The 57,671-nt window shown below is 36.9% G+C and carries 41 protein-coding genes, 3 tRNA genes and 1 pseudogene (1 of these 45 only partly in view); 10 read left to right on the forward strand and 35 right to left on the reverse strand.

Annotated features, from left to right (window positions below):
- Positions 1–2,800 (reverse strand): annotated as a pseudogene (locus M4Z11_RS05135) (hypothetical protein); the annotation flags it as partial.
- Positions 2,801–3,591: 791 nt separating this feature from the next.
- A complete protein-coding gene (locus M4Z11_RS05140) occupies positions 3,592–3,774 on the reverse strand; it encodes a hypothetical protein (protein ID WP_249677196.1) in 183 nt (60 codons plus the stop codon).
- Positions 3,775–4,040: 266 nt separating this feature from the next.
- Between M4Z11_RS05140 and M4Z11_RS05145 the strand changes: the two genes are divergently transcribed.
- Together M4Z11_RS05145 and M4Z11_RS05150 are read left to right on the forward strand one after the other, a co-directional pair.
- The gene (locus M4Z11_RS05145) at positions 4,041–5,453 is read left to right on the forward strand and encodes a YopJ/AvrA family T3SS effector serine/threonine acetyltransferase (RefSeq protein WP_249677198.1); all 1,413 of its coding nucleotides are present in this window, start codon (positions 4,041–4,043) and stop codon (positions 5,451–5,453) included.
- 1,174 nt (positions 5,454–6,627) lie between these two features.
- The gene (locus M4Z11_RS05150; protein WP_249677201.1) at positions 6,628–7,494 is read left to right on the forward strand and encodes a YopJ/AvrA family T3SS effector serine/threonine acetyltransferase; all 867 of its coding nucleotides are present in this window, start codon (positions 6,628–6,630) and stop codon (positions 7,492–7,494) included.
- Between the two features lie 326 nt (positions 7,495–7,820).
- Here the strand turns inward: M4Z11_RS05150 and pgi are convergent, their stop codons facing one another.
- The 3 genes from pgi to M4Z11_RS05165 form a co-directional block, all read right to left on the reverse strand.
- Positions 7,821–9,485: a glucose-6-phosphate isomerase gene (gene pgi, locus M4Z11_RS05155; RefSeq protein ID WP_249677205.1), complete on the reverse strand. Its 1,665-nt coding sequence runs from the start codon at positions 9,483–9,485 to the stop codon at positions 7,821–7,823.
- Between the two features lie 198 nt (positions 9,486–9,683).
- Positions 9,684–12,818: an efflux RND transporter permease subunit gene (locus tag M4Z11_RS05160; protein ID WP_249677208.1), complete on the reverse strand. Its 3,135-nt coding sequence runs from the start codon at positions 12,816–12,818 to the stop codon at positions 9,684–9,686.
- 33 nt (positions 12,819–12,851) lie between these two features.
- Positions 12,852–13,964 (reverse strand): efflux RND transporter periplasmic adaptor subunit, encoded by a 1,113-nt coding sequence (locus tag M4Z11_RS05165; RefSeq protein ID WP_249677211.1) that lies wholly within the window; start codon positions 13,962–13,964, stop codon positions 12,852–12,854.
- Between the two features lie 374 nt (positions 13,965–14,338).
- On the opposite strand from M4Z11_RS05165, the gene M4Z11_RS05170 reads away from it, so the two are divergent.
- Positions 14,339–14,415 (forward strand) — tRNA-Arg (locus M4Z11_RS05170).
- A gap of 219 nt (positions 14,416–14,634) precedes the next feature.
- Here the strand turns inward: M4Z11_RS05170 and M4Z11_RS05175 are convergent.
- The 3 genes from M4Z11_RS05175 to M4Z11_RS05185 are packed head-to-tail and all read right to left on the reverse strand — an operon-like array spanning position 14,635 to position 16,490.
- Complete coding sequence (locus tag M4Z11_RS05175; protein WP_249677215.1) at positions 14,635–15,210, reverse strand: hypothetical protein; 576 nt, start codon at positions 15,208–15,210, stop codon at positions 14,635–14,637.
- A gap of 24 nt (positions 15,211–15,234) precedes the next feature.
- Positions 15,235–16,188: a Fic family protein gene (locus tag M4Z11_RS05180; RefSeq protein ID WP_249677217.1), complete on the reverse strand. Its 954-nt coding sequence runs from the start codon at positions 16,186–16,188 to the stop codon at positions 15,235–15,237.
- The gene (locus M4Z11_RS05185) at positions 16,176–16,490 is read right to left on the reverse strand and encodes a hypothetical protein (protein ID WP_249677220.1); all 315 of its coding nucleotides are present in this window, start codon (positions 16,488–16,490) and stop codon (positions 16,176–16,178) included. Before M4Z11_RS05185 ends, M4Z11_RS05180 begins: the two co-directional genes overlap by 13 nt.
- A 1,516-nt stretch (positions 16,491–18,006) precedes the next feature.
- Here M4Z11_RS05185 and rpsU point away from each other — a divergent pair.
- Positions 18,007–18,240 carry a 30S ribosomal protein S21 gene (rpsU, locus tag M4Z11_RS05190; protein ID WP_249677222.1) on the forward strand — a complete coding sequence of 78 codons (234 nt, stop codon included), beginning with the start codon at positions 18,007–18,009 and terminating at the stop codon, positions 18,238–18,240.
- Between the two features lie 328 nt (positions 18,241–18,568).
- Here the strand turns inward: rpsU and M4Z11_RS05195 are convergent, their stop codons facing one another.
- From M4Z11_RS05195 to M4Z11_RS05205, 3 genes are all read right to left on the reverse strand, one after another.
- On the reverse strand, positions 18,569–19,942 hold the full coding sequence (locus tag M4Z11_RS05195; protein WP_249677225.1) for a glutamate--cysteine ligase: 1,374 nt from the start codon (positions 19,940–19,942) through the stop codon (positions 18,569–18,571).
- A 67-nt stretch (positions 19,943–20,009) separates the two neighbouring features.
- The gene (locus tag M4Z11_RS05200; protein ID WP_249677228.1) at positions 20,010–20,753 is read right to left on the reverse strand and encodes a 16S rRNA (uracil(1498)-N(3))-methyltransferase; all 744 of its coding nucleotides are present in this window, start codon (positions 20,751–20,753) and stop codon (positions 20,010–20,012) included.
- Positions 20,754–21,227: 474 nt separating this feature from the next.
- Positions 21,228–23,108, reverse strand: coding sequence for an AsmA family protein (locus tag M4Z11_RS05205; protein ID WP_249677231.1), 1,881 nt, complete (start codon positions 23,106–23,108; stop codon positions 21,228–21,230).
- 321 nt (positions 23,109–23,429) lie between these two features.
- Here M4Z11_RS05205 and folD point away from each other — a divergent pair, with 321 nt between their 5' ends.
- Positions 23,430–24,329 (forward strand): bifunctional methylenetetrahydrofolate dehydrogenase/methenyltetrahydrofolate cyclohydrolase FolD, encoded by a 900-nt coding sequence (gene folD / locus M4Z11_RS05210; protein WP_249677234.1) that lies wholly within the window; start codon positions 23,430–23,432, stop codon positions 24,327–24,329.
- Between the two features lie 98 nt (positions 24,330–24,427).
- On the opposite strand, the gene pgl is transcribed toward folD, so the two are convergent.
- The 5 genes from pgl to M4Z11_RS05235 form a co-directional block, all read right to left on the reverse strand.
- Positions 24,428–25,165, reverse strand: a complete 738-nt coding sequence (gene pgl, locus M4Z11_RS05215; protein ID WP_249677235.1) for a 6-phosphogluconolactonase — start codon at positions 25,163–25,165, stop codon at positions 24,428–24,430.
- Positions 25,166–25,774: 609 nt separating this feature from the next.
- On the reverse strand, positions 25,775–27,058 hold the full coding sequence (locus M4Z11_RS05220) for an NAD(P)/FAD-dependent oxidoreductase (protein WP_249677237.1): 1,284 nt from the start codon (positions 27,056–27,058) through the stop codon (positions 25,775–25,777).
- A gap of 11 nt (positions 27,059–27,069) precedes the next feature.
- Positions 27,070–28,497, reverse strand: coding sequence for a glutamine synthetase family protein (locus M4Z11_RS05225; protein ID WP_249677239.1), 1,428 nt, complete (start codon positions 28,495–28,497; stop codon positions 27,070–27,072).
- A gap of 179 nt (positions 28,498–28,676) precedes the next feature.
- A tRNA-His gene (locus M4Z11_RS05230) sits at positions 28,677–28,753 on the reverse strand.
- A 101-nt stretch (positions 28,754–28,854) separates the two neighbouring features.
- Positions 28,855–29,943 carry a quinone-dependent dihydroorotate dehydrogenase gene (locus M4Z11_RS05235; protein ID WP_249677242.1) on the reverse strand — a complete coding sequence of 363 codons (1,089 nt, stop codon included), beginning with the start codon at positions 29,941–29,943 and terminating at the stop codon, positions 28,855–28,857.
- 440 nt (positions 29,944–30,383) lie between these two features.
- Between M4Z11_RS05235 and mscL the strand changes: the two genes are divergently transcribed.
- The gene (mscL, locus tag M4Z11_RS05240) at positions 30,384–30,797 is read left to right on the forward strand and encodes a large conductance mechanosensitive channel protein MscL (RefSeq protein WP_249677244.1); all 414 of its coding nucleotides are present in this window, start codon (positions 30,384–30,386) and stop codon (positions 30,795–30,797) included.
- Positions 30,798–31,251: 454 nt separating this feature from the next.
- On the opposite strand, the gene M4Z11_RS05245 is transcribed toward mscL, so the two are convergent.
- Complete coding sequence (locus M4Z11_RS05245) at positions 31,252–33,837, reverse strand: DNA translocase FtsK (protein WP_249677246.1); 2,586 nt, start codon at positions 33,835–33,837, stop codon at positions 31,252–31,254.
- A gap of 266 nt (positions 33,838–34,103) precedes the next feature.
- Here M4Z11_RS05245 and M4Z11_RS05250 point away from each other — a divergent pair, with 266 nt between their 5' ends.
- The 3 genes from M4Z11_RS05250 (at position 34,104) to rpoH (ending at position 37,647) form a co-directional block, all read left to right on the forward strand.
- Positions 34,104–35,534 (forward strand): aldehyde dehydrogenase family protein, encoded by a 1,431-nt coding sequence (locus M4Z11_RS05250; RefSeq protein ID WP_249677248.1) that lies wholly within the window; start codon positions 34,104–34,106, stop codon positions 35,532–35,534.
- Positions 35,535–35,571: 37 nt separating this feature from the next.
- Positions 35,572–36,573, forward strand: a complete 1,002-nt coding sequence (locus M4Z11_RS05255) for an RluA family pseudouridine synthase (RefSeq protein ID WP_249677252.1) — start codon at positions 35,572–35,574, stop codon at positions 36,571–36,573.
- A gap of 156 nt (positions 36,574–36,729) precedes the next feature.
- A complete protein-coding gene (rpoH, locus tag M4Z11_RS05260) occupies positions 36,730–37,647 on the forward strand; it encodes an RNA polymerase sigma factor RpoH (protein ID WP_249677254.1) in 918 nt (305 codons plus the stop codon).
- 100 nt (positions 37,648–37,747) lie between these two features.
- Here the strand turns inward: rpoH and M4Z11_RS05265 are convergent, their stop codons facing one another.
- Together M4Z11_RS05265 and M4Z11_RS05270 are read right to left on the reverse strand one after the other, a co-directional pair.
- Positions 37,748–39,094, reverse strand: a complete 1,347-nt coding sequence (locus M4Z11_RS05265) for a hypothetical protein (RefSeq protein ID WP_249677256.1) — start codon at positions 39,092–39,094, stop codon at positions 37,748–37,750.
- A 222-nt stretch (positions 39,095–39,316) separates the two neighbouring features.
- Positions 39,317–40,606 carry an adenylosuccinate synthase gene (locus M4Z11_RS05270; protein WP_249677258.1) on the reverse strand — a complete coding sequence of 430 codons (1,290 nt, stop codon included), beginning with the start codon at positions 40,604–40,606 and terminating at the stop codon, positions 39,317–39,319.
- 732 nt (positions 40,607–41,338) lie between these two features.
- Between M4Z11_RS05270 and M4Z11_RS05275 the strand changes: the two genes are divergently transcribed.
- Positions 41,339–41,414: transfer RNA gene (locus tag M4Z11_RS05275), tRNA-Phe, on the forward strand.
- A gap of 296 nt (positions 41,415–41,710) precedes the next feature.
- On the opposite strand, the gene M4Z11_RS05285 is transcribed toward M4Z11_RS05275, so the two are convergent.
- The 16 genes from M4Z11_RS05285 to bgtI form a co-directional block, all read right to left on the reverse strand.
- Positions 41,711–41,938, reverse strand: a complete 228-nt coding sequence (locus M4Z11_RS05285) for a hypothetical protein (protein WP_249677262.1) — start codon at positions 41,936–41,938, stop codon at positions 41,711–41,713.
- Entirely contained in the window at positions 41,935–42,600 is a 666-nt protein-coding gene (gene bgtA, locus M4Z11_RS05290; protein ID WP_249677264.1) for a gene transfer agent endolysin BgtA, read from the reverse strand. Before bgtA ends, M4Z11_RS05285 begins: the two co-directional genes overlap by 4 nt.
- Positions 42,601–42,614: 14 nt before the next feature.
- Positions 42,615–44,972 carry a hypothetical protein gene (locus M4Z11_RS05295; protein WP_249677266.1) on the reverse strand — a complete coding sequence of 786 codons (2,358 nt, stop codon included), beginning with the start codon at positions 44,970–44,972 and terminating at the stop codon, positions 42,615–42,617.
- A gap of 19 nt (positions 44,973–44,991) precedes the next feature.
- Complete coding sequence (locus M4Z11_RS05300) at positions 44,992–45,246, reverse strand: hypothetical protein (RefSeq protein WP_249677268.1); 255 nt, start codon at positions 45,244–45,246, stop codon at positions 44,992–44,994.
- Positions 45,247–45,255: 9 nt separating this feature from the next.
- Entirely contained in the window at positions 45,256–46,236 is a 981-nt protein-coding gene (gene bgtC, locus M4Z11_RS05305) for a gene transfer agent tail collar protein BgtC (protein WP_249677270.1), read from the reverse strand.
- A complete protein-coding gene (locus M4Z11_RS05310) occupies positions 46,229–47,053 on the reverse strand; it encodes a transglycosylase SLT domain-containing protein (protein WP_283772518.1) in 825 nt (274 codons plus the stop codon). Before M4Z11_RS05310 ends, bgtC begins: the two co-directional genes overlap by 8 nt.
- Positions 47,050–49,416, reverse strand: coding sequence for a hypothetical protein (locus tag M4Z11_RS05315; protein WP_249677272.1), 2,367 nt, complete (start codon positions 49,414–49,416; stop codon positions 47,050–47,052). The genes M4Z11_RS05310 and M4Z11_RS05315 overlap by 4 nt, the downstream gene beginning before the upstream one ends.
- On the reverse strand, positions 49,409–51,202 hold the full coding sequence (locus M4Z11_RS05320) for a hypothetical protein (RefSeq protein WP_249677274.1): 1,794 nt from the start codon (positions 51,200–51,202) through the stop codon (positions 49,409–49,411). Before M4Z11_RS05320 ends, M4Z11_RS05315 begins: the two co-directional genes overlap by 8 nt.
- Positions 51,202–52,233, reverse strand: a complete 1,032-nt coding sequence (gene bgtD, locus M4Z11_RS05325; RefSeq protein ID WP_249677275.1) for a BaGTA-type gene transfer agent maturation protease BgtD — start codon at positions 52,231–52,233, stop codon at positions 51,202–51,204. Before bgtD ends, M4Z11_RS05320 begins: the two co-directional genes overlap by 1 nt.
- A gap of 1 nt (position 52,234) precedes the next feature.
- Positions 52,235–52,618: a hypothetical protein gene (locus tag M4Z11_RS05330; RefSeq protein WP_249677276.1), complete on the reverse strand. Its 384-nt coding sequence runs from the start codon at positions 52,616–52,618 to the stop codon at positions 52,235–52,237.
- A gap of 41 nt (positions 52,619–52,659) precedes the next feature.
- Positions 52,660–54,117, reverse strand: coding sequence for a gene transfer agent protein BgtE (gene bgtE, locus M4Z11_RS05335; RefSeq protein WP_249677278.1), 1,458 nt, complete (start codon positions 54,115–54,117; stop codon positions 52,660–52,662).
- Positions 54,117–54,815, reverse strand: coding sequence for a phage adaptor protein (locus M4Z11_RS05340; protein WP_249677280.1), 699 nt, complete (start codon positions 54,813–54,815; stop codon positions 54,117–54,119). The genes bgtE and M4Z11_RS05340 overlap by 1 nt, the downstream gene beginning before the upstream one ends.
- 54 nt (positions 54,816–54,869) lie before the next feature.
- Positions 54,870–55,301 (reverse strand): hypothetical protein, encoded by a 432-nt coding sequence (locus tag M4Z11_RS05345; protein ID WP_249677281.1) that lies wholly within the window; start codon positions 55,299–55,301, stop codon positions 54,870–54,872.
- Between the two features lie 30 nt (positions 55,302–55,331).
- Entirely contained in the window at positions 55,332–56,447 is a 1,116-nt protein-coding gene (gene bgtG, locus M4Z11_RS05350) for a BaGTA-type gene transfer agent major capsid protein (RefSeq protein ID WP_249677283.1), read from the reverse strand.
- A 91-nt stretch (positions 56,448–56,538) separates the two neighbouring features.
- Positions 56,539–57,432 carry a hypothetical protein gene (locus tag M4Z11_RS05355; RefSeq protein WP_249677286.1) on the reverse strand — a complete coding sequence of 298 codons (894 nt, stop codon included), beginning with the start codon at positions 57,430–57,432 and terminating at the stop codon, positions 56,539–56,541.
- 11 nt (positions 57,433–57,443) lie between these two features.
- Positions 57,444–57,671, reverse strand: the 3' portion of a protein-coding gene (gene bgtI / locus M4Z11_RS05360) for a BaGTA-type gene transfer agent portal protein BgtI (protein ID WP_249677288.1). It continues 1,815 nt past the right edge of the window; 228 of the gene's 2,043 nt are visible here — the last part of the coding sequence; the start codon falls outside the window, past its right edge — the gene reads right to left on this strand; it ends in the stop codon at positions 57,444–57,446.

The following is a 57,671-nucleotide window of genomic DNA, read 5'->3' on the forward strand; positions in this document are numbered from 1 at the left end:
CTGTACCAGCCAAAACATCTGCACCACCACCTAAATACTTTGATGTATTATAACCCAACTCTTCAATAACTTGTTCAGTCTCCCAAAGCTGTCCACCATTCACTACCTCAGAGGATCCTTTGGTAATCGCTCCTCCCAAAACACCAACGATCCTCCGCCTTTTACCTTCATTGTTAAGAACATGTATTTCAATGCCACTTGTTTCTGCTCCAATAGTAATAATATTATCCTGAGCTGAATCTTGCTGAACAAGGCTATTTTCCGTTATATTGGAGATTTTATTATTAATTTCCGTAAAAGTCGTATCAACACCTTCAAATGCTGAGCCAACATCATTATACTGAGAGCCATTAATTGTATAAGTTGGTGCTTTACCACTCAAAACATCTGCACCACCTCCAAAATACTCTGATGTATTGCTTGCAACCTGCCAAAGCTGACTACCATTTATTGCATCCACTGATTGTTCTGAAACATCTCCATCCCTAACACTAGTAATTTTCCGATATTCACCTTCACTGTTCGTAATATCAATTACACTACCACCTGTTTTCGCTCCAATAGTAATAAGATCATCTTGAGTTGAATCTTGCTGAATAAGGCTATTTTCCGTTATGCCGCTTATTTCATTGCGAATCTCTGTAAAAACAACATCAATACCCTCAAACGCCGAGCCAACATCATTATAGGTAATACCATCAATTTCATAGTCTGGTCTTTTACCACCCAAAACATCCGCACCACCACCTAAATACTCTGATGTATTGCTTGCAACCTGCCAAAGCTGACTACCATTTATTGCATCCACTGATTGTTCTGAAACATCTCCATCCTTAACACCAGTAATTTTCCGATATTCACCTTCACTGTTCGTAATATCAATTAGAGTACCACCTGTTTCCGCTCCAATAGTAATAAGATCATCTTGAGCTGAATCTTGCTGAACAAGGCTATTTTCCGTTATATTAGAGATTGTATGATTAATTTCCGTAAAAGTCGTATCAACACCTTTAAATGCTGAACCAACATCATTATACTGAGAGCCATTAATTGTATAAGTTGGTGCTTTACCACCTAAAACATCTGCACCACCTCCAAAATACTCTGATACATTGCTTGCAATCCGCCAAAACTGACCACCATTTATTGCATCCGTTGATTGTTCAGAAATCTCTCCATCTTTAACACCAATAATCTTCCGTAAATCAGCTGTACTGTTTTTAATATCAATTACAGTACCACCTGTTTTCGCTCCAATAGTAATAAGATTATCCTGAGCTGCATCTTGTTGAACAAGGCTATTTTCTGTTATATTGGAGATTTTATTATTAATTTCCGTAAAAGTTGTATCAACACCTTCAAACGCTGAACCAACATCATTATACTGAGAGCCATTAATTGTGTAAGTTGGCGCTGTACCATCCAAAACATTCGCACCGCCTCCAAAATACTGTGATGTATTTGTGGCAACTTTTGTTACATCAGTCTGAATCTTAGTTATATTTGTCTCTATATTATCAATCTCAGTATCTAATTCTGAAATTTTTTCATTAGTCTCCCAAAGCTGACCTCCATTTATTGCCTCAGTCGAGTGTTCAGCAACCTCTCCACCCGAAACACCAGAAATCTTCCGAGATTGCTTTTCATTGTTTACAATATCGATTGTATCTCCATTAACACCAGAACCAATAGTAATAACACCTGTACTTCCATCTTGCTGAATAAGGTCATTACCTCCTGTAAGGATCATATCTCTTAATGCTTGTAACTGTGCAACATTCACTGCATCTGACAAAGCAGTACCAGCCGCTACTCCCACAATCTGTCTAGTTACTCCATGCTGAGAATTACCAACACTGACTGCACCTTTAGTACTTTTCCATACAAAATCATCTATTGTCGAGTTACCGTTAACTCTAGGATCATAACCAGCAGCACCATAAGGAGTAACTGCAACAGAATTTCCTCCTAATGCAACACCACTTTCAACAGTCACTTGTGCACCGCTACCAATAGCAACCGAAGACGTCGTCCCAGCTACAGAATCATGTCCTATAGCAACTGCCCCTTCAACATATGCATGTGCTTTGTTTCCTAAAGCAACACTGTTTAAACCTTCTGCATGTGCTCTTGTACCTAAAGCAACACTATTTAAACCTTCTGCCTTTGCAAGAGAACCAAATGCAGCTGCAGATTTACCTGTCGCTTCAGTTCCAACTCCCATGGCAACACTTGCTTCCCCAGTCGCAAGAGAAGAAACACCAAAAGCTTGTGCTCCACCAGCCTTCGCAGTCGCACCTGCACCAAATGCTGTAGAATAATTCCCCGATGCATAAGATCCACAACCGGTTGCAAAAGAATAAACACCAAAAGCTTCAGGCATAGCATTGGCAACACCACCTGTTGCTGTCCCCATATAACCAACATTACCTTCCGTTGTGCCTTCACCAGTCCAATTAACTTTTTTTGTTGAAGAGCCATAAGGATTCCGACCAGAAAATGTTTCGTTATTAATAAACCTCTCATATTGCTCTTCTGCAGTTATGGCCGTACCAGGTTTTTGAGCACCACCGCGACCAACAACATTATCAACACCACAAAAATCATCATCACCGCTAAAAACAATACTACCATGACTCCCCTTTGGATAAGCAGAAGCGGGGCCATTTGAACTTTGATTAGTCGCTCCTGTTATTGCAACATTAGCCGAAAAAACAGGAGAAGTACTAGACAAAAGAACAGATACCACTGCTCCTAACGAAACCGCTTTAATGATATTTGGTGTTGAATTTTTTTTCATAATAAACCCCTCAATAAAAAACACATTCAATGCTAAAAACAAAGCCCAGCCTCACAAAAAGAGCAAAATCAACCCCTCCGCAAAAGCACTTTTGCGTACTAAAAAACTTACAAAAATCTGGAAGCTACCCCGCCAATGCCGAAATCTATTGTGGTATCATTCTAAAACACTGGATTTCACAAAAGGTCTAAAACCTCTCCATTCCAAAATCTTAAAATAAATCAACAAAAAATTTGAAATCACTATGTCCTCTCTGTCAGAGAGTAATGCAATCCTTCCTTTGATAAAAATCATTTTCAATAAAGAACAATTTGTCCTTTAGATGGAGCACATACATAAAATGGCAAGTGTATAAATGAATAATTTTTTCTTGATTCTAAAAAATGCATCTTATATCAACAATCAAAGAATATTTAGGCAATGCATCACACTTGCAAATTCGCAGTGATAAGTTTTTGCACTCCAGCAAAGTCTTCCTTAACTGGAAACTACTACAAAGAGAGAGCACTCTACACTCATTCTAATTGAAAAAGACGATAGCCAAAAACAGGCTTATAATAATACTGCCTTTTCTTTTTGGCTATTTTGATCATTTGAATTTCTTTATCATTCAGACCAATCATAAAACTCATACGAGTTTTTTATTCTGTGAACAGGTCGCTAACGATATACGTGTATATCATTTTGATGTTTTTTCTTTTAAAAAAAATTCTGTAAAATCCACTCACAAAAACAGATTGCTTTCTGCAATTTATCAAAAAAACTGTAGCCTTAACTAAGACATAAAAAACTTAATTTTCTGAACCAATTCCTGAAAACAATATAATGCTTCTTCGTATTTTTTTGGCTTCCAGTATTTGACCGACTCTTCTCTTAAGTCCATGATATCGAGCAACAAGAATACGTATATCAACACTACAAGCTGTTATGATATTTTTGTCATGGTTCCACATAGGATACGTTAAAGCAGACAAGATATTGAAGTACAACCCAAAAACTTCGGTAAATTAGTTTCAGGATTTTAATATTCTATGCGTCTTAGAATAAACCAAAGAGCACAGGAAATATAAAGCCTTAATTTAAAATAAAATAAGCTTTGCAAAATCTATAGTAAAAGCGACTTAAACTTAACAACATGACTTTACTTATTTCGCTCTTCAGGGTGCAGAAGAAGTCAATATAAACATCTTTTAGCCCCAAAAAACTGTTATTTTATATTAATTATTAAAGGAGATTAATTATGCCTAAATCAAAAAATTTAACAGACCAAGCCAGCGGTCCAATTCAAGCCAGTAGTCCATTAAATAGTAGTACAACATTAGAAGAACTTCTAACGCAGTTAGAGATTTTGGAGGCTCAAGTCAGCGATCCAATTCAAGTCAGCGATCCAATTCAAGTCAGCGATCCAATTCAAGCCAGTGGTCCAAACCAAGCCAGTGGTCCAAACCAAGCCAGCGGTCCAAGCCAAGCCAGCGGTCCAAGCCAAGCCAGCGGTCCAAGCCAAGCCAGCGGTCCAAGCCAAGCCAGCGGTCCAATTCAAACTAGTAGTCCATTAAATAGTAGTACAACATTAGAAGAGCTTCTAACGCAGTTAGAGACTTTGGAGGCTCAAGTCAGCGATCCAATTCAAGCCAGCGGTCCAAACCAAGCCAGCGGTCCAAGCCAAGCCAGCGGTCCAAGCCAAGCCAGCGGTCCAAGCCAAGTCAGCGGTCCAAGCCAAGTCAGCGGTCCAAGCCAAGCCAGCGCTCCAATTCAAACTAGTAGTCCATTAAATAGTAGTACAACATTAGAAGAACTTCTAACGAATTTAGAGATTTTGGAGGCTAATAAAATAGCAGAAAAACCAAGCATCTTATTCAACAAGAAAGCATTAAAAAGCGTTATTTCAGATTTAGAAAATGACATTACTAATAGTAGTTTTGTCAACGCTAACTATGCACATCTAGACTTTACAATGATGCCCCGCTTAGTCGAGCAGGAAAATAATAAATGTCCAGAGATAAATCTTCAATTCATTACGGATCCTGAACAGCTTGTGAAATCAATACAAAAAGTAATCAATCAGGGAATTCCATCTTCTAGATTTCTAGTTAGCCTAGAAGGTAATGCCTCTCATTTTGCGATAATTGATCAGCAAACCATTGCTGATAAAACATCCTTAATATTGTTTGAAACTACAAAATTCACGTACATGAATGCAGAAATACTAGGAGTGACAATGAAATCAGCCATTGAAGCTGCACAACTACCTTATTGTTATTTTTCTATGGCGGAAATTAATCTTCAAGCAGACTCCTTTGAAAGCGGAATTATAAGTTTACTTCTTGCCAAAAAACTTCATCTCGAAGCTGATAAATTAAAAGTAATGCACCAAGATAATATTAGCGGTATTTTATGTAAGCGAGGAATTCCTTTACCTTATCATAAAGTGGATGAGTATCTTCCAGGCGTTTTTTATAAACATGCACAAACTGGAAAGCGTATCCGTGAATATGTAGACACAAATCGGAAGTATTTTACTAAAAGAATTAATAACAAAGATGAAACTCTGCATCATAGATTAGATAGACACTCAGTGTTATTAGAAGATAAAGTTGTATCTTGTTCATCACAGAAGAAAAGAATTGATAAATATAAAGCTCTGGTAAGATAAATATAAATCTCTGATTACAGTATCTGCTATGCTGTAAATATCACCTTGTGTGGCTATAACTATAGGATGTGTTGAGCTTCGTTAATCAGAGATTTTTGATGCTCAATAAATCGATGAATAACACTTAAGTATGATATCCTAACAGTTGTTAATAAACTAAGTACAGTGACAAAAATTTGTTGCTGCATGATTCTCTAGAAAAGTGAGAAAATTTTTTAACATTCTATTTGTAAAATGAATATACTTATTTTCATACTCATTCTGCTTTAAAATGGCAATACTCTCTTAGTTATAATCATATTGTCAAAAAAATCATTCAGCACAGAAAAATTTTCATGTGTAGCACGTGGTCACAGTAATCATAAAGCCGCTCGATTATAATTATTTAGAAATGAAAGGATCGAAGAATGCTAACGATATTTGAGTTCTTGTCTATAAGCTTTCCTAAGGCTACTACTATCTAGGCGGATATTTCATTTTGAATAAGATAAATTAATCTAACTAGAAAAAATCCTTTTAAATTTATTAAAGCTATCTATCCCAATCTAAATTCTGAACTTAAAAACGATCCAAGTATCAAGCTTCCTATAAAACCCAAACATATCAACTTAATAGATCCTAAGTTAACACCAGCAATAGAGAACACATTTGATCTGTTTAGTATAAAAAGTAAGGATTAAATTTACGCTTTTGTTAATTATTCAAGCTATGCAGTTAGAAATAGTAAATCCTATAAATACTATTTTAGAACATACTTTTTAACGATCCATATAAAATACTTAAAGCTTCTCATGACATTTGACATTGGCTTTTTCGTTTTTCAGAGTCGCAGAGATTGAATTTTAGGACTAAAATGATCCGCAGTAGAGCTTACTTTAAAAGAATTATATACTACAACCTAGCTGTAATAATCTGTCTTATTACATACTTACATAAGAAAAGGATTGCTGAATACAAAAATCTGATAAGATTATGATAATATTTTTTTAAAAGTTGTTGATCACTTTAGTTAATAATATGGAGAAATAAACTTCTTCAAAACTTATCATGAAAGCTTTTTAGATTTAAAATATTAATTTTACCTTTTTTCTTTTCAAAAGATATATAACATAATTTAACCATAATAATGTTGCTATTTAAATTTTTTGATAATTTTTATAAAGAAAGTGGTTTAATGCGGAAATTATTGAACGCAATGAAAAATGCTGTTGGTTTATCTAATACCGCAGATGACGTTGATTACAGTAGTGCATCGTTAGAAAATATTATTGCAGATTTAGAGAATGACATTGATAATAATTATTGGTCTAACACTAATTATACGAAAAGAGATTTTAAAATGATGCCTGCCTTGATAAAGCAGGCGAATAATAAATATCTAGAGATGAATCTTACATTGATTAAAGAACCTATAGATTTCGTCGCATTAATCAAAAAAACAATTAAAAATGGAATTAAGTCTTCTAGGTATATAGTTAACGTCGGAGGAAATGATGATGCAATTCATTTTGGAGTAGTTGATCACCAAACTATCGATAATAAAATATCTCTGATATTATTTGAACCCGCAAGATTCTCTTTTCCAAACGCAGCGATTCTAGGAGCAAAAATGCAAACGATCGCAGAAACTCGGTTATCTCACTGTTATTTTTCTATGGCGGAAATGGATATTCAGCGAAGTATATCTGAATGTGCAATTTTTAGTTTATCTCTCGCTAAAAAACTTTATCGTCAATCTGATAAATTAGAAAAATTACATAGAGATAACATTAAAGGTGATCGATGGGACAGAGAAATCCATTTATCTTGTGATTTGTTGGATACATATCTTCCAATCGACTTTTATAAACACGTGCAAGGTTTAAGACGTCTTGAGGAATATATGACAAAAAATCCAGAATCCAAAAACGAAATCATTAACAAAAAAAATGAAACCATTTTTGAGAGATTTGAAAGAAACTCAGTTGTATTAAGAGGTAGATGTATATCTGTTTCAGCACACAAAAAAAGGGTTGCTGAATATAAATCTTTGATGAGATAATAATATCATTTTTAATATTTGGTCACTATAAATGAAATAGAAAATAAATTATGAACATAAATTCATTGAGTTTATTAGCCTTTGGCTTCTTTTTAAGATTTATCATATGCGAACATCATAAATTAAAGAAAGTAAATATATTTTACTGACTGTTTTTTATGAATCAATTATATAACAACGAGTGCTAATTTTTATATATCTGAAAGTTTTAAATTAATATTATAAGTTTTACATCATAAGAATTGTCTAATATTCTGTAGTTTTAGGTGATACTTCCATACATTCGATAATTGACCTCTCAAAGACTTTTCTACTACATACGCATATTAATCAAGTGCAGACGTTCTTTTAATACGCCTGTCTTGAATATGCGCTAATAATCCTAATGTTGAACTATCATGATCGCTATTTTCGTCTTTTCCACAAATCATTGGCAATAATTCATTTGCTAACTCTTTGCCAAATTCAACACCCCATTGGTCAAATGAATTAATATTCATTAAAATGCCTTCAACAAAAATACGATGCTCATAAAGCGCAATTAAACGACCAAGGGTAAAAGGCGTCAATAAATCTTGAAGCAAGATAATACTAGGCCGATTTCCTTTACAACTTTTATGAAGAGCTAAATCATCCACATCAGTATTATCAACTCTACGAATAGTATATGATGCATATTCAATATTACGACCCTTCATCAAAGCTTCTGACTGTGCCAAACAATTAGCTACCAGCATATCATGCATATGATGTAAATTTGGCTCATGCCCTTTTACAAATAGAATAAATTCTACAGGAACAATATCTGTTCCTTGATGTAAGAACTGAAAAAAAGCATGCTGTCCATTTGTTCCTGAAGCACCCCAAACAATCGGCCCACTTGGAAAATTCATTGGTTTACCATCCCAAAAGACTTGCTTGCCATTTGATTCCATATCAAGTTGCTGTAAATAAGCCGGCAAACGCTCTAAACGCTGCGAATAAGGAACAACAACACGTGATGTATAACCACAAATGACACGATGCCAGAATCCTAAAAGAGCAAACCGAATAGGAATATTTTGATGTAAAGACGCGCTCTTAAAATGTTGATCCATCTGCTGAGCACCTTTGAGAAATTGACGAAAATTCTGACCACCTATTGCCAACATAATAACAAGACCAATTGCTGACCAAACTGAATAACGCCCCCCTATCCAATCCCAAAATCTAAAAATTTTTGATGGAGCTATTCCAAATTCTATTACTTTATCGACTGCACTTGACACAGCAACGAAATGTGTTTTTATTGCTTCCTTGCCTAAATGCGCGCTGATCCATTGACGTGCAACACGAGCATTAACCATTGTTTCAATTGTAGTAAAAGTTTTAGAGGCAATAACAAATAACGTTGTTTCTGGATTTAAATTAGCAAGAGTGTCAGAAATATGTGCACTATCAACGTTAGAAACAAAATGACAACGTGGGCCATCATGATATGGCTTCAAAGCACTAGTAACCATTGCAGGCCCAAGATCAGAGCCCCCAATACCGATATTCACAATATCAAGTATCTTCTCACCACTGCTGCCTTTATAGCTTCCATCGCGAACTATTTCAGAAAATGTTTCCATATGGGAAAAAACAGCTTGAATATCTTGAACAATATTGCATCCATCTAACATAAAAATTTCATCGACAGAAAAACGCAATGCAACATGAAGAGCTGAACGTTTTTCAGTTTTATTAATAATTTCACCAGAAAACATTGCTTTACACCAGCCTAATACATCTGTTGCAACAGCAAGATTATCCAAAAGTCGCAACGTATTAAATGTTACACCGCATTTCGAAAAATCAAAAAGAAGATCATCAAGTTTTAAGGAAAAATGAGTAAAACGTTGTGCATCTTCTGCAAAATGTTGACGGATATCACAAACTCCATCTTTTATAAAATGCCGTTTTAGTGCCTTCAAAGTCTGTTTAAAAGCTTTTTCATTACGAATTATCAATTATATCTCCCTAACCATTGATAATAGAGTTTTTAATATTAATGATAACAAGGTAGAGAACTATTCAATTTATTTTAAAATCATTTTCATTGCTCACTTACAAAATAAAGCTATGCAAAAATAAAAAAGATAAAGTATTAAAATGATACCTTTTAAATAAAAAAATTGAAAATCTATTAACCCTTTATTTTTAAAAAGTCATTCAATATGGTTAAGCTCCCTTTTTAAACGCAGAGCTTCCTCTGCTTTTGGTTGTACAAAACGTCCAAATAAGAGATAAACAACTGGCGTCACAAAAAGAGTAAAAATCGTCGCTAGGCCTAAACCGCCAACAATAACCCATCCTAAAGCTATACGTGCTTCTGCACCAGCACCTTTTGCTAAAACTAAAGGAATTCCTCCTAAGATAGCGCAAATCATTGTCATACACACTGGACGAAGACGAATATTTGCCGCATCCTCTACAGCTTCACGCACGTTCTTACCCTGATCACGTAACTGATCTGCAAATTCAACGATTAGAATACCATTTTTTGCCATAACTCCAACCAATAAAATCAAACCGATTTGACTATAAATATTCAGACTAACACCGCTAAAAAGCATAGCAATTACAGCACAACCAAGTCCTAATGGTACAGTCGCTATTATAATAAAGCCTGAAACAAAACTCTCAAACTGCGCGGCTAAAACCAATAGAATAATCACAAAGGCAATACCAAAAACAATCATAAAACCAGAAGATGTTTCACTAAGTGTCGCAGCTTCACCCAAAGGAACAATATAATTTCCTTCCACTAACAAAGGAGAAGCAATATTTTCTATAGTTTGATACGCATTTCCTAAAGAAAAACCTGGAGAAAGATTTGCACTCATAACAACCGCACTCATACGTTTTTCTCGTTTTAACTGCGGCGCAATAGCTTTTTCATGCAAATTTGCAATAACCGATAAAGGAACATATTTATCATCTGTAGTTTTAAAAAAAACATTTTCCAAATCAGATGGATTAGTAATGGGATTCTTACGCGATGTTAGTTTAACATCGTAGGAATGATCATCTACATAAATAGAACCAATTTTTCTTCCATCTAACATTGCTTGTAACGTATTACCTACGTTAGTGATATCAATACCTAAATCAGAAGCTTTTTCTCGATCAATTTCAATAAAAAATTGTGGTTGTGTTGCGTCTACCGTAAGCCGTGGACGAATAAAGCGCGTATCAGATTGCAAAAGCTTAATCAGCTCGCCAGCAATAGATTGTAATTTTGTATAATTATCTCCAAGAATTGCGAATTGTAATCCTTGGCCAGTTCCTCGAACTCCTAGTGAATTTCCTTGTGCTGCGAATACAAATACTGCTGGAAATTCTTTAACCCTCGCATTAATATCTTCCACAATTTCTTGCTGACTCCGAGAACGCTGATCCCAAGATGAAAGTAATAAAACAAGAAAAGCACTATTAGGTGAACCACCAATTCCAGCAACAGAGTAACTATTAATAATCTCACCAGAATCACGCAAAGGCTCTAAGCTCGCTTCAAGCTGCTTCACCTGCTCATTCAAATATTGCACTGAAATCCCTTGTGGCCCATTAATAACCAAAAAAACAACGGCTCTATCTTCTGTTGGTGTTAGCTCCTGTTGCAATTTCATGTAGGCTCCAAGACAAAAGCTTGCAAAAACAAATGAAACCAGTACAACAGTCCAAGGGCGTTCTAGGCATTTATGTAAACTATAAGCATAACTTCTGCTAAAAAAAGTACCTAATTTATCCAAAAGAGCAAAATAATGTGCTTTTTTTCCACTGTCTCCAACATATTGTTTAAGAAAGCGTGAAGCAAGCATAGGACAAAGTGTCAAAGCAACAACTGAAGAAAGCAAAATGGAAATAGCTAAAACAAAACCGAATTCTCTAAAAAGCCCCCCAACCTGTCCAGGAAGAAAAGAAATAGGCACAAAAACAGCAACTAAAGTTAATGTCGTTGCTAAAACAGCAAAAAACACTTCTTGTGTTCCTACTACTGCTGCTGATCGAGATCCTAATCCCGTATTGCGCCATCGAACAATGTTCTCAAGAACAACAATTGCATCATCCACAACAAGTCCCGTCGCCAAAACAAGCCCTAAAAGGGTCAGAATATTCAATGAAAATCCTACAAGATAAATCGCTGCAATTGTCCCTATAAGAGTAACTGGAATAGACAAAATAGGAATAAGTGTTGCAGGAATATCTCTAAGGAAAAGAAAAATAACCAAAATAACACTTAATACAGCAATGACTAATGCAGCCTCAACTTCATGAAGAGCACTGTTAATAAAAATAGCATCATCACTAAGAATACTCATATGCACAGAAGGAGGCAAAACAATTTTAAGTTGTTCAAGAGCCGCGCGAATACCTTTAGAAATATTAAGAGTATTAGATTGCGCCTTACGCACAATTCCTATCCCAACCCCTGTTTTCCCATTAACACGAAGAATAACTGTTTCTACATCGGGCGATAAAGTAACATGTGCAATATCTCCAAGTCGTACATGAGGCTTTAAGATGACCTGTTCAAAAGCTTCAGGTGTTGTCAAACGAGCAGTTGCACGTACAATTAAGGTTTGTATAGAATTGCGCAACGATCCTACAGGAGCATCAGTTGTCATATCAGCAAGAACACGAGAAATATCTCCCACGGTCAATCCATAGCTAGCAAGCTTCACTTGATCGACATCAATCTGAAAAATTTTCGTGCGAGCACTATCAACTTGCACATCACCAACACCATCAACAGCAGAAAGCTTATCAACAATTTGATCATTTACAATCGTTGTTAAATCATCAATATTCATCGTTGACGAAGTCACAACTAAATACATCATCGCAGCAGCATTTGAATCTGCTTTAATGATTAAAGGTGTGTCTGCATCTTTTGGTAAAGAATAAGTAACACGAGAAATGGCATCACGAATGTCAGATGCTGCAACATTTAAATCAACACCAACATTAAAACTAATTTCTACACGAGAACGACCAAAAGAAGAAGTTGAAGAAATTGTTTTAACCCCTGAAACACGAGCGACAGCATCTTCTATAACTTTTGTAATCTCACGATCAATTGTTTCTGCTGATGCACCAGAAAAGGTTGTCATAATCGTCGTTACTGGAGTGTCAACATCTGGCAACTCACGCACATCAACATTCATCCATGCAGAAAATCCTGCAATTATGATCATGGCATTCACAACAAAAGTGAAAACTGGCCTCCGAACAAACAATGCAATCATACCGCCTTGTCCTGGTTGCGTTATAAATTGTTTTGTTTTAAGTTCTTGACTCATTATACATCCCGCTTACTCATCACCGATAATTACTTAATTACTATTGGAACCTTTTGAGTCTTCAATAATGACACTTCTACCTGGATAAAGCGTTTGTACCCCTTGTATAACAACTTGAGCATCATTTTCTAAAAAAGCTTTCACAAATATTTGATCTGTTTTATGCTTAATAATCGATATTGGAATACGTTCTACCTTATCTTCTCTTACACGCCATACAAATGATCCTTTACTATCCCATTGAACAGCTAGAGGATTAACAACAGGAAATAAACCGCTATCGAATTGCAATGTAACAGAAAAAGACATACCAGACATAAGTGTATCTTTTTTATTTTCGATCTCAACTTGAACACGAAATGTGCGGCTTGCAACATCAACTATATTATCAATCGCATAAATATAACCAACGAAAGTCTCACTCGACTGTGTTGTTAAAGTTACAATTACTTCATCTCCTTTGTTAATACGTGATGCATATTGTTCAGGTACCCATATATCGATTAAAATACGCTCTCTATTTTCAATACGAGCTATTTCAGTATTAAGAGCAACAGCATTCCCTACATCAATAGGCAAAATACCAACAATTCCGCCAATTGGTGTACAAATCGTCCGTCGATCAAGTGCTAATTCAGCATCACGCAAAGCCAAATTTGCATTATCTAGCTCTAAGCGCGCTGTAAGTTCTTGAACTTCTGTTGCTGTATTAGTAGCACGTAACTTAAGAATACGCGAAAGCGTTAAAGCACTATTATCACGTTGTACCTTCGCTCTTGCAACCGCTATTTCTTCCTTTTTAGAATCAAGTTTTGCAATCAAATCACCAGCTTGCACTTTTTCTCCAGCTGATACAAAAAGTTTATCAACAACACCTGCTGACCAGGGAGTTAATCCTACTGTTGCAATAGCTCTTCCATTGCCAATTAAAGTAAGTTTTTCATTAAAATTTTCAATCTTAACAGAATCAACAATAACTTTCGCTGCCGACATATTTATTGGTGTTTTTAGTGTTTTATGCGGTACATTTTTTGTTTGATTCACTGCATAAGTAGAGCTCTCTAAACTATATTTAGACTTACAATAAGAAATAATCAAAACGAAAGCTAAAAGTACTAATGGAACCGTCTTTTTCCACAATCTCATACCTCTATCCTTGATTTATAATGAATATACACATCTGTATGAAATAATTTTATGCAATATTTAAGTTTTACCAAAAACCAAATTACAGATAGTATCTCTTAAACTCTCATCACAAAAACGTATCTCATTTACACTTGACTACCTTTCGTAGATCAGACCGTCAAGTTAACTATCGTTCATATTGAAACTCTACTATGACACAATGATATAAGTACTATGCAGATACTTTCTAACAATCGAGAAATTACAACAGTATTTCGACAACAATATATAATGGGCTAACAGATAAAAATCTTTATCCTTACCAAGTTTCACTTGTAATTCACTAACGAAACAATTAAGAATCCAATATTCTAACTAAAAGAACTGAGTGCGCACCCGTAGCTCAGCTGGATAGAGCACCAGACTACGAATCTGGGGGTCAGGAGTTCGAATCTCTTCGGGTGCGCCAATAGGTTTTGTGAATAATATGTTAATTTCGTTTATACTTTTTGAATAGTCAGGATAATATAATTAAAGGCAAAGAAATAGGGTTTTACATTTTCCTTTGATAACCACTATAAATCAAAGTTCCTTTAAAAAATTATTGCGCCTTAAATTATTATAATAGAGATAGGTGCGAATATTTTATAAAAATAACTCATCCATGAATATAAAAAAGTAAAAGCTTTTATATTTCTAACAGGTTAATATTCATTGTTTTCGACTCATGATCTCTGTTTCTGGTTAGCTGACATACTTTGTGAGCTTTCTTAATAATTGCTGTAACTTCCCGCGCTCTACTTACTGATATGCCTATACTGTCAGCAAGCTTAACATAATCTCCCTTCTCAAGTACTTGAAACTCCCATGATGTAAGGCGATCTTTGACATTATCGACAAGATCTTTAATCTCTTCGTGAAGGGAAGGATTGGCATTTAAGGCTTTGATCTGATCTTCTTCAGATAAAGAAAGAATATTTTGCACTGCTTGACTAGGCATTTTTACCATTCGCGAGCAACGTTCTTGTTGTTTTTGATGTCTTTGAAGAATTCTTTCTCTAATAAAAATTACAGTACTTATACAATCATCCACTGCTTGCCTGAGCTTAAAGTAATCTATCTTAGCTTGTTTGCGCGCTAGATTGTCAATCCCTAATATTACCGTACCTGCAAACTTATGTTCTAAAAGATTCACATGCTGCCTGATATGCTGTTCACTGAGACCTGAATCTACATGAATCAGATTTATCCCCTTATCCAACATTTCCGAGCTTCCATAGACAGATTTTTATAAACTTCTAATTTCTTGTACAGCCCTTTTGACGACGCCATGTTTTAGAATTTCTGAAACAATTTCTTTTTCCGTCAAAGAGGTTGCTCTTTCTTCTGGAATGAGAATATTTTCAACAATTTTTTTGGACGTTGGAACTGTAAAAGTAATCCTATCACCCAACCGCAATGTCCTTACTGCCCTTGGCTCAATATAATCTTTTTTGCATAAAACATACCAATCATCTAATATGAGCTCATCTAACATAAGCATAATAGAATCTCGGCTACAACCTTTATAGAGACCCGTATAAGTAAAACCTGGTTTTGCTGCTGCAATAAACTTATTTCTGATATCTGTGGTCATATTTTCATATTGTATGAATTCCTTTAAAATATCTACTTTTTCTGGATTAGAGATATCTTCAAAAAAATCGTGTATAATAGTTTCGTCATCTCTATTAAATGTTAATATAGCATAACGAACATATTTCCAACGTTGGTTTGTTATAACTGAAAAGTCAAGTCTATGCCCTGCAGCCTCTGCCATTTTTTCAAAAAATATACGTTGTACGATTCCATTTCCATTCCGGAAAGGATATATATTATAAAAGTGAGAAAATATTGTTGATGCTTCACGAATAAATTCTTCACGTGATAAATCTTTCAAACTATTTTTCTCGGCAAGTATTCGATCAATTTCTCCTAAACCGCTTTCAATTTTATCACTACTTACAGAGCAATTCAGGTCAGGTATTTTTAATGTTGAATTTATATCAACTGTACCATCTGAAAATGTAAATGGAAGCTCTCGGGTACAACCAGCCCATTCAAATGTATTTTCAAATAAGCGCTTATGAAGATATTTTAGATAAGAGGAATCAAATTTTTCTGGCAGTGGCTCTTCTTTCAGATTAACACTCGCTTGTATTATATCATGCGCACATCTTTTCTGAAAATCTATGCCCTGCAAATCATATTTATTTTTTGTCGTGACAATATAGGAATGGGTATAGGAATGGTTATAATCCTCTCTCTTTTTTTGATTTGTATCACTACTTTTTTTCTAACATTATCCATTAAAGCATTAAATTGCGTTAATGGATAATTCCCGCACGCATACCCTCCCACAATTCGGAGTGTCTCAGGAGAGACATAGCAACTATCAAGCATAGAAACATTGAAAACTATATCAAACACTTCACAGAATCTTTGGTGTTTGTTGGTACTTTTAAGAAGTGCATGATAATTTAAAATATCTTTATAATTAAGCATTTCTTTTTGTCTTAAAATCTATTAATTATTCTTATAATATTATAATAAAAAAATCGAATACAAATTTACATATTTTAAAAATTATTATCAATATGTTTTTTTGCCAACAACATAAATTTTATATTTTAAACTTATAATTTAAGGAAATTTAATTCTGAATTTACAATAGATTAAGTACTTTTTTACTTTTCATTATTATAAATAATTTTTAATACAATTGCTAGATTTTATAGAAATTACTATGAATATAATTTCCATAAAATATCAATATATATTCAAAAATATTAATGTTTGTTGCTTCTAAATCAATCACGTAAAAATGAATTTTTAGATAATGAATGCCTTAGCAAAAGATAAATTATCGATTTTCTTAAATACCTGTAGATGTTATAGCATCATCTACCTGAAATATCACTGGTTATAATAGTGGCGAACAATCATTGTAAAAACATTTGAATTAGAACGAAGCAAACATAACTTCTACGGACCATAGATATAAATCTTAAGAGAATATCTAGAATACAAGATCAGCAAGAAAGATATTATTATCTTTTTCAACAGTATTACTAAAGATCTTTCAAATATAGCAAATCTAGATTGAGTTTTAGATTAATTATTTCTTGTTAGCAACTTGACATCGCCTATTATTTGCGGATTTTCAAGATAATATCGATATCTGCTTCTACTATGAAAAAAGGATTATCGATCGTTTAATTTAAAAAGTGATCATGCTGTCGCTTTTCCATACACTACAATAATCACCTAAATGCACTATGATATCAAGAAACATACAATTCTAGAAGAGTATAGAGTATGATGAGCTCTTTATTTTGAACTTTCATGACAAAACTTTCCAATAAACACGTATTTTTAAACATCTGCTTCATTTACCACCTTGCATGATGAATTTCTATTTTTTCTTAAGTGTGTTGGAGCGAACTCCATCTGAAGTTCCTAACAAATTGAAATCCACTCTGACGCGCAGATTATCACCTTCCGATATCTGCAAAATCATAAGCTGATCAGACTGCCATTACTCTTTCCAATATCACAATAACGGCTATTCATGGAATAGAAAGCAAATAATAAACGACCTTTCAACAGATTTTATATCCATAGAAAAATGTTTATCATTCTTGCTTGTTGCTCTTGCATAAATAAAAAGGCTAAAAGAATTGACCTTCTAACACTGACCTGTCGAAAAACAAGGGTACAGCTATATCATCGATATGTAAGTTAATACAGAAAGACATTACCTCTATTATTATCATTTAAGATAAAACGAGAGTATTACCAATATAAAGATGACATGCATTGTATTGCAAACTTAGTCGTACTCCAGAAAGAGAAAGCATGTTAGCAATTGATAGCAAAAAGAATAGAGTTTTTGAAAAGCAATATAGACAAGCATCCTATTTATATGGTATGTGGTCTAATACTCTTTTTACTTAGTAGTTTTAAGAGATTTTATTTTTTGCTCATTTATTTTTAATATTGAAACAAAGCAGGATAAGTTGTGCAAGTACTCGTTCGTGATAATAATGTTGATCAAGCGCTGCGTGCGTTGAAAAAAAAGATGCAACGTGAAGGTATCTTCCGTGAAATGAAGATGCGTGGATACTATGAAAAACCATCAGAAAAACGTGCTCGTGAAAAAGCAGAAGCTATTCGTCGCACACGTAAGCTTGCTCGTAAAAACGCACAAAGAGAAGGACTGATCAGCGGCAATCGTGCTTTTTCTGCGCGATAAGTATGTTATTTATTGCTGTAATACAACATTTAACTAAAGCATAAACAAAAGCCGAAATGTGTGCGTTTTTTTAATGTAATTTATCTTATTTCTTTAGGATATTTCATTAAACTAGTAAAGTGGCCTCATAAGGTAAGGTAACTGTAAACAAAGCGCTCTTTATGATTCTTGGTGTCAATAAAGCTTTATATTCCTATTTTTATATGAACATTGTTACTTATAAGTCTGAATTAGTCAAATGTGAGGCTATGCTAAAGTAAATATTAAAATAAACAATAATTAAAGTACGTAAAGTATCAACAAAAAAAGCTTTTTCATTTTTAATAATTTAGTAAGCGTACTCTAAGAATACTGGTTCCACAGACTTGCCCCAAATAGAATAATAGTTAGATAAAAATTTATCAGCATTTGTTCGCCCCATTGCTACAACTTCCTCCAAAGGAGCTAGAAAATCTGTCTCATCAAAACCAACAGTATCATACTGCTGACGATTTTTTAAACCTTTACGTGAAATAGCAAGGGCGTAACGTGCTAATTCTAAAATTATAGTTTGACGAAAAGGTGTTTTTAGCCCCTCTTTAGCAACGCGTGTATGCATTTCTACAACTTCTTCAAAGCACCAATCTTTTGTCAAAGCTTCCGCTTCATTCAGTGCCTCACTATCATAAAGAAGACCAACCCAAAAAGCAGATAATGCACAAATATGCTGTAAAGAACCACCATCAGCACCTCTCATTTCCAAAAAGCGTTTTAACCGTACTTCTGGAAATAAAGTCGATAAATGATTAATCCAATCTCCTATAGTCGGTGCTAAATTCGCAATCTGCCCTCTTAAAGCTCCATTCATAAATTGCCGAAAAGTTATATGCGTACAATCATAATAATGCCCATCACGCACAACGAAATACATTGGTACATCAAGTGCCCATTCAACGTAATCAGAAAAACCAAAACACTCAGAAAATACGAAAGGGAGTATTCCTGTTCTCTGATTATCAGTATTATGCCAAACATGAGAACGCCAAGATAAAAAACCATTTGGATACCCCTTAGTAAAAGGGGAACTGGCAAATAATGCTGTTGCAATAGATTGTAATTTCATTGCTACTTGCATTTTCCGTCGCATATCAGTTTCAGATGAAAAATCAAGATTCACCTGAATAGTTGCCGTTCTATACATCATATCAAGGCCACCATGACCAACTTTTGGCATATAATTGGTCATAATTTGATAACGGGACTTGGGCATTCTTGGTGTTTCATCTAATGTCCATTTTGGACTAGCGCCCATACCTAAAAAACCAATACCTAGCGGCTGCGAAATTTTTTTGAGAAGTTCTAAATGCTTCATAACTTCACAGTAAGTATGACCAATTGTTTTCAGCGGCGCTCCAGATAATTCGAACTGCCCCCCAGGTTCTAAAGAAATAGCACCTTGATCGACTGATCCAAGAAGTCCAATAATATTCCCTTCATCTAAAATAGCTTCCCATCCTAAAGCTCCTTGCATTCTTTCCAATAACACTCGGATTCCTCTTGCACCTTCATATGGAACAGGACGGAAACCATCTACGTAAAATGGAAACTTTTCGTGTTCTGTTCCGATACACCAATCATCCTCTGTTTTACAGCCTTCTTCAAAATAACTAACTAAAGAATCTAAGCTATTAATTTCACTTTTATCGGTTGTATCAAGTGCCATCAATTATTTTATCCTATTATATAAGTATGCTATTAAATGAATTGTTTTCGATGATATTGCAAGTGTCTTAATCAATTAACCAATCTCCCATCGTAGCATTAACAAGAGTTAATGCAGCAACAGCTGCAGTGTCAGCACGCAAAATGCGTGGGCCTAATGATACAGAAAATACAAAAGGATATCTCTTCAAAAAAACTCGCTCCTCTTCGCTAAACCCACCTTCTGGACCAATAAGAACACCCAACGGATTTGTTCCATGTTTTTTAAAAAGAGGAATTGGGTTATAGGATTCGTTCAACTCATCACAAAAAAATAAAGCATGCGTCTTATCCCAATTTTCCAAAAATGTTTCTAATGATACCGCAGGTGCACATTTTGGCAAAGATAAAATACCGCATTGTTCAGAAGCTTCTATAATATTAGCTTCTATACGCGCCATATTAATACGAGTAACTTGTGTATGATGCGTTATAACAGGATATAAAACAGATACCCCCATTTCTACAGCTTTTTGTATCATATAATCCAAACGCATATGCTTAAGGGGAGAAAAACAATAAAAAAGATCCGAATGTGCCGTCTGCGACCTTTCCTGATGAATAAGGCGAGTCACCACAATTTTTTTTTTAATAAAAATAATCTTGGCAAGCCATTCACCATCCTGCCCATTAAAAAGCAAAATTTCAGCACCTTCTTTCATGCGCAAAACATGCACAAGATAAGAAGCTTGTTGACCCTCTATTACTATTTCTTCGTTTAAAGCCAATAATTGCCGAACAAATAGTCTTTTTAATTTATAATTTGCACGCATAAAAAGCTTGTACCAGAGCTTTTTAGAATCGTCAAAAGAATGCAGCAACAAAGAACAATCAACAGAAAAATTAAATCTATAAAACTAAATTATAATAAAATTTTTTTTACTTTTATAAGATATAACCGGAACAAATAGAATGTTAAACAATTTTTAGTTTCATAAAACTTCATAATTAATAATACATAGTATTTACTTAATAGCTTACCTTATAATTGGAGAAAAATATGTCTGTTCAAAAGGCTACAATTATCACTATTACCTCAATTCTAGTCTTTATTCTGGTTGCTATAGGAATTAGCTCAGTTGGAGCAGATGAGAATTGTGTAATTATCCAAGATGGCTACTGTATTTCTACTCACTTCAACAGACATACACCAGCATAAATACATACAAATAAGCATATTCTTAGAATTTTATATAAGACAATATTTCCTAAAATTCTCTATATTACCACTAATAATGAAAAAAATACTAGTTTTCATTATTATTTTTCTTGACGAAAAAACTGCCGAAATTTTTCTCTGTAGGACTGAATGAAAAAATTAAAGGTCGTTCAAGACTATTAGTGAGACACTCAATATCTTTGCATATAGTCTCTGAACGATTATTTTTCTGTAATTTTGCTCGTAATATCACATCATTCTGCTCATTCTTAGTATCAAAAATTTCTATTGCTCTATGAATAAACAAATTCCAATCTGTAGTATGCATTAATGCTTCTGTCACAAATATTGTACCATCTAAAAATTTCGCCTTAATATCCAAACGATCAAAATCTGTTGAATGCTTCTGATTATGCATTAAAAGAAACTGTTCATTTTTTGAAAATTTGTTTTGCAAATCATTCAGATTATATCCTACCACTTGACCAGAGAACATATTCAATGTTAACTGCCCTTGCATCTGAGTAAGAATTTTTGACCAACAACTAGGAAACATCTGTATTGTCATAATAAAATTGGTTTTTGCTTGTACAAATGGAGTAAGTCCTAAAGCTAATAAAATGGTTTGTGCATCAACAGAAGTACCTGAAGCACTTACTTTAATATGTGTTTTTTTACTATCTGGAATAATCTGGATATTGCTTTGAATAGAACCACCAAAAATGTTCACGTTTCCAAGATCAAAAATGCCATATCCGTTTTTAATTTGTATTGCGGCTGCCAAATCAGTAAGTGCAATATTACCTATTTTCGCTTGTGGCGCTGAAAGCCGCACATCCAACCCTATCTGATTTAAAAAAGCTAGATTAAAAAATTCATTTTCCTGTTCAGAGCAAAAAAATAACGATTTCATAACGTTAAAATCAAGCTTATCAAAACCTAAAGATCCAATAAGAATAGGTATATGATTTTTAAAATCAAATTCTAAAGCTCCACGTGCATTTGCTGTACCCATCATAAATATAACATTGTTCATTCGAATACGCGTCGGCTGTGCTAAAAAATGAGATTCCCACACAATAGGTATTTTCAACCCATGCCCCCAAAACTGATTGCCACCGATCCATGCTACTGTCTGATCCCAACCAGGGGAACGTAATGAAACCTTTCCGTCAAAAATATAATATTCAGATAACCTTGCCTGCCCTTCAAATGTTATACCACCACGCACAGAATTAAAACTTATCTTAAGTGAGCTTTTACCTCCTGCTAAAAGAAACAAAGCTTGATCAGCATTAATTAATAATTCCGTCAGTTCTCCATGCCAACGGGCTTTGGCACGAAACTGTAATGCCTGTGTTAATCTAGGCCAATCTATCGATGCATTTAACTCTGTTATTTGTTCCATTACACTAGAAACGCCATCACGATACATCAGCGTACCATTTTCAATAATAATACGTCCAAAAGGTTGATTTAAAAGGCTTGCTAAATCTGGATTATCAGGATTATGTTTAATAACTTCACGAGCATTCTGTATTGCCAAGCCTAATGCACCTTGCGACCGCAAAAGTGTATCAAAAAAATCAGATACTGTTTTAACAGGTTTATCCATAACAAATTTGGGATACATAATTCGCGTTTCCGAAAAAGAAATATGTCCCCAAAAAAGAGAAACTAAAGAGAGATCAACTTCTATTGATTCTACTTCCATTAAAGGTGCAACATTTTCAATTTTTGGCGTTAAAGTAACTCCTGAAAGAAACGCTTTTGGATAAGGAAAAAGTTTTAATCTTGGAGGATCGCGTAATTGAACATTATAGCCCGTCCATACACTTAAATCCTGTGCTAAACGGATACGAATCGCATCTGTTGATACAATATAGGGCAAAATAATAACAGCAGCCCCACCCAAAAAAACAATTGCGATAAAAATCCCACTTAAAAATTTTATTATTTTAATGCACACAATTTTCCTCTAAGCTCTCGTTCTTAACACAAACTAAAATCAAATATAATGAAGTGCAGAAAGATTTTTATACTCTTGCAGTCTATTATACATGTTAATAGTTTAATTACTTCCACTTTTATCGAAATTTTATTGGAACAGCGACATCATTACTTTTTCAGTAAACAATTTATTTTTAAATATCTTCAAAGTATTTTTAAAATATATGAGAATCATTTCACTACCTTTTTTATTCTAACTTAAACATTGCCATAAACTCTATTTTATTATCAGCAAATGCTTTATATAAAGCCAAACAGGCTTATCGAAAGGATTCCTCTTATGGATAATATTATTGACGGCAAAAAACTTGCCGAAGACATTCTGGTTAAAGTTAAAAATGAAACAAAAAAACTCTACGATAATCATAAAATACAACCCGGTATCGCTGTTATTATTGTAGGAGATGATCCTGCAAGCCAAATTTATGTTTCATCAAAAAGTAAAAAAGCTGAAGAATGTGGCTTCCTTTCAATCAAACATGTCTTGTCCAAAGAAACACAAGAAAAAGAGCTCCTTCAACTTATCGAAACGTTAAATTCTGATCCTAAAATCCACGGCATTTTGGTGCAACTTCCTCTTCCTGCTCATATCAATACAAACAATGTAACACAAAATATTGCTTTTCAGAAAGACGTTGATGGTTTCCACTACATAAATATAGGAAAACTCACAGCAAATGTCTTTGAAGATACAATAGTTCCTTGTACACCAGCTGGTATTATTATGATGATTCAACAAAAATGCGGCAAAGATTTATCCGGTCTGGATGCTGTCATCGTCGGACGCTCTAATATTGTTGGGAAACCCATAGCAACCCTCTTAACAGCAGCCAATGCTACAGTAACGATTGCACATAGTCGTACCCGTGATCTTGATGAAATATGCCGTAGTGCTGATATTTTAGTAGTAGCTGTTGGTCATCCCAAGATGATTAAAAAAGAATGGGTCAAAAAAGGAGCTATTATTATCGATGTTGGTATTAATCGAATTGCAACATCAAAAACAGACAAAACAACAACCTATATTGTTGGCGATGTTGATTTTGAAGAAGTTAAGGAAAAAGCCGCAGCTATCACCCCTGTACCAGGAGGTGTTGGTCCTATGACTATTGCCATGCTTATGGTTAATACACTTAAAGCTGCTGCCCGAGCCCACAAATTACCTGTACCAGAATTCTAAAAATTGTACATACCTTCATTACATTAATGATAAATTATTTCTTATTAATTTGCACATTTAATAATAAGAAAGAACATTTCATTCCTAAAATACTTTCATTACTTTTTTGCTTCTTGTACTTCATTTTCTGCCGGAGACCAATAAACTTGAACGAGATGCTGTGCGTGATGTAAAACTGCTCTGATAGGCATTTCCATTTCAGATCCATTTCGACAAGCTTCCTCGAAACAAGCGTATTTTTGAGATCCTTCAAAATGAAGAGCAATAAAACGAGATTGAATTATAACCGGCAAAGTCAATGTCAATCTTGGCTCAGCAATACTCTTTGCATAAATAGGTAAAACAAGTGCTTGTGATTGTAAGTCAAGTGCTTGCTCCAAACGATCACTATTTGGAAAAAAAGAAGCGGTATGTCCATCAATACCCATTCCTAAAACAATAACATCAAACGGCATAGGTAAGCTATTCACACGATTAGCAGCTGAAAAAGCAGCAAGCTCAGCAGTTACTGCTTTATGATAAAGCCCTACAAAACGTGCTTTAGCAGCAAAATTTTGTAATAAATGGTGCCGCACACAATATTCACTTGAACGCTCATCGCTAATAGATACAAAACGTTCATCAACCAAAGTTATAATGATATTTTTCCAATCAATATCAACTTTCGATAAATAATGAAAAAACAATTCTGATGTATTCCCACCAGAAACAGCTAGAACTGCTTGTTTACGCTCAAGAATAGAGACGCTAAGCTCTGCCGCAACCCTATCCGTTAATGCTAATGCTAAAGCAGAAGGTGTTTCAAAATTTAAACGGTTGATATTCATTTCATACATTATTATCGCCCCAAATAAATTATTCTATGTGCACCTATCACGTTCATTCAAAACAATTAAAACAAATATCCTATTAATGAACCATAATTATGCTAATGCATAGAGAAGTTGATTGTTTTCCATTCTTTAAGAATTAGATCAATCTAACACCCAACAACTTCATCATAATGCACAAACAATACTTTATTTGCACATAGCGCCAACCAATAAGCATTCAAAAGCACTAAAAATTATTCTCAGAAAACGCATCTGAAAATTCAAATCTCATGATATATAATAAAACTACAGACTTGTTGAAATTGAATCCTTCTTCATCAAATAATGGATAAGTAATTAATCAATTAGATCTTTTTCTACATTCATATTAAAAATATTATAAAAATAAATTTTAAAATCACAACAAATTCAGACATATTCTTATCTATCGATAAATAAAAAATTGTCTTCGTCCATGAAAAATTATCAATCATAACCTTATAAGCTATAATATTTTTCTATCACTTCCCTCTTTCCATAAATCACATAAACACAGTCTCACAAAAACTCATACTACAAAGCAGATAGATGCAAAATAAGTCATTAACTTTCCTCACTTCAAATCATGACTAATTAAAAATGATCCATCAATGAAAACCAATTCATGGCTAAAAATATAAGTGGATAACGCAAAAATTTTCCACCTGGAAAAGAAGAAATTTTTAAATCTTGAAAATATGCAAAACGTTCATGCTTTCCGGATAACCATTCAGCATATAATTTCCCTATAAAGGGAGCTAGCATAACCCCATGCCCTGAATATCCGCCACAATAAGTAACACCTGGCATAATTTGGCGAACATAGGGCATGCGTTCAACTGTAATTGCGACTGTTGCTCCCCAACAATGAGTCAAATTTATAAACCGTAATTGAGGATAAACTTCAATAATTTGTCGATATATACGTTCATTTAAGTTAATCGGATACCGATGATCATAACTTTCTACCCCTCCAAATAATAAGCGATTATCAATACTTTTGCGAAAATAACGAACCATAAAACGAGAATCATCTACTGCTTCACCATTTGAAAGAATCGCACTATGCTCTGGTAACGGCTCGGTTGCTCCAATATATGAGCGAATAGAAACAATATTTTTCTCAACAAAACGCTGAAGTCCAAGTTTATAGGCATTGGTTGCTAATAAAACATTTTCAGCCTTAATGTTCGCCCGCTTTGTTAATACTACATACTGATTTCCCTTTCGTTCTATTCCTGTTATCTGTGTTTTTTCATAAAGTTTAGCACCAGCCTTTTTTGCTTTTTTTGCCAACCACACAACAAATTTTAAAGGATTGATATGACCAGTTTCTGCATCATAGAGACCACCGTGATAAAAAGATGAGCCAAGTCGCTCAGCGGTTTCATTTTTATTCATAAAAGTAAGGCCAGAGTAACCATAACGCTGCAATGTCTCAACATGCTTCTGATAAGCTATAATTTCACGTTTTTTATGGATGACTGAAAGCTGCCCTATCATAAAATCAATTTTACAATCAGGTCTAATACACCAAGACAAAATATCTCTTTTAGCTTCTTCAGCTAAATCAAACAGTGCTTTACTTCGTTCAAAACCATATTTTTTCTCTAATGTTTCTACCCATTGTCGTTGCCCTGTTCCCAATTGTCCTCCATTGCGTCCAGAAGCTCCATCACCAAAACGCGAAGCCTCACATAAAATAACACTAACTCCATTTTTAGCTAAGTGATAAGCAGCTGAAAGCCCCGTAAAACCACCTCCAATAATAACCACATCACACTGTGCTTGTTCGTCAACGAATGGATACGAAGGACGTTCTTCTAAAGTATCTTCATACCAAGAATCTCCAGGAGAAATGGGATTATAATCGCTCATAGTAGAAATACTTAAACATTCAGCAGAAGATATTCACGCTCCCACGGACTAATAACTTCCATAAAAATTTCAAATTCTTGTCGTTTAATAGCAGCATAAGTGCTCACAAATGTATCTCCTAAAATAGCACGCAATTCCTTATCTTGTTCAAATAAATTAACAGCTTCAACGAGGCCACGTGGTAATTCAATATTATCAGAATTTACAGCTTTTTTTGTTGGTTTATCTGGCTCAAGTTTTTGTTGTAAGCCAATGAGACCACAAGCCAAAGAAGCTGCAAGTGCCAAATAAGGATTAGTATCTGATGAAGGAATTCTATTCTCAACACGCCGTCCCTGTGGAACAGAACGTGGCACACGAAAAGCTGTTGTACGATTATCATATCCCCATCGCAAATTAACCGGTGCTGAGATTCCAGGCATGAGACGTCGGTAAGAATTAACATAAGGAGCAAGCATAACAAGAGCTCCTGCCATATGTCTTTGTAATCCACCAATAAAGTAGTGAAAATATATACTTTCTCCACCATCCTCTTCTGTGAAAATATTCGCACCTGTTTCTTGATCTATAACAGATTGATGAATATGCATAGCAGATCCTGGCTGCCCCTGGATAGGCTTTGCCATAAACGTTGCATACATATTATGTTTAAGTGCTGCCTCACGGATAGTTCTTTTAAACATAAAAACTTGGTCAGCTAATTCAATAGGGTCCCCATGACGTAAATTAATTTCAAATTGGCCTGCTCCTTCTTCATGAATAAGTGTATCAATTTCCAATCCTTGTGCTTCTGAAAAATGATAAATATCATCAATCACCTCATCAAATTCATTCACACCAGCAATCGAATATCCCTGTCCTCCTCCAATTGCACGCCCAGAACGACCAACTGGAGATACCAAAGGATAATCAGGATCGGGATTCTTTTGCACAAAATAAAATTCAATTTCTGGCGCAACAACTGGCTTTAAACCCATCTGAGTATAAAAATCAATCACTGTTCTCAAAACATTACGCGGTGTATACTCAACGGTCTGTCCATTTTGATAGATAATATCACAAATCACTTGTGCTGTAGGAGCCTCTTCCCACGGTACAATGGTCAATGTAGAAAGATCAGGTTCAAGGCGTAAATCACCATCTGCTTTTGGATATTCAAAACCATTGCCATCTTCAGGATAATTTCCTGAAATTGTTGACATAAAAACAGATGAAGGTAACGCTAATGATGTATCTGACGTGAACTTTTTAGAAAGCATCATCTTGCCACGTGCTACCCCTGCCTGATCAGGTGTAATACACTCGATATCCTCTACGTTTCGGAATGCAAGCCATTGTGAAACTTGCTCCCAATCTTTTACACCACGTAATTTTTTGAGAAAATCAGAAACAGACTTACAATTTTTGTTCTTCATTTGTTTATCATTTTTCACAGTCATAACACGCCAATTCAAGAAAAATTAAGCTCTCTTTGTTATAACATCATTTTATATAATCAATATTATGCAAAAATTGCATCAGCTTAATTTTTATTTAAAGAACATAATAACGTCTATCCAGGTAAATACATCTAACGATTTTCTAAAATACCGTTTAATTTACTAAAAACAGTGCGAAATGGTACGGTTGGTGGGATTTGAACCTACGACCTCTGGTGCCACAAACCAGCGCTCTAACCAGCTGAGCTACAACCGCATAAATACTTATTTTTGTTTGTGTGACATACGGAAGATCAAAAGAGTTTGCAAGCCTCTTTAAAAAAAACTTACACTTTTTATCAAAAAACAACAATTTTCTTATAAAGAAAGTGCGCATTTTGCCCAATTGTCAACATGATAATCACGATAAGCTTTTATAGTATCAGTACCATCTTGCTGCATCAACTGCAAAATTTCTTTCATAATGGTCACAGCAATATTTGGTCCTTCATAAATCATTCCGCTATAAATTTGTATCAAATCTGCGCCAGCTTTAACTTTTTCCAAAGCTGTTTGTGCATCCCTCACACCACCAACACCAATGATTGCAATATTTTTTCCTAATTTTTTACGCATTTTTGCAAGAACAATAGTAGAACGTTCAAATAATGGACACCCTGATAGCCCACCTTCTTCAGCAGTCCATCTGTTATTTGTGAGTCCTCGACGCGAAAGAGTCGTGTTAGAAACAATTAAACCATCAAAATCAGAAGCACTTATTTCTTGAGCCACATCATCCAATTCCTTCTCCGTCAAATCAGGAGAAATTTTCAAAAAAATTGGAATAGAGAATCCATGCTTTTCCTTTTGTTCGCTGCGCGCTTGCGAAATTGCCTGAATCAAAAAACGCAAGCTATCACGTATCTGTAAATTACGTAAGCCTGGTGTATTAGGCGAAGAAACATTAAGCGCAAAATAATCAGCAACGCTGTAAAAGCAAGAAATACCAGAAACATAATCATCAATCCTATTTACTGTATCCTTATTCGCACCAATATTGACTCCTACAATACCAACCCGTTTACGCGCACAAAGCTTACGATAAACAATTTGATATCCGTCATTATTAAAGCCCATTCTATTAATAATAGCTTCATCTTCTATCAAACGGAAAAGCCGTGGTTTTGGATTTCCAACCTGTGGTTTTGGTGTAACTGTACCAATTTCAGTAAAACCAAACCCTAAGCGTAAAATAGAATCTACAACTTCTGCATTTTTATCAAAACCTGCAGCAAGACCAATAAAATTTTCAAATTCAAGTCCTAAAATATTGACACATAAACGCTCATCAAAAATCTTCTGACAACAACCCAATCCACTTTTTAGTCCAGAAATAGCTAAACGATGCGCACGCTCTGGATCTAACAGAAATAAAGCGGAACGACCAATACAACGAAAAAAACTCATGAAACTACCTTTATACAATAAAATCTATCTTTTGCATTTTATTGAAATTTTCGCGCATCAAAAAACACCAATAAAGACAAAATAGCGTAAAAATGATGAAATAAATCTCTATAGTACAAAACTGTACAATATCACTAAGTGATTAACTTTACTCTATAAATACTGGAAAAAATTCAGATAAATCACTGAGGTAATTTTATACATCTAACATATTTTCATAATTCATGATTTTTAATATAACTATTTTAATATAAAATACCTTTAATATTAACCTAAAATGAAAAATTCAGTGGGGCATTTTCATTTATCATAAGAATTTTGTAAAATATTGTTGATATTTACAGTATAATTGATCAAGTAAATTAAAATTCCTCTTTTCTTTTTTATTAAAAGCGATAGTTAAAATTATTATACATCGCACATATAAATAGGAAAACACAATGCTTAAAGAATTCAAAGAATTTGCTCTAAAAGGAAATATGATTGATTTAGCTATCGGTGTCATTATAGGAGGCGCTTTTGGTGGTCTAGTTAATTCAATCGTTAACGATATTTTTATGCCAGTGATTGGTCTTATCACAGGTGGTATTGACTTCTCTAATATGTTTATTCAACTCGCTGGTGAAAAAAAAGCGACCCTACATGCTGCGAAAGAAGCAGGTGCAACCATTAGCTACGGAAATTTTATAACACTTCTTATCAATTTTCTAATTATTGCTTGGATTCTTTTCCTTTTTGTCAAAGGAATCAATAAAATTCGCCGCCAACAAAAAGACGCAGAAAATCTAACAGGCATGTCTCTTGAAGAGAAACTTTTAACAGAAATCCGAGACCTATTAGCCAATAAAAAATAAGTTCACACACATAACTTTAATCATGGAATATAAAAACAATAATTTCTATCTTTGTTCTGTGATTAAGTTTTAAAAATAATAAGTTTGGTTCCCAATCCCTTTTAACACTGTCTGACACCTAGTGGAACCCAAGCTAATTTTGGTAAATATGCTGTCACAATATCTACTATTTATTTGATCATAAAGCTGCATCGTTCATACAATTTTTTTATCATCTCTATTGTTAACAGTTATCTCTCACTACAATTTTGAAGTACGTTTTTCCTCTATAAAAACAGATATATAATAAGTTATTGAACTGAAATCTTCAAATAGTCTTTCTGTTCTGTCACTCTTTATTTAATCTTATGAATATGCGCGATAAAAAATAAGCACGGAATCACGCACGCGCTAAAAAAATGAATCATTTAGCTCCTAATATAGATCTGATAGTTATAGGATTTTAATATTATCTTTAATTGCACTTACTAAGCAAAATTTCACGTTTTCCTACATGATTGGCTGCCCCAACAATACCCTCCTCTTCCATTCGTTCTACAAGAGACGCTGCTTTATTATAGCCTATTGCAAGACGACGCTGAATATAAGATGTTGAACATTTTTTATCACGCAATACAATTTTAACCGCTTGTACATAAAGCTCTTCACCATCTTCGCTAGAACTTCCTACTGAAACAATTTCAGAAACAGAATCAGCAATTTCAGCATCGTTATCATTCTCCTCATTATCCGTTACTGTTGCTAAATAATCAGGTTTTCCCTGCTTTTTAAGGTGTGCAACAACTGATTCCACTTCTTTATCAGAAACAAAAGGTCCATGCACACGCACAATACGGCCACCACCAGCCATGTGAAGCATATCTCCCTGCCCTAAAAGGGTTTCAGCACCTTGTTCACCTAAAATTGTACGACTATCAATTTTCGATGTAACTTGAAAAGAAATGCGAGTAGGAAAATTTGCCTTAATTGTGCCAGTAATCACATCCACAGAAGGACGTTGCGTAGCCATAATAAGATGAATACCAGCAGCCCGAGCCATTTGTGCTAAACGTTGAATAGCACCTTCAATCTCTTTACCAGCCACCATCATGAGATCCGCCATTTCATCAACAATAACTACAATATAAGGCAACTGTGTCAAATCTATAGTTTCTTCATGATAAAGTATTTCTCCGCTTTCCTTATCAAAGCCCGACTGTACAGTACACATAATTGTTTCACCTTTTTCCACAGCAAGTGCAATCCGTGCATTAAAACCATCAATATTACGTACACCCAGCTTAGCCATTTTTCGGTAACGCTCTTCCATTTCACGAACCACCCATTTTAAAGCCGTCACAGCTTTTTTGGGATCAGTTACAACAGGTGTTAGAAGATGTGGGATACCATCATAAATAGAAAGTTCCAGCATTTTAGGATCAACCATAATCAAACGGCATTGCTCTGGCGAAAGTCGATAAAGAATCGACAAAATCATTGTATTAATAGCAACTGACTTTCCCGATCCTGTTGTTCCAGCAACTAACAAATGGGGCATTTTTGCCAATTCTGCTATTACAGGATCACCATTAATCCCTTTCCCTAAAGCGAGAGCTAATTTAAATTCACTATCACTAAAAGTACTTGATTGAATTAATTCGCGCAAATAAACAGTCTCACGAACTGCATTTGGTAACTCAATTCCAATAACATTCCGTCCAGGAATCACAGCAACACGAGCAGAAATAGCAGACATAGAACGAGCAATATCATCAGAAAGACCAATAACCCGTGATGACTTAACCCCAGCAGCTGGTTCAAATTCGTACATTGTCACCACTGGCCCTGGGCGAACATGAATAATTTCACCCTTAATGCCAAAATCCTCTAAAACGCTTTCCAAAAGCCCTGCACTACACTCCAATGTTTCTTGCGAAATAATTGTACCTTCCTGAAAAACAGGCTCTTGCAATAAATCAATTGGAGGAAATTCATAAGCAGCGCAGTTTACAGAATGAAAACTTGGTACAAAAGCTGAATCACGACCACGAAACGGTATACTCGTAGTTTTCTGTTCACTTTCTTTTTTTCTCATTAGAGAAATATCTACTGTGTTCTCTCTTGCCGTTATGCAATCAGTAACATGAAACGAGTCATTATGCGCTACAGTATCCATTATATTGTTTGTTTCATGAATAGATTCTTCGATAACAGATGAATCTTGTCTCTTTACACCTTCCTTATTATCTTCATCCTTCAAAAAAGATTCAACATGACACTTTCGAATCTCTTGAACAGCTTCACTTTCCGCATAATTCACATCAAAAATTTTCTCAGAATCCTTTATCTCTCCTGTTGAATCTTTTGATACACTCATATTGCAAAACTGAGGATAACGACATTCAAGCACACGATAAAAAGCAGTAATTGATTCATCAATGACAGAATCAGTCTTTAATGAATCTTCATTATGAATAAAATTAACTGATATTTCTTCTCTTGAAGCCTTCTGATTAATTTGTCCTAATATAAAAGAATCACACTCAAAAAATGCATCATCAGACAAATAATTAGATAGAGACAATGTATGATCTGTTTTTTGGGTTACGTTTTCTACTTCTACTAAAGATGAATGATGCACTCTATTTTCTTCAACTGGTGTAACCATAGTCTGTTGTATACATTGCTTAAAAGCAGCTGAAGAATAAAGCGATGCTTTCTTTTCAGACAACGAAATATTCATTTCATTCTCTGTCAATTGAGGTTCCATTGCTGCCCTATCCAATTTTACCATATTTTCAAGTCTTTGCTGTTTTTTTTCTGCAAAACCTTTAAATTGTTTTGCAAAAATTGGATCTGTTTCTATACGACGACGTAAAATCTCCACTTCTGGTGTTCGAGTGAAACGTACGTTCTGACCAAGAGAAAATGCTTTTTTCCACACCGCAGGATAAGAAAGTATTTCAACAATATTATCTGATGAATTTTTTTTTGATACATCTTCTGTACTTTTATCAGCAGAAAAAGACGTAGAAATAGATTTTTTTTCCAAATGACCCATGATAACCAACAAATTATAGAAATGAGAATAACTATTTTACAATGAGAATGCGTAAATGTTATATTATGAAGGTTAATAACCTTTTGCTAACCGTCAATTTTTTTTAATTCAAAATAAAAAAATTAATTAAAGAAAAATACAATCACTAATATGGTAATGTGGTATTATTTCTTTACTTTAAACCCATTCATATTTCAGTGAAGAACCTCTTGTCACACAGCAAACTGTACTCTGTAATTTGCAGACAAAGAAATGGTAAATAAATTATGTTAAATAAGAGACAATTTTATATCAACGGTCTATGGGAAAACCCGAGTGCAAACAATGATCTTCATGTTATTAACCCATCAACAGAGGAAATCTGTGCTGTTATCAGTGTTGGGAATACCAAAGATGTAGATAAAGCAATTACTGCTGCCAAAAATGCTTTTCAAAATTGGAAAAAAACTACACCAGAGCAACGTCTTGCCTTTATTGAAAAAATTTTAGAAATTTACGAAAAACGCTCTGAAAATATCGCCAAAACTATTTCAATGGAAATGGGTGCACCTATTGATATGGCGCGAAATTCTCAAACTGCTGCCGGTAGCTATCATATTCGCAATTTTATCAAAGCTTTCAAAGATTTTTCTTTTCAACAAGTTTTAATAAAAGACTATAACCATGCAATCTTGCAATACGATCCTATTGGTGTAGTCGGATTGATTACACCATGGAATTGGCCCATGAATCAAATAACTTTAAAAGTCATTCCTGCGTTATTGGCTGGCTGTACTATGATCTTAAAACCCTCTGAACTTGCTCCTCTTTCTGCAATGCTTTTCGCTGAAATTTTAGATGAAGCTGCTTTACCTGCTGGTGTTTTTAATTTAATTAACGGTGATGGAGCCAATGTAGGCTCGTATTTATCTTCACATCCAGATTTAGAAATGATCAGTTTCACGGGCTCAACAAGAGCAGGAAAAGCTATTTCTAAAAATGCTAGTGATACCTTAAAACGCGTCTGCTTAGAACTGGGGGGAAAAGGAGCTAACCTTATTTTTGCTGATGCTGATGCTGATGCTCTTCAACGTGGCGTAAACAACTGTTTCCATAATAGTGGGCAAAGCTGCAATGCACCAACACGTATGCTTGTGGAACACTCAATCTATAATAAAGCTGTAACAATAGCACAACATATTGCTGAAAAAACAATGGTAGGACTAAGTTATCAATCAGGGAATCACATTGGTCCTGTTGTATCAAAACAACAATACGATAAAATTCAAGCCCTTATCCAATCTGGAATTGACGAAGGAGCAATTCTTGTCGCTGGTGGCACAGGTCTCCCTATAGGTATGAAACAGGGCTATTACGTACGACCAACAGTCTTCGCTGATGTAAAACCACATATGCGTATTTTCCGAGAAGAAATATTCGGCCCAGTTCTTTCAATTATTCCCTTTAATACAGAGGAAGAAGCTGTCACCTTAGCCAATGATACAGAATATGGTCTCACCAATTATATACAATCACAAGACCGAAATAGATGTCAACGTATTGCTGCACAACTACGTTCTGGTATGATAGAAATTAACGGATATGATTTGCCTGATGGCAGTTATTTTGGGGGTGTAAAACAATCTGGACGCGCTCGTGAAGGTGGACGTTGGGGAATCGAAGAATTTTTAGATACCAAAGCGATTTCATATTGGTAAAAGAATCCCATAAAAACCTCAAAAAAGGGATCATGTAGTGGCACAATACATAACAAACGAAAACGCATGTGGACAACGAATTGATCAATGGCTTGCTAAACAATATAAAGGTGAATTATCACGTTCACGTTTGCAAACTCTAATCCGCGAAGGTTATTTAAAAATTGATGGTCAATTAATAAAAGAACCAAAAATAAAATTAAAATCTAATCAAATAATCGAATTGACGATACCTACTTCTAACGACGCACAACCTCGAGGTGAAGCTCTAGCTCTTGATATTTTATTTGAAGATAATCATGTTATTGTTATTAATAAACCAGCCGGTCTTGTCGTTCATCCTGGCAATGGTAATTGGACAGGTACCTTAGTAAACGCACTTATTTATCATTGTAGCGATAGTTTATCTGGTATCGGAGGTATTAAACGTCCTGGTATTGTTCATCGTCTTGATAAAGACACAAGCGGTGTTATGGTTATTGCTAAAAATGACCTTGCTCATAGAAATCTTAATGCCCAATTTGCTGATCATGGACGAACCAGCGCATTAGACCGACGTTACCATGCTGTCATTTGGGGTTCTCCTAATCGCAATATTGCGACAATTGATACATTCCTTGCCCGTTCTTCTCGTGATCGAACAAAGCGCACTGTCGTTCATAGTGAACACACTCATGCTCGTCGTGCTATTACGCATTTTTCTTTATTAGAGAAATACGGAACTTGTAATGATGCAACATCTTTAGCTAGTCTTCTGGAATGTCGTCTAGAAACCGGACGCACACATCAAATTCGAGTTCATATGGCCCATATTGGTCATCCCCTTATAGGAGATAAAGTATACGGAAATGCTTTTAAAACAAAGTCAAATACTCTTGATCCTGAAATTAAAAATATAATCGATCAGTTCAATCGGCAAGCGCTCCATGCAACTAGCCTTACCTTTGAGCATCCAGCTAATAGCAAAATTATGTCTTTTTCCTCCTCATTTCCCAAAGATCTCACTAACCTTATCAACTATTTAAAAAAACTTAATTGAAACCTTTAATCATTACAAGATTTTATAACAAAATATCTAGTTTCAAATAAAATTGCGAATTATATTAGTGTAAATAAAGCAAGAAACGTGTTATATATATAATGTTTGTAAATAAAATTCGCCTTTAAGGGAATTCATGCAAAAGGAGGGTGCTTTATGGCCCATATAAATTTACCATCGTTTATAGCAAATGATAATAGTCTGAACCGTTATTTAGAAGAAATCCGCCGTTTTCCAATACTTGAGCCACAAGAAGAATATATGTTAGCTAAGCGTTATCATGAGCATAATGACCCGAAAGCAGCTCATAAATTGGTAACCAGTCATTTACGTCTTGTAGCGAAAATTGCAATAGGATATCGAGGTTATGGTTTACCCATTGGAGAAGTCATTTCAGAAGGAAATATTGGGCTTATGCAAGCTGTTAAACGTTTCGAACCAGAACGTGGTTTTCGTCTTGCTACTTATGCAATGTGGTGGATTAAAGCATCAATTCAAGAATATGTTTTACGGTCATGGAGTTTAGTGAAAATAGGAACAACTGCTAATCAAAAACGTCTTTTTTTCAATCTTCGTAAATTAAAAAACAAATTGCAAATGTTTGATAGCGGTGATCTCAATGCACAACAAGTGAAAGAAATTGCAACACGATTAAAAGTTACAGAAGACGAAGTGGTATCAATGAACCGTCGACTTAGTGGAGATGCTTCCCTTAATGCTCCTCTTCTTACAAATAAAGGTGAAAGTTATGAATGGCAAGATTGGTTGGTGGATGATTCAAATAACCAAGAACAAGTTTTAATTGAGCAAGATGAATTAGAGAATCGTTATTCCTTGTTAATACAAGCTATGGATAATCTTAATGAACGCGAAAAACGCATCTTTAAAGCGCGCCGTTTAAGAGATGAACCGCTAACGCTAGAAGAGCTCTCGAATGAATTTAATATCAGCAGAGAGCGTGTTAGACAGATTGAAGCACGCGCATTTGAAAAAGTACAAAATTCTATTAAAATCTCTACTCTATGCCAGAAGGAAGTAAAAAATCGGATTTGTTTGCATAAATCTGAAAAATAAGAGAAACTTGGTATCGTAACATATATTCATACTGCAAAATAGATCTATTGAAAGTAGGTTGAGAATACTGTTATAGTTTATTTTCTCTATTCAGTATTTTTTAAATAAAAGGCTTATGATTGATTTTTTTCATAAGCCATTGTTTAATAACTTCATTAAAAATGGTTTGGCCTGCTGGACCTTTTGTAAAAGTTAATTCATACATACGGCCGTTTTTATCGCTTATCACTAAACGAAGCCAATCCAGATCACGTATTAACTGTAAATTTCTATCAAGAAACGGATGATTGCCAATCAATGCAAAAACAAAAAAATCATCATCAATCCTAGCAGTTACAGTTCCAACTAAAGTTTGACCGATTGATTTCTCACTTTCTTTAAAAGTCAATGATTTAATATTATTGATTGATTGCCCTGAAAATTTATCAGAAGTAATAAAAATTAAGTCTATAATATAAGCAGCGTGCAAAGATTCATCAGTATTACGACGTAAAGTTAACCGTAATGATAATCCTTCATCTGGAATTATGATATCGCCTCTTATAGCTAATTCTCCTTGAAGCCCTCTAACAGAATCTTCTGTTATAAAGGACCATGATGCACTACCCGTCGCTGCTTTTCCTGCATCATGTTTCGTAGGCATTTGATATAATACAGCTTTACCTACCTGCCCAAACGACTTTAAATTAGTCGTAATAACTGTTGATGTCCCTTCTAAACTTGGAGCTTCGGTTTTTTCAGCTGGACCAACATCAACCTCACTTCCATCCTCTAATAAGCGTTGTGTTAATTTTCGATTTGTTTGAGTTACTTTTTGTGGTGTGTTAGATATCTGAATATCTTTCTCCTGTAAATTTTGGTCGTCTGATATAAATATACGTCCGCTAACAAAAAAAATACCACTAAACAAAATAATAATACTAAAAAAAGAAATAATACTTACTAAAATACGCTTTTGTAGCGATGACCGATTAGCACGCCGTAAAGCTTGCGAAAAGATATGTGACACAATATGAGAATTATCCACTTGTGAATTAGACATGTCTTTTTCAATATTTGGACCCTCTTCATGAACATTAAAAGCATCTACATCAACAAGCTCTGCATCCGGTATATCTGATACTACAGATGCCTCATCAACAATCTCATTATCAACTAAAAGAGAGCTTTGCGCATTTTTCTCATCACTGTTTTTTTCTGTACAATTCCACCCCATAATTGAAGAAAGTTGTTTTTTTTCAACAGCTAAATATTCTTCTTCAACAGTTGTAATAGCACTTTGCAAAGCACGTCTTTGCTCTTCTATTGCTGCTTTTGGCAATTTCATATTTACAATTTTATGCTCTAATATTTTAGTAGCCCGTTCATAAACTTGTTCGCGTAATTTGGGTGTAATATCTTTTTGAGCATTAATTGTATTTTTTAAGATCCCAACGAAATCTATCATATTCTACATAGTCTTTCTTAAACTTAAGAGGAAAATTTCTCAGTTTATAAAACTAAAGCACTACTCATTGATTACTTTAGCCCTCAACTAACGTAATTGATATTAATACAAACGCCATAATAATTTAGATGAGTACAAAAATAAACAGCGCTATTTTGTACCTTTCCTATTATATAGCCTCAAATGCTTATTTTTGCTATAATTTAAGATATAAGATAAAAATTAATCTGCAAAAGGATCAGCAATGAGGATTGTATCTTTTCGCTCAGGGCTAGTTGATAATAAAACAACTGGTATACCAATTAATTTTTCAATATAGCGCACATATTTGATAGCTTGCGCTGGTAGTTCTGCCCAATTTGATACACGTGCTGTTGTTTCTTTCCAACCTTCTAATGTCTCATAAATCGGTTGAATACGTGCTTGTGCTCCCATAGAGGATGGCAAATAGTTTATTCTTTTACCATCAAGTTCATAACCAATACAAACTTTAATTTTATCTAAACCATCAAAAACATCAAGCTTTGTCAGTGCAATACCATTGACGCCACCAATAGTCACCATCTGACGCACCAAAACAGCATCAAACCAACCACATCGACGTTTCCGACCTGTCACAACACCAAACTCATTTCCGCGCTCTCTAAGAAATTCACCAATTTTATTCATTTCTTCTGTTGGAAATGGCCCTTCTCCCACACGTGTTGTATAAGCCTTCGCAATACCCAACACATAATGAATTGAACCAAGGCCCAAACCAGAACCAATAAAAGCCTGTCCAGCAACTGTGTTAGAAGAGGTTACATAAGGATAAGTTCCAAAATCATTATCCAATAATGCACCCTGTGCGCCCTCAAATAGAATACGCCGCCCTATACGATAACTTTCATCCAAAAGACGCCACGTACACTCCATAAAAGGTAAAATTTCATCTGCCACTTGCATTAATTCATCATAAAGTGTTTGTGGATCAATTTCTGCAACCCCCATACCACGACGCAAAGCGTTGTGATGCCCCATCAACCTTTCAATCTTTGGCATTAAAGTATCAGCCTCTGCCAAATCCACTACGTGTATGGAACGACGACCTATTTTATCTTCATAAGCAGGACCAATACCACGTTTTGTTGTGCCAATTATCAAACCAGAAACATTACTATCCCGAGCTGCATCAAGATCACGATGCACCGAAAGAATCAAAGGAGCATTTTCAGCAACACGCAAAATTTCCGGTGTAATCTTTATACCCTGAATACGTAATTTTTTTAATTCTGCAACAAAATGGTGAGGATCAACAACTACACCATTACCGATAATTGATAGCTTTCCACGAACTACACCAGATGGTAAAAGTGATAATTTATAACTAATCCCGTCAATAACCAATGTATGACCAGCGTTGTGCCCACCTTGATATCTTACCACAATATCTGCCCGCTCAGACAACCAATCTACGATCTTACCCTTGCCTTCATCTCCCCATTGAGTGCCGACAACTACTACATTGGCCATAACTTTCTCCGTTGTATTTGGAAAATAACACCAGTGTTCAAAAACAAGTGGTTCTTTATAATAAAATTTTATAGCAAGTGTGACTCTTCATTTCAACTTTATGAACCAACATTTTTGATCACCAAGATAGACTAGATGTCAATTCAAAAAATATCTCTCCCTTCATTCAAACACACCACAACTGCTGAAAAAGCCTGTACTACAATATTAACAGCAGCAATAACAGAAACCATCGTCGTTACATAGCACAAGATTAATATATATTTGAATAACTCTTCTTAAAGATAAGGTCAAATCATCACCACCACTACCAATAACCTTTCTAATAACAAAACAATGTAAATAAAAGTGATATAACTGCCCTAAAATCTAGCTTTTTAGTTTTAAACTGGATAATATTATTATGATTTTTTGCAAATAAGTCATTAAGAAGAAAAATATTCTAATATTTTTTTAAAAGATTTTGAAAAATTTCTCATTGTACTAATAATAAACTTTCTTCTAACCTACATCGTGTATTATTCTGAATTTATTATACTGATTATCACTTTATATTTGAGATACTTGAGTATTGCTTTTTCATGTGAAAAAATAAATTATAGTGCAACTCTATATTTTGGAATAGATACTAGAGAATAAATTTATAAAAAACAGATTATTTTTATTTTGGCGACTAGACAGAAAGAATTTTAATGTTATAACCTCACGGAATCTATGAATTTTTTGAGATGCGCCCAGATAGCTCAGTTGGTAGAGCAGCGGACTGAAAATCCGCGTGTCCGTGGTTCGAATCCGCGTCTGGGCACCACGTGCTTTTTAGCAACACATAACTTATTGATTTTATTTATCTTTTTTTAAGGTGAGGGATAGTAAAATAAAGGTGAGGGAATAGGATTTTAGATTCTTCTCTAAAATCTATGATAAATTAATCTCGTTTTTTGGTCTCTTTATCTTTGTGTTTCGATCTTTTGTGCACCTTTCCACCCACAGACGTGAACACCTTGTTTGTTGTGCTTTAAGATTTGCTTTGCCAAATTTGGACTGATAACCGTAATATCGTTTCTCTCCAAATATATTGGAGACCAACCAATACAAGAAGCGTATTCATTTATCGCGCACCCACTCAGAGAGATCAGCACGCACATCGGCATCACTTTTCTTATTAACTTCATTTTCTATTTCCAGCCGTGTTATTGCTCTCTTGACAATAGTCTCTGTTTGTTTTTGCCGTTCAGTCTTTTTGCCCAAACGAAAAGCCTTCACTAAGGCTACAAAAAAAGCGGTTAAAACCGCTATCACCGCCACAAAATATCTTTTGGTGCAAAAGATCATAAACGTTGCTCTCGTAAGCGCTTAATAAAAAATACTAACCACAGACAGAACGCAAAAACTATAATCGTTGCTAAAACATGTTGCATAGAATCACGCCCTTCTAACAATTCCGCTAGTCCTGAAACAATACCTATAATAGGAGCAAAAACTTCTGCTTTTAAAATTTTTGTTGGTTCTTGCGCTTCTACTGTTTGATAATTAGACGAAACATACGCACTCTTAGCCCATAATCCTGCCTCTGCTGCACGACGGTGTACAAGACCTTTTAAACGCTTGCCTCCCGCTTTAGTCCATTTCTGCAATTCAATGGGCACAGATTCATAATCGCCTTTATTAAGCTTCTTAAGCAATGTAGAGTTTTGAAAAGCCGTTATCCCTATATTATAACAAAAAGAAACAAGAGCTCCAAACTGCTCATCACTTAAGTCGACATAAACCGCTTTTTCAACTGCTTGCTCATATTGACGCAAATCGGTCAAAAGAATCGTTTCTGCTTTTCTTTCCGTAATAACCATGCCTTCAAAAACGATTGGCTTACCGGCTTTTTTCGTATGACCATATCCTATGGTCCAAATGCCAGAAGCATCTCTATAAGCATGGAGCCTTAGTCCTTCCCATTTCTTTAAATAATTGAGACAATTTTTACTGATTTTTCGTGCCATCGTTCAATTCCATTCTATAAATATACCTTGATTAATACCGCGCCATCACCACCATCGCCATGAGAAGAAGATGTAACATCTTTTCCGGGAAAATAACCGCCGCCGCCGCCACACCAGCCTATATTGCGATTACCGCCATTACCACCCTTACCACCCCACATGCTATATCCCCCTTTACCACCATGACCGCCACCACCACCACCGCCACCATAAACGCTGTTACCGCCATTACCACCATGGCCATTAGCTGCTCTGCCATCCTTACCATCATTACCACGACCACCTGCAACACCACCGCCACCGCCGCCATAAACGCTGTTACCGCCATTACCGCCGTTACCACCCGAACCGCCAGGGCTACTCCAGTCACCAGAGTCATCATGTCCCCCTTTACCACCTTCACCGCCATAACCGCCATTACCGCCGCAGCCATAAATACTGTCACCACCACGACCACCACGACCACCAATGCCACCGCCGCCACCCTTGCTGTCTTTACCACCAGTACAGCCATTACCGCCATTACCACCACGACCACCATCGGATAAAAAATTATCACCACCACGACCGCCATTACCACCAAAGCCTTTACCGCCATAAACGCCATTACCGCCATTACCGCCATTACCGCCAAGAAAACCATCACCACCACCACCAAGTTCAGCATTTTCACCGTCAAATCCAGCTGTTTGATGAGGTTGTAATGAGGCTCCACCAAGAGCTATAATAAATTGACCAACTTTTGTTTCTCTGCCACCATGATCACCATCAGTTCTTCCTCCTCTTCCAATTTTCACTGAACTCTCGCCAAGAAACTTTTTCCTTGTTCTTACGTATGTACAACAACCACCAGCACCACCAATGCCACTCTTAAAACGTTCACTTTTCCCAGCATTCCCGCCACCCCAAGCCCATATTTCAAGCTCTGTCTCATCAGTTGTTCCTTCCGGCCAAGGGATCTCTCCACTTTCTGTCATGAGGATTTCGACAGGTTTGCTCATCCCGTTACAACTACAACTCCCACCACCGCTGCTATTGCTGCTATGTGCTTGAATCGAAGCGAGGAGATGAACCGGTGATATAAGCGCATGCTCTGTTTTGGTGCCATTAATCCAGTCTTGCTGTTCAAAAGCTTGCATGAGATCAACTTTTTCCTGCACCTTATCCGCTGTCACTTTCGCTTTATCAGCTGTCTCTTTCACAGTACTGATAGAAGATTGTGCATTTTCGGCTGTACTTTGTGCAGTAGTAGCAATAGCTTGTGCTTCTGAAACATGAACTTCTGCAGTCTTCGCTATATTTAATACACTGTCTGCGGCTTCTTTCGCTTCATGAGCTACTTCCTTTGCAGCTATAGCTGTCTTTTGCGCTGTATCTGCCACCTCTTTCACAGTACTGATGGCAGACTGCGCATTTTCGGCTGTACTTTGCGCAGTAGTAGCAACAGCTTGTGCTTCTGAAGCATGAACTTCTGCTTTCTCCGCTCTATTGAAAGCGCTCTCAGCAGTTTCCTTTGCTTCACCTGCAATACTCGCACATCCTTGAGCCGTAGTTTGTGCATCTACAGCTTTAGTTTCTGCATTCTTCGCTATACTTAATGCGCTCTCCGCATCCTTTTTTGCTTCATGAGCTGTATAAACCCCACATTCTGCTGTCTCTTTAGCATCATGAATGCCTTCTTTAATCGCCTCAATCTCTGCTATCTGTATGCGCTCTTCAGCCGTTAAGATAAAATGCTTCTCTCCTTCTCGCATATTGTCCATATTAAAAGCATCTTTGGCTACTTTTTTGGGATCATAGACCGACTTCGACATCCCAAGAGATTTCGATAACGAAAAGTAATGGATGGTATTTTTCAGATCAACAGGCGAAATAGGATAATTGACCCCCTCATCGCCGGCATGCCACTTTTCTATCGTGGGACCAAAAGAACTAAGCCACTGCAACTTTAATCTTTCTTCCTCAGACAAAATCTTTTTTGTAGGACCCTCGCTCATATTTTCCATCGAAAACGCACTGAGCCTTAGATTGTCCGGGTCATAAAGAGAGGCTTTCATATCACCAATCTCTAAAGAGGAGGGTGTGACCCAACCAGCACCGGATAAAAGCATCTCTTCACCAGGATAACCACTGGCTTCAATATCATAAACTGTGGCTTTATCTTTGTAAGCAAGGGCCCCAATATCTCTCTTGGCAACAGCATCATCAGCCTTTTTGCCTTGAGCAGCGGTTGCAAAATAGTTTACAGAATAAGCTGCTGCACTGCCTACTGAAACAGGAGCAAGAGCCTTAGTGTCTGAAAGACCTTCTTTAACTTCTTCTTTGGTTGCTGGATCAAGCGTAAATGTATGCGTATGATAGGGAAGAGGCATGGCATTCAATTCCTTAAATTCATTTTTGAGGATGTGTGGAAGGGGAACACTGCAAACGTAACTCATCGATCATTTTTTGCAGGGTTTCCAGGCGTTCGTCTGTTGCTTTTTGCTGCTCCATAAAAGCACTTAAAAGATCATGCTGAACATCGTTTTTGATCAGAGCGATGATCTTATTTAATGGTGCATGAACCACTCTATGACTGGCATAAAAAAGAACGCGGATTTGCTCCGCGTCAGTAATATCATCAATAGCAGATGGATTATTAAACATTCAAAAACTTCATGATTTTATGGCATAAACAACCGTTGCATTCACAGGACGGGTTTCTGTCTCACCTGTCGAAGAAAGACTGACCTTATGCGTATGTTCACCAGCAGAATCTGTCGCACTTCTTCTGTAGGTAGTCCTATAAGCTGGATTTCTTGCACCAACATTAGGCCCTCCTTCCATAATGGAATAATAATCAAAGCCATGTTTATGTCCGCCTGATTTTTCAATAGTGCAAGTGTGGGTATGCGATTTGATGCTATCTTTCTGCATTTCAGCAAATGTTCTTTTGTTATCTAAGCCACGACCATCATCAAAGCCACGCAAAAACATTCCTCTAAAATCTGGAACTTTAAAGGTTTCGTCACCGTCTTTCCCCCATTGATTTCCTATCGCTTTGAATAAGTCTGGATAATCTTTACGCTTATAAACAGCACCATTACAGAGAAGCCAACCACTTGGGAGGTCTTGCATAGCAAATGTCGCAATAAAACCAGCAGGAAAGCTTTTTACCTGGGGAGGTGTTTTGGGTGTAGGATTGATTAAATACCAGCCATCAAGATCTTTTTTTGAAGAATCCTCACTATAAACGATTTCATAAATACCGCCCGCTTGTAATTCACCCCCTTCTAAGGAAACAACACCAGCATCCGTTGCTTTATAAACAGGCTTTTCTCCTATGTTATTAACCGTGAGTGTTGTCGGACCAATATTGCTATCACAAGCCTTAAAACGCAGAATAAGATCATTTTTATACGTCGTTATTGGAGAAACGGTCGTCAGCATAATGGATGTTGTCTTTTCCTGATCATTCACATTAAAAACCGAATAAAGAGAACCCCCATTATCTGCAAGATATTCCCGCACACGTTGCATCATCGCTCGTGCACTGTCGTTAACAGAACTTGGTGGCTGACCTTCTGCCCAATTAATCAGATCATCTGAGTGTGCATTGGCATCAGCTGTAAGCGACCAATCATAAATATCAGACATAAGATGCCGTTCCTCTCTTTAATAATTCTTCTCGTAAGCGTTTGTCTCTTTGCTGGCCAGAGAAAGCAGCAGGCTGCCGCCTTGAGGGATCAATTAACGGCGTTAAATCTATAGGAGGACGGCTGCCAAACTGTGCCCCTCCTGTCATGCTTGGGTGCTGCTGTGCGTGCTGCTCTTCCTTATTGTATAGCTCTGCACTCTGTTTCATTAAGTCAGCGAGTTTCATTAAACCGTTTTTAAAAGAAGGTGTGTTCTTCATCAGGGATTGATCACCCTCAATCGCTTTTTGAAACCTCTCAATTCCTTGTGAAGCTCTTTCTTGTTGTGAGTGTGTCATCATATTTGGACCAGCACCCGTTTTGTTATAAAGCTGATAAACATGATTCATAAAATCACTTGCCGTGTTTTTCATCTGTCCACCATTCAATGTTACCGCCTGCTGGCCTAAGAGCTGACTTGCGGGAAGCATGGGATTTTTGATCAACCTGGCGGCCCCTGCTGGACCTTGTTGATGGGCTAAATAAAGCTCTGCCTCGGAAGGAACTCTCCCCAAAGCCGTTTGCAAATAACGCGTATTATCCTTCGTCAATCGCGCCATAGCATCCGTTGCTTCAAAGGGATCAAACTTATTCTTTAAGCGATACTGCTCGGCTGTTGAATCTAAAAATTGATACAATCCTCCTGCACTACTGTTCTTATTTTGTGCAGTGGGGTTACCGTTACTTTCTATCATGGCTACCCGCTGAAGAAAGCTTTCCGGTAAACCATACTTCTGCGCTGCCTGAGAAATGGCATGCTTAACATGAGGAGGAATCATTCATTTGCAATCCTTCTAACAGCAGTACCATTCAAAAGAAGACCAATAAGACTGACAAATTTTGCATAATCTTCCTTCCTTATTAAGCGTTTCTTTTCTGCTTCATGAAACTTCTTAAGAAGTGTAACCGCTTTCTGCCTTGATAATCCAATATTTCCCTTCTCACGCGCTGTTATAAGAGCTGCAATATCTCTCTCTGTATCTTTGTGGATCCTTCGCGTTATGCTTGCCCATGGGCCTGTTAAAAGCTTCATTACTGCCTTCAATGGATTGAGATTCTCTGTATTCTTAGCGCCTTGTTCTACTCTTTCTCCTACTTCTCCTATATGTTTTGGCAGTTGTGCAAAAAGCTTTGATCTCTCCATCTCTGGTCTCAACATTTTCATCAATTGATCTGCTTTATTCTCACCATAAATATGCTGTAGTTTTTCTTGACCGTTTTGCGTACCAAACAAACTCAGTAAACTATTCTCTGGATTATTGGCATTTTTTGATGCGGTCTCTATCTGTTCGCGAACACCTTTTTTAAAGGCATCTTGTTCCAATGCACCCATGCCTGCAAGCTGACTTTTAATCGTATCCAAATCAATATTCTTCTTGAGCGCTTCTTTCCCTTGACTTAAAGCATCACTGACTTTGTGATTATCATAATAAATTTTCCTTGCTTGAGCATACTCTGGAGATGCGCTATCTAAAATGCTAAGAAGACGTTGCTTAATCTTTATCAAATCTCGAGCATATCCATTTTCCCCTTTGAGCTGAGCAGAGTTAATCTTATCATCCAGTGCTTCTTTTGCCTTGATTAAAAGTTGCATATCCGACTGTTGGTGTCCATTTCTTGCGAGAACCTTTGAATCCAAATCATTAAGCACTCTTACCAGTGCTTTTTCGGAGGCGTCTTGAAATGCAGGAGTTTTTTGCAAAATCCGTAATTCCTCTTGAGCAGTCTTAGCAATTGGCATTGCCTTTGCCTTCTCATACAGTGGATCAGCCTTTGCCTTCGCTCGGTTAATAATCTCCTGTTGTAAATCATTTGTATTGACTTTTGGACCAAGCACCCTTGTTATTCCGTCGTCAATCCGTCGATAAGTTTCATTTTGCCTGGCTCCTAAACGGTTTCTTACAATGGAATAGGCATCATGATCTTTTTGGGCAGCCTCAAAAGCCCGTGCAGCAAGACCATCATGAAGATCAATGATCATTGAGTCAGGACCACGCCGTTTTAATGTCTGTTCAAGGGTACCCATAACATCGTCCCCTAAAGAATGACTTACTTCCTTTAGTGCTTTAGGGCTTATTCCATGGGGCATGGGCTTTGTCACCCCAACCACCTCACCTAAACTACGGAGTGCAGCAGAAGGCATTTCTTTAACAGAAGGAGGTATAGCTTTTGAGATTCCACCAATGGCAAAAGGCGCCGCTGCTCCTAGCACTCCTCCAACAGCTGTTGTGCCTAAAGTATTCCAAAAACCTTCACCTTCACCACTGCCCGATATTGCACCATAGATGGCTCCCTTTTTTGCTGCACGTCCCCACCTAAATTTTGCAGCCTCTTTGCGTGCTGCTGCTTTCCTTGCGGCAAGAGCTGCTGCTTTTGCGGCTGCTTGTCCTGCACCTTCCGCCAAGGCCGATTGAGCAGCTCTTTCTCCTGCTGCAAGAGCGCTGCTTGTTATTTTTGCTCCTTGATTCCCCACTGCTCTTTCTGCTGCATGCTTTGCAACTCGTTTTGCCCCATCTAATAAAGCTTTACCAGTGAGTTGTCCTTCCGGAGCTGCTATACGTCTTGCAAGCTTTGCGGCTGCTTGTCCTGTCTTTGCAGCTGCTTGTCCTGTCCCATTTAACAAAGCTTTACCAGTGAGTTGTCCTGCCTTTGCAGCTGATACAGCTCTCCAAAGAGCAGGGATAGAACGAACAGCTGCACTTGCTCCTGCCGGTATGCGCGCAATAAGTCCTGGACCGAACATGGACGCTACAGCACCCGCTACATTCCCTGCAAAATAAAAATAAGGATGATCTCTATTGGCTGCTTTTTGATAGTCACGCCATCTCTTCGCCACTTCATCATATTTTTTGGCTGCTTCCTTATCACCCGCCCAATATTTTACAGGACCTGCTGCTAACGCTCCTGCTACTTCATCATCATAACCAACAGTTGCTCCATGAACCGCTCCCCACCCAAAAGCACCTGCAACAGTCGGCTTTAACACATCTTTTCCTGTTGCCTCTTTATTCTCTGGAATAGAACCATTAAGCCTTTCTTTATTCTTCGAAAAAAGCTCTTGAAGTTGTTCGGGGGTATAGTCACTGATATGCCCAATGACTTTTGTATTTTTACGATGAATAAGAGGGGGGAGCTCAGCCATTGATTTGTTTCTCCTTAATGTGGCCATCACTATCAACAAACATCGTCCCTTCCGGTAATGCTTCGAAATATTTGTTGAATTGATTATCGGATTCTTCACTCTTCTCATCATTTTGCTGATCAGGCGTGATCCCATAGGCTTCTTGAACAAGTTCAACTGTTAATGCTTCTTGACCAAAAAGAAGCATCTTCGTTGCTCTATTCGCTTTACTGTAAGTATCAATAATTGTTTGAAGAGATTTTTTCATTTGCTCTGCTGTAAGATTCGTACCCAATGCTGCAATCGAATTCTGCAGTGCTTCAAATTCAACATTTGATAAGTTTCCAAAGCCCGATGCTCCATTCGGAGCCAAAGCTTTCATTTTTTGCAATGTATCAATGGCAATGTTACTTTTCAGAGTCTTCAATATAGCCGCAAAATCAGCTCCCTCCGACCCTGGCATCATTGAGAGAAGATGACCAATCGTCCCAACGGTCCTTGGATTTTCATCAAGGATCTTCATTAAATCTTTTGATGTGTTAACAAGCCGTTCTCCACGGGCGATCCCCTCGGCATAGCGTAATAATGCTTCGTTCTTTTCTTTGATTAATGTACGTTCTGCAGCACTTCCTGTAATGGGTATGGCGCGTAAACCACTCTGTGTACTTTTATCCTTCACAAGCGTGTAACCAGCTTCAGCAGCAGATTTAGAACCCTGCATCCCCTGTACCGGAATAATTTTTCCCGAGCTTGAAACCTGGAAAGGTACATCTTCTGGAAGTCCATACTCTACCTTTTCTTCTGCTGTAAGCGTTCTATATCCTCCCTCAGGACTTGAAACAGGAATGATTTTCCCCGAGCTTGAAACCTGGAAAGGCACATTCTCCGGAAGTCCATACTCTGCCTTTTCTTCTGCTGTAAGCGTTCTATACCCTTCCTCAGAATTCAAGGTATTTTCAATCATTTTCTGCGCAAAATCAGGATATTGCAAAAAGGCTTTGGCATCTTCCTCGCTATATCCCTTTGAGCGTAAAAATTCTAAAGTTTGCTGACGTTGTGCGCGTTCATGATTTCCCTGTCGCAAAGCAATCCCTGCATTAGAAAAACTTTCTTCTGGTGTTTGTCCTTGTGAAAGACCAGAGAAAAAATCCATTAAATGCTCTGAAAACTCCGATTTCTTAAAGCGATCCCAAAAGTTACTCCCCTTTTCACCTTCATCCTTTGCTGTCCGGCCATTAAAAACATTCTTGTCTTGTAAGGCTCGTTCCTCTGTCAAAGTACGAGAAAATTCTTCATTATTGAGTGGAGTGTCCTTATTCTGTAAGTCTTCTTGTGTAGGCTTTTTGTTGATCTCAGAAATATAATCCATCACATTTTTATATTGTGCGTGTTCTTCGTTCTCATCCGCTTTATCAATACTCGAAACAAATGCAGGTTGAGGACTTAATGAGATGCCCTGTTTCGGAAAATTCTGTCTCTCGTCTTCTAGGAGCTTATAATTCGAATAATCAGGAAGGGGAGGTGTTTGCTGCTTTAAATCATCCGTTGACATAATCAATGCTGTTGGATTTTTTGTGTTCGATTCCCCGAATACCGTATTAACACCTCGGATCAATGCACTAAGATCGGCTTTTTGCGAATGATCAGATTTTTCAGAATCTGTGATAACCGCAGACGATGAATCTGGAAGCGTAGACTTTTTGAGAAAATACCCTGGCAATTGAGGAATAACCTCATACATCAAAGGACGCAAAATTTTTGGATCCCAAAATTTTGAGAAAGAAAAAGATTCTTTTTTTTGCTCCATCACAAAACCCTTTCCATGCTAAAGCCAAGCTTGTTATAGTCAACATGCAAAAAGCCTGTAGCAGTGTTCAAAAAAACGGCCTCAGGATTTGTTTGGAGAACCTCTTGCGCGATGACACCACGATAGCGCTCGGGATAACCCTTGTAGTTATAATCATAGAGCTTATGGCCATTTTTCTGTCCCACTACGATAATGTTTTCTTTTGCCCGCACATCACTCAGCCCAGCCCACCCTCCAAGAATACTTCCAGCATTTCCAAGAATTTTCCAAGGATTTGGTTTTTGCTGTGTAAGCGATGTTTGTGTTCCATAGCCTCCAGCAGCAGCGCCTCCAGCTGAAAGCAACTTACTTAAATGATCCCAATCAAGATTATTCTGTTGTTCCCATTTTTGTCGTTCTGCATCTAATTTTTGTTGATTATTGGCATCAATCAAATTTCCTCCCGTCAAAGCATTCATATTGGACTGACCTTTTCCTTGAAAAAAGTTATTCGCCCCAGCCAACTGATTTTGGTTCGCTTGATCGATTAAACCATTGGCATTCATCATATGACTGACATCTTGGTTATATTGCTGCGATAACGCTTGGGTTGCCATGCCCCCTAATTCGTTCGCAAGAACCCCTGTATGGGCACCCGAACCATAACGACCAGCACCCGCCAAGGAACTGTTAATGGAATTTGTCGCTTTGTTTAACGCGTTTTGAAGCGCATCATTAAAGTAAGGGTTATTCCCTATTTGTTGGCCAGAAGCCATCTCACTTAAGTTTTTACTGGTTGAATTTTGTCCCGTCGCCAATCCATTCAAATAACTATTCTCATAGTTTTGAGCAGTATTGTTAAGCCCATTGATCGCATTCTTTGTTTGATCACTGAGACCTGCAACACGCTCACCATCATAAACAGCCTTTCCACTGCCTTTATTATAGAAATTCATGGCATCCTGAGCGGCTTGCTCAAAAATCCCTTGTGCCCATTGAGGGGGGGCACTTGTTTGTGTCGTTGTCTGAGTAGGCTTGGTACTTTTCCCCATGTTAAAGCTGCTTTCTATATTCTAAAAGATTAACGACGTAGCCATGCGATTGAAGAGATTTTTTCCATCCACGCCGGCCTATGATAAGAAGCTCTTTCGCTCCCTTTTCCTTATAATAAGCTTCAATCTGAGGAATAACCTGGCTTAAGTGTTTTCCACCTTTTCCGCTCAGCGTGACAATAACGGCCCGCAGGGTTCCTGTGATGAGTTTCTGTAATTCTGTTGTGACATGAGCCATAAAATTTTCATGCGCATCAACGATAATCCAAAGAACTTTATCGCCATTCAAAATATCATTTAAAATAGTCTCTGGAGCGTAATCCTCAGCAAACTTCTTGTTAAAGCTAGCAATGGATTTTAAGACAGGATCCAAATAGGGGGACATCTGGTCCGCACTCCATTTTTCCGTATTATAAATCTTAAAGTTCATCTTATGCCTGCGGGTTTAAGCGTCACATCAAAACCCGTCATATGAGTCCATTGGGTCCCTTCTGGGATTCTAAGACGCAAAGCGTGATAACGAGCCCGAGACCGAAGAGTGTACATTCCATTATTATAGGCCGCATAGCGTTCTTTAGCCCAGTTTAATTTATTTCTCTTATCAATGATAAATGCAGAGCCAACACTTAAACGACCTTTTATTGTGTCCGCTTGAACAAAGGCTTCCGTCATTAAATTGATCTGTCTTCCTGTGTCTCCTACCGTTTGTGAAGCAATCACTGCTTCCATCGGGGCTCCCGCAAAAAGCCCAAATCTATTGTCTTCAGTAAAAGCTCCCAACACCGGTGCGCCATTTTGCCACATCTTACTATCAAGGGAAGCGGGTAAATCTATAAGGCGCTCTGAGACTTCGTCTAAACCTTCTAATGTATACCCCGCTGCAAAGAGAGGAAATAAAAGAAGATCCTGCCCCTTAATGACACTCCAGATTTGGAGCAGCCAGTCATAAACATAGATACTGCTTCCTGTAATATCATCATGAAGAGAGAAATAAACCCGTGAATAGATAGGATCAATACACGCTTTCATCTCATCAAGAGCAAAATTACTGTAGAGCGTAAAAACGGTTTTATCCACTTTACCAAAACCAATAGGAACCATTTCTCCTGTACTGTTGATCTGGTAAAAACCATCATCAGAAATAAAAAAAGTATTGTTGCCACGGCTTGCAATAGCCGTACTGCTTTTCGCACCCATTTTATCTTTTATCTTGGCAAAGCTGAAGATAATTTTAGAGCCGGGAACAAATGTTGCATGATAGATAGCCGAGCGCATAAAAATAAGCGGATTGGTCGCTTCCGTTGAGCCTTGAACATATTCCCCATCGGGAAAATCTTGATAGTCGCAATTCTTTTCACCAACAGTCCACCATTCAGCATCATTCAATCCAGACCACTGAACACGGTTGGGCTTATCGGTCAGCTTCATCAAGCAAACAAAATCGCCCCATACACGGACAAGACCCGCGCGTGGGGGATTGCCGCCTAAATCATCAAACTTTTCATCCATTTTCAGCGCAAGCTTTTGAGGAACATCGTTGCTATTAACAGCAATGATATGCTCTCCAAAAGAAGCAAAAGACCATGGCGCGTTTTCATTCGCATGATATGCAGTCCCCGGCTTGCTGATATCTTTCCAGCCACGCGTACTATTGTTATATTCATACAGCTTTGTGGGTGAACCTATGATAATCCGCACACCATTTAAGGACCGTAGAGCATAAACACCCAAGATAACATCAGGAAAAGGATCCGATGCTGGTGCAACCATTGGAAAGGGAATATAAGACTGAGGAGCAGGCAAAACATTCACGATCTCATTCGAATAGCCACTATTAATAAAGGCAATGTCTGGCCGAAATTCAGCAATAGGGATAAAAGTCATTAAAAATCTGTATGTTGAATCTGAAATAAGTTTTTACGTCGTGAAGTCTCGATGGTCAGGGCTTCTAATTGTTCCTGAAACATCGCAAAAGCCGCTGCAGCCATTTGTGGTTCTTTGAGTATATTCGTATAGAGTTCATACTTTGCACGCGTTTTGATAAGCTCATACGCTTCCAAAAACCAGATTGAATCCTCTTGCATAGTCTCAATCTCTTTTATTCTCATAGGACTAAGAATAAGCCGTATGGAATAAGAAGCATCCGGGATTGGAGACAAGACAAGCTTTTGTTCAAAATAGGCATAACGTGTCGGGATCCCACGATCCCATTCACTCTCAGAGCTTTCAAGAATGATCGGGTCTGTCCGCAAAAGCTTGAACTTATGGGAAGGCTTATCATAGAGATAAACAGCAACAATCTGAACAGCCTCTGCAATAAAGGGATTGACCTCCCTTCCATAACGATTTTTGCCCCTTAGAGTCGTAAAAACAATTTCACGGCTTTCATTAAAATAAAACGGTAAGCGTTCACAAAACCGAAGTGCTGAAAAGATCGCCTTCTGTACTTGATCTATATATTCATCGGTTTGATCATCTATTTCATCTTGAATGTCCTTTAACATCTGAATGAAATTTTTATTACGCGGAACAAAGGCACCTTTCTCTTCAATCGGACCACTTGTCTGTATCGTTATTGCCATCATCAATGCTTTCAAAAATCTCGGGGGACGGAAGGAACAAACGCCCCCCTTTTTTTAACGATTAGTGTAAAACTCAACAATGATTTCAGCCTCCCCTTGGGTGCTTTTCTTGTCTCGTGTAACGTAAATCGTGTTCTCAAATTCTAACGGAACGTTTCGCACAGTGAGAGGCAAATCAAGCTCTTCAACTCCAGAGGTCGCCAGTGTTGCTGTGCCATAATCACTGTTATTTGGTTGTTTTCCAAACTGTGCCGTTGCACCATTAAAATCGGTCAGCGTATAAACACTGATGCTCTTAATGAAAGCATCTCGAGGCAAAATACCAACTTTCGTTGTAAGTCCACGATCCGTATGTTGAATCCGAGTCCGAAAAAAACTAACTTGTTGTGTATGGATATTCCGACCTTGTAAAGCGATCGGCATTCCATCATCCGTTGTCTCACCAACATCAAAAGATGACCGTGCGAGGGAGTGTTTCTTTTCCATAATTTAATCCTCTTTATGGGCTCAATATTTTTATATTTCTTCAGAAAAAGACGGGAGAACTATCGTCCCAAAATCTTGACCTCCTTGCTCAGAATGAGGCAAAGTGTAACGTGACTTTTTCATCCCAATAATGGTTTTGGCAGCAACGCCAAATTCACGTTCATAGTCAAATAATTTCTCTACAAGATGATAACGCGTTTTACCCTTACTATGACCATAAGCCATAATCACACTTTGTGCCCCGAGCAAAACAGCGCGACGAACAGAAAGAACAGGCTCTTGCGTTTTTGAATGAACACCATGAGGAACATGTTCAGACTCCCGTAAAATGACACCGTTATACATGCCCAGTGAGCCATCAAAAATGGGGTTTTTAGTGCGGCTTCCATTGTAAACCGCTTTGGTAATGTCAAGCCACTGGCCAGCATCTGTATTCGTGCGCAATTGAGTCACCTGTTTTGGGTGAAGATACACCACATAGACACTTTCTCCATTGACACGCACCGGTCTAATTTTAGGATTAGCCAGTTTCGCACGTTCCACAGCATCATCGATAAGAGATAATGTAAACTCATCGTCTTTTGTGAGTTCTTCATCAGCCTTTTTCTTCCCTGGACGAATAACGCGCAATTTACTTGGCTCCAATGGTGCATTAAAACCATAATGCACTGGTTCTATCGTCGTTGTGCGACCTTCAAACTTCATCCACGGAGCTGTATATCCAGCAGCCTGGATAAAGAACATCATACTCAGTCGATCAGCATACCAATCAACAAGTCCAGTCTTTGCTTCTGCACGCAAATTAAACGGAACACGTTGTTGATCAATTGTTCCTTCATATTTAACACGTGCAGCATGAGAAAGCTCATTGAGCCGCACTGTTTCATTCATAAATTGAAGCGCCTCTTCATTTCCTTCCAGCGTTTGCCCTTCGGTAACACCAGCTCCCATAAGCTGAACACGCAGTCCACTCGTGACTGAATCACCCGCTGTTTTATTCAAGCCTTCCAAAACTTGGATGACATTATTTTTATCTTTTCCCATAAGAGGAGCTATTGGTGTTGCTTTTGAGCTTTCTGCGTTAAGCAGCTTAGCCCAAATCTGAACAGCTAAGGGACTGTTAATGTTTACGTTTGTTGTTGCCATTTCAAAAAATGCCTTTCTTGGTTTTTAAATGAGCCTTGCGGCATAACCAAGCAACCACTTGGTTATCTCTTCTGCACCACTGCGCATCTCTTCACATCCTGTCCATGATGTGTTCAAATTTTTCTTGATTCTTCTCAACCCATGCAGCTAACTCAGCTTCCGACATGGAAGAGAGTGTTCTTATATCAACACCGCCTAAGGGAACCTGCCCACCACGTGCCGCTAAGGTCCGTGCTGCTGTGTTACGCTCTTGGAGAGCTTCAACTTCATTCTTGTTCTGGGGGCCACTATAGCCAAAAGCTTTTGCCTTTTGCACAAGCACCTCGATGGGGTTGACGCCTGCTTTTTGGCAATGCTGACAGATTTGACGCAATTCAGCACCAATTTGCTGTTCTCTCAGTGCAGGATCTTTCCATTGCGGATAAAGACCTGTTTGCGCTTTTAATGAATTATCGGCAATCTCATAGAGATAATTCGTGATATTCTCTAAATCTGGATATTTGTCTTGAACCTGGGCCTTGGCTTCTTCAAAATAAGCCCCTAATTGCTGCCTTTCATAGTGCTCTTGATTTATACGCTCCTGCTCCTCTTTCATAAAAGAAAACTCATTGAGCAATTTCTGTTGTTCTTGCACTTTATGGCTAAGCCAGGCGATATGCGCTTTAGGATCATCTTCTAAAGTCGGAACATTTTTATCATACTGTTGAGCAATTTCTTCCTGCATAGCAGCATATTGCTGCGCAATCTCAACAGCAAGCTCACGCGCTTCTTCAGCACTTTGCTCTGCCTTTTGGCGGGCTTGTCTCTCCTGCTCTATCGCTTCATAATCATACGGTTTCTGAGGCTGTTCATCGACCACCTGTTCAGAATTCTCATGCGATTCAATCGTGTCAATCACTTGCTCAGGCTCAACAAGCTCAACAGAATAATCATTGGCTTGTGCATCGTAAATCGCTTGTTCTTCTGGCGTCAATTGTTCTTCCATCTTTTGTTCCTTTAATATATTGTTGCTCTTCTTGTTGCAGCCCGATACTGTTCTGACTGCGCTTGTAATGCTTTACGCTCTAAATCACGCTGTGCTAGCGCATTCTTGGCTCTTTGAAGCTCAAGCTGCATCCGCGCTTGCTCCTGCTTCAAGAAAAGCTCAATATTTTTCTGCTGTAAGGCAGCTTGTTTCTGCTGTGCATCAAGGTGATAGAGAGTGCTTTTTGCCTGTGCTTCCTG

The sequence above is a fragment of the Bartonella bilalgolemi genome, assembly GCF_023500045.1.
Taxonomy (GTDB): domain Bacteria; phylum Pseudomonadota; class Alphaproteobacteria; order Rhizobiales; family Rhizobiaceae; genus Bartonella; species Bartonella bilalgolemii.

Excerpts from the sequence above, each read along its gene's own strand:
- M4Z11_RS05285 (WP_249677262.1), bottom strand. The coding sequence starts at position 41,938 with ATGATCTTTTGCACCAAAAGATATTTTGTGGCGGTGATAGCGGTTTTA.
- M4Z11_RS05320 (WP_249677274.1), bottom strand. The coding sequence starts at position 51,202 with ATGGAGCAAAAAAAAGAATCTTTTTCTTTCTCAAAATTTTGGGATCCA.
- rpoH (WP_249677254.1), top strand. The coding sequence starts at position 36,730 with ATGGCCCATATAAATTTACCATCGTTTATAGCAAATGATAATAGTCTG.
- M4Z11_RS05145 (WP_249677198.1), top strand. The coding sequence starts at position 4,041 with ATGCCTAAATCAAAAAATTTAACAGACCAAGCCAGCGGTCCAATTCAA.
- bgtG (WP_249677283.1), bottom strand. The coding sequence starts at position 56,447 with ATGGCAACAACAAACGTAAACATTAACAGTCCCTTAGCTGTTCAGATT.
- M4Z11_RS05200 (WP_249677228.1), bottom strand. The coding sequence starts at position 20,753 with ATGCGTGCAAATTATAAATTAAAAAGACTATTTGTTCGGCAATTATTG.
- M4Z11_RS05150 (WP_249677201.1), top strand. The coding sequence starts at position 6,628 with ATGCGGAAATTATTGAACGCAATGAAAAATGCTGTTGGTTTATCTAAT.
- M4Z11_RS05355 (WP_249677286.1), bottom strand. The coding sequence starts at position 57,432 with ATGGAAGAACAATTGACGCCAGAAGAACAAGCGATTTACGATGCACAA.
- M4Z11_RS05315 (WP_249677272.1), bottom strand. The coding sequence starts at position 49,416 with ATGGCTGAGCTCCCCCCTCTTATTCATCGTAAAAATACAAAAGTCATT.
- M4Z11_RS05340 (WP_249677280.1), bottom strand. The coding sequence starts at position 54,815 with ATGGCAATAACGATACAGACAAGTGGTCCGATTGAAGAGAAAGGTGCC.
- bgtA (WP_249677264.1), bottom strand. The coding sequence starts at position 42,600 with ATGGCACGAAAAATCAGTAAAAATTGTCTCAATTATTTAAAGAAATGG.
- M4Z11_RS05160 (WP_249677208.1), bottom strand. The coding sequence starts at position 12,818 with ATGAGTCAAGAACTTAAAACAAAACAATTTATAACGCAACCAGGACAA.
- bgtD (WP_249677275.1), bottom strand. The coding sequence starts at position 52,233 with ATGGGGAAAAGTACCAAGCCTACTCAGACAACGACACAAACAAGTGCC.
- M4Z11_RS05235 (WP_249677242.1), bottom strand. The coding sequence starts at position 29,943 with ATGAGTTTTTTTCGTTGTATTGGTCGTTCCGCTTTATTTCTGTTAGAT.
- M4Z11_RS05195 (WP_249677225.1), bottom strand. The coding sequence starts at position 19,942 with ATGGCACTTGATACAACCGATAAAAGTGAAATTAATAGCTTAGATTCT.
- pgl (WP_249677235.1), bottom strand. The coding sequence starts at position 25,165 with ATGTATGAAATGAATATCAACCGTTTAAATTTTGAAACACCTTCTGCT.
- M4Z11_RS05175 (WP_249677215.1), bottom strand. The coding sequence starts at position 15,210 with ATGTTGGATAAGGGGATAAATCTGATTCATGTAGATTCAGGTCTCAGT.
- mscL (WP_249677244.1), top strand. The coding sequence starts at position 30,384 with ATGCTTAAAGAATTCAAAGAATTTGCTCTAAAAGGAAATATGATTGAT.
- M4Z11_RS05300 (WP_249677268.1), bottom strand. The coding sequence starts at position 45,246 with ATGTTTAATAATCCATCTGCTATTGATGATATTACTGACGCGGAGCAA.
- M4Z11_RS05185 (WP_249677220.1), bottom strand. The coding sequence starts at position 16,490 with ATGCTTAATTATAAAGATATTTTAAATTATCATGCACTTCTTAAAAGT.
- M4Z11_RS05330 (WP_249677276.1), bottom strand. The coding sequence starts at position 52,618 with ATGTCCCCCTATTTGGATCCTGTCTTAAAATCCATTGCTAGCTTTAAC.
- M4Z11_RS05165 (WP_249677211.1), bottom strand. The coding sequence starts at position 13,964 with ATGAGATTGTGGAAAAAGACGGTTCCATTAGTACTTTTAGCTTTCGTT.
- folD (WP_249677234.1), top strand. The coding sequence starts at position 23,430 with ATGGATAATATTATTGACGGCAAAAAACTTGCCGAAGACATTCTGGTT.
- M4Z11_RS05225 (WP_249677239.1), bottom strand. The coding sequence starts at position 28,497 with ATGACTGTGAAAAATGATAAACAAATGAAGAACAAAAATTGTAAGTCT.
- M4Z11_RS05310 (WP_283772518.1), bottom strand. The coding sequence starts at position 47,053 with ATGATTCCTCCTCATGTTAAGCATGCCATTTCTCAGGCAGCGCAGAAG.
- M4Z11_RS05245 (WP_249677246.1), bottom strand. The coding sequence starts at position 33,837 with ATGGGTCATTTGGAAAAAAAATCTATTTCTACGTCTTTTTCTGCTGAT.
- bgtE (WP_249677278.1), bottom strand. The coding sequence starts at position 54,117 with ATGACTTTTATCCCTATTGCTGAATTTCGGCCAGACATTGCCTTTATT.
- bgtC (WP_249677270.1), bottom strand. The coding sequence starts at position 46,236 with ATGTCTGATATTTATGATTGGTCGCTTACAGCTGATGCCAATGCACAC.
- M4Z11_RS05220 (WP_249677237.1), bottom strand. The coding sequence starts at position 27,058 with ATGAGCGATTATAATCCCATTTCTCCTGGAGATTCTTGGTATGAAGAT.
- M4Z11_RS05295 (WP_249677266.1), bottom strand. The coding sequence starts at position 44,972 with ATGCCTCTTCCCTATCATACGCATACATTTACGCTTGATCCAGCAACC.
- M4Z11_RS05270 (WP_249677258.1), bottom strand. The coding sequence starts at position 40,606 with ATGGCCAATGTAGTAGTTGTCGGCACTCAATGGGGAGATGAAGGCAAG.
- M4Z11_RS05250 (WP_249677248.1), top strand. The coding sequence starts at position 34,104 with ATGTTAAATAAGAGACAATTTTATATCAACGGTCTATGGGAAAACCCG.
- M4Z11_RS05265 (WP_249677256.1), bottom strand. The coding sequence starts at position 39,094 with ATGATAGATTTCGTTGGGATCTTAAAAAATACAATTAATGCTCAAAAA.
- M4Z11_RS05345 (WP_249677281.1), bottom strand. The coding sequence starts at position 55,301 with ATGGAAAAGAAACACTCCCTCGCACGGTCATCTTTTGATGTTGGTGAG.